The following is a 57,671-nucleotide window of genomic DNA, read 5'->3' on the forward strand; positions in this document are numbered from 1 at the left end:
ATCGCTGCCGTCGTCTCCAAGCTGGTCATTACGAATATGGAGCACGCCATCGCCGAAGATATCAAAAGCGGCGGATTGAATAAATATATGGTCAAGCCGGTTGCGTATTTTGGCTTCCGCATCTGCTCATTTATCGGGCAGCGCTTGATCTATGTGGCGATTTCCCTGCTCGTCATACTGGCTCTAACCTTCGCATTGAACTCATTCTATAAGCAGCATACCGGACTTGAACGATTGCTGGCTTTTTTCCTCTCCCTGTGCCTGTCTGTCATTCTTAGCTTTCTGATCTCGTACGCCCTTTGCGCGTTCGCCTTCTGGTTGTCGGAAATCTCCTACTTTTTCGTTGTTACCAGCCTGTTGGTCAATATTATGAGCGGCGGCATGTTTCCGCTTGAAATTTTCGGAGAAGGGCTGCAGCAGTTGTTTCGTTACCTGCCCTTCCACTATATGATTTACTTCCCTGTCAACGTCCTGAACGGCAAAATCGCGGACGGGCTGATTTGGCAAGGCATCGCCGGACAAGGCATCTGGATCGGTCTGATGCTGATCGTCTGCCATCTGGCCTGGAAGCGCGGGATGAAACGGTACTTGGGGTTAGGAGGCTGAGCTTTTGAACTTCGTTACCGAACTGCGGCGGCATTTGCACATTCTGGCGTTATTCGCCAAAAACTCGGTCATTTCCCAGATGGAATACCGCTTTAATTTCATAACGGGCATATTCGTCGAAGCGGCGTTTCTGATGGCCAAGCTGCTATATGCGGTCGTCGTGTACAAAACGAATGTGCGGATCAACGGGCTGTCGCCGGATACGATTCTCATGTTTATGGGGACGCATTTATGGCTGACGGGCATTTACATGGGCTTGTTCTTTAACAATTTCCTGCGTCTCAGCGATCACGTCCGCACGGGCAGTCTCGATCTGATGATGGTCAAGCCGATTTCACTGCAATTTCTCGTATCCTTGCGGGTTATCGAGGTCGGGATGCCGATCCCGAATATGATTGCGGGCACCGTGATGATCGCGATCGGCTGGAGCGCCGCGGGCATTCCGCTGACGCTGCTCCATGTCGCCGGATTTGTGGCTTTTCTGCTGGCCGCAACCGTCCTCACGTACTGCATTATGATCGTTCCTGCGCTGCTCTCGTTCTGGTTCGTCAATACGTCGGCCGCCAGCGAAATCTCGTACTCCGTATGGGATTCCAACAATATGCCCGCATCCATGTACAACAAGTGGATACAGCGGATAGGGACGTTTGTCGTTCCAGTGTTTTTGATTACGAACTTCGCCCCGATGTTGGTGCTCGGCAAGCTGTCTGCCGCCGAATTGGCCTGGGGCGCGCTGGCCCCGGTCGTCTGTTTCCTGCTGATCCGTTTCCTGTGGAAGCGGGCGCTGAGCGTGTACAGCAGCTCGAATCTGTAGCGGAGCATTCGTTCGAAGCGGCAAATGACGATAAGGAGGTGATGCCGTCCGGAACAAGCGCAGGCGGGAAGGCTCCGCAGATGAGGCAGTCTAGGCTGAATCGACAGGTCCTATACCGACAATGATTCGAAAATTGGAGGAGGTTAGACGATGTCCGTACAACTTCGCAACGACACGGCTTCACCGATTTCATCGCTCTTGAGTACGTCGGCGCCCCGATGGATTTGGCTGCAGCTTCTGGAGGCCTGTAATCTAAGGTGCAAAATGTGCTACGAATGGGGCGATAACGGCGCCTACAAGGAACGAACGATGTTAACGCAGCTGGATATTCAAGTGGTTAAGCAAATTATCGAGGATTGCAGTCCGGTCAAGCCGTATTACGATCTGTTTGGCGGAGAGCCTCTGATGTATCCGCAGATCGACGAGGTTCTGGCTGCATTAAAATATTACGGAAGCCAAGTCGCCTTCCCGACCAACGGAACGCTGCTGGAAAAGCACGCGGAGATGATTATCGAGAACGAGCCGCATCGCGTATGGGTGTCGATGGACGGTCCGGAGGAAATTAACGACCAGCAGCGCGGCAAGGGCGTGTTCAAGAGAGCGACCGCAGGCATTGAGAAGCTTCATGCGCTCCGGGAGGAGAAGGGCAAGGAGTTTCCGAAGATCGGCACGATCTTCATCATTACCCCGCTGACGTATATGCATGTGGAAGAGCTGTTCTTCAAAAGCCTGGATATTACGAAGCTGGATCATATCAGTTTGGAGTTTCAGTCGTTTATTACGCCGGAAGATCACGTGAATTATCGCAATATTTTGAAAAATAATTTTGATCTGGACACGAATGCGGCCGTTTCCAGGGGCTTCGTCCGCGAATTATCCGAGTTTAGCGAGATGAATGCAAAGGATATTTCCCGTCAGGTACGCAATATCGAGGAGTACTGTAAGGAGAAGGGCGTTTATTTCAACGCCTACCCGCAGAACATGACCGAGGAGACGGTCGAGCTGTACTTCAGCGGAAACAGCCACAAGCTGTCGCATGCCAAGAAGCGGTGCGAGTTCCCTTGGCTCAGCACGGAGATCAATGCGAGAGGCGACGTGACCTCCTGTCATGCCTTCTATGACTTGACACTCGGCAACGTCAACGAGCAGCGGCTGCTTGATATCTGGAACGGACCGAAGTATAAGCAATACCGCAATTATTTGAAAAAAAATTCATTCCCGATCTGTCAAGCCTGTTGTCTCAACTTCAAGACGAAGACGGAAAAATAAAGGAAGCACGAGGTTGTGCCCATGAGAAAGAAACGAATCGGCGTGCTCGGCTGCGCTCACATCCTCGACCGGGCGTTGTTCACGCCCCTCAAAAGCCTCGAACACCTCGGCGTTCACGCTATTGCGAGCCGGACGAAGCCCAAAGCCGAGTCCTATGCGGACAAGCACGGCATTCCGCACGCGTTCGGCAGCTACGAGGAGCTGCTGGCCTGCGAGGAAATTGATTTCGTCTATATCGCGCTCAGCAACGAGCTGCATACGGAATGGGCGATTCGGGCGCTGCAGGCCGGAAAGCCGGTGCTGCTGGAGAAGCCGATCTGTCTGAACACGGAGGAGCTTCGGCTGCTGATGGACGCGCAGGCGACGTCCGGCTTGCCCGTGCTGGAAGGTCTGATGGTGCAGCACCATCCTTGGCAGAGCGAGATCAAGCGGATGGTCGGCGGGAACGCTTACGGCCGCCTCTTGCAGGTACGCTCGCAAATTTCGGTTCCGTTCCAGGACCCGGAGCGGCAAAACTACCGCAGCTTCCCGGAACGCGGCGGCGGCGCCTTCTATGATTTCGGGTGCTATTGGCTGCAATTTCTTCAAGCGGTATTGGGGCTGGAGCCGTCGGGCTTCGATGCGGAGTCGGATTTTGCGGGGCCGGGCGGCTGCGATTGGACGTTTCGCGCGGCGCTGGATTATGCGGACGGGGTACGCGCCGAGCTTGTCGCTTCCTTCGAGCTGCCGGGGATTTCCAGGCATACGCTCGAATTGGAGCGTGCCGTTGTGAATGTGGACAATTTTTTTCGCGCGAGCATGGGAACGTACCGCATGACCATTCGCGTCCAGGATAAGCAGAGCGGGGCGGTGGAGAAGCTGACCTTCGAGCCGCAAAATTACTTCGTGAATCAATTGGCTTTTTTCAGCGGCGTGCTGGATGGGACAAAAGACAATGTGCCGATCGCTCAATCGTACGAGCGCATGGCGATGCATGAGCGGCTGCTGGCGCTGGCGCGGGCGAAGCGGCCCGGATATCCGCTGGCCTTGGGCCAACAATCGACCTAGATGAGGAGGAGTTTCTTATGATTCTGCAAACCGTGATCAAAATTTTGAGCGAAATCAAGGAGTCTCCGGAACTGCTGTCCACGTTGAAACCTGAGACGGATATCATTAACGAGGTTGGACTCGATTCGCTGCAAATGATCAATTTCGTATTAGCCATCGAAGATGCGTTCGATGTGGAAATCGACTTTGACCATTTCGACATCGACCAATTGAGCTCCATTCAAGCTTTTGTGGCTTTCCTGGAAAAGGAGCGGGCGGCAGTCGCAAACGGCACAAGCGGCCAGGCGGCAGAGCAGCCGATTTACGATTGAACATGAAAAACCATTCACCGAAGGAGGGACGGATTGCTCATGCAACCGCGAACGAAGGTCACCTTTGACCAGAACACGTTTCAAAATATGAAGCGGACCATCCGCAACATGTCCGTAACAAGCAAAGCGCTGAGGCACGATCCGACGTTCGCGCTGGACATTCCGGAGGATATCGGCATCAAGCTGAACAACGGCTGCAATCTGCGCTGCAAGCATTGCTTCGAATGGGCGAGCGACGGCTTTCATCACGATATGGCCAAGGAGACGAAAAGTCAGGAGATCGAGTTTTCCATACTCGAACGCCTGCTGGAGCAAACGCGCCAGCGGAAGTCCCGGTTGTTCCTTTGGGGCGGCGAGCCTCTGTATTACAGCAAGTTTGACGAATTGGCCGACTTGCTGGAACGCGATCCCCGTAATACGACCATCTGTACCAATGCACTGCTCGTGGAGCAGAAGCTGGATTCCGTGCTGAAAATATCGAAGGATATGACGCTGCTCATCAGCCTGGACGGCTTTGAAGCGGAGAACGATGCCATTCGCGGGAAGGGCACGTACAAGAAAGTCATCCAAACGGTGAAGCTGCTGCTGGACCTGCAGCGAACCGGGGAGTACAAGGGCCGCATTTCGCTCAGTTTGACCATTAGCGATGCGATGGTCACGAAGCTGTACGATTTCATGGCATATTTCGAGGAGCTCGGCGTCGATACGGTCTACTTTGTGTTTCCTTGGTACATCCCAAGCGAGATTGCAGTGAAGATGGACGACTATTATGCGCGGTACTTCCCTTGGCTGGAAGCGGCGCAGCAGCAGCAACGGTATAGCTGGCATTCCTTCACCTTCCGCGTCTCGGAATCGAACATCGAGCCGCTCATCGACGAGATCGACCGGATCAACGGGCGGGTATGGAACAGCCGAATCCGGTTTCAGCCGGCGCTGGAGCGGGATGAGATCAGGGACTTCATTCTTGGCTCCGAGAAACCGGCGATGAAGCGGGAGCAGTGTTTATCCATCGCGAACCGGGTGGATGTCATGCCGGACGGGAAAGTCAATCCGTGCAAGTTTTTCCCGGAGTTTACCCTTGGCGACTTGAACGGGCAGGAGCTGAAGGACGTGTATCACAACGAAAACTTCCGGCGCCACCGGGAGGCACTGGGCCGCGGATTGACGCCTATTTGTTCGCGATGCGTGCTGCTCTATAACTACGGCCGATAAATGCCGCAAGCTGGCGGTAACCTATGAAAGAGGGCTGCGTATGCGACAAGGGCGGTTTCATATGGATGACTTCTCCGTGTATCGGCCCGAGCTGATGGTGCCAATTGCGGACATCATTTCGAACGCGGTGCAATGCGGGTATCCCCCTGAAACCGATGAGGCTTATTACCGGGAGCAGGGGTTCGAGACCGTTACGGTAGAAAGACGTCTGTCGCTGGAGGAAATGGCGGAGAGGGCACTTGAGCCTGTAGCGGAGCGTTGCAAGCGGGAAGGCATCGAGATTGGGGAAATCTGGTTCGCGCATACGTCTCAGGTAGCTTGGCATGAGTGCAATCTGTTCAAAACGATGCTGCTGCGCTGGGGCTGGGAGCAGGTTCCCTTGTATCCGGTCGAGGAGCAATCCTGCTCGACGTTCCATTGGGTTATGTCTATGGCCGCCTATTCATTCACCCGCGATCCGGACAAAGCGGTGCTGTTTGTGACCGCCGATCTCGGTATCCATCCGTTCTACTATATCAATGATTTCATCCTTAGCGGAGACAGCGCCAGCGCCTGCTTACTACGCCGGAAAAACGGCGATCATCGAACGCTTGCCGTAAAGTACAAAACGGCAGGCAAGGTCTACGATAACAATCCGTCCCGCCTGCGGCATTTCCATGCGACTTTCTATATGAACATCCGCAAAATTATGCAGGGGACGCTTAGCGAAGCCGGATTCACCTTTTCCGACATCCGTCTTGTCGTGTGCAGCAATATCAGCCGACAAATATGGGAGACGGTAGCGGGTTCGATGCGGATTTCGCCGGATATGTTTTACTACGCCACCATGAACGAAGTAGGGCATATTACGAATGCGGACATCCCTCTCAACCTTTGGCGCGCGTTAGCCGACGGGGCGTTGCTGCCGGGGGACTATTATTTAACGGTTACCGTCGGTATGGCCGGCACATTCGGCTGTGCCCTGCACCAGTACGTGCCGAACAAGCGGCTCGGAATTCCGGCCAAGGAAGAAGGGAAGCCGTGAGCGCGCATGTTTTAACGGGCGGTACGAAGCTGTATATTAGCAAACTTCGGTGCATCGTTCCGGAGACGGAAAGCTCCTTGGAGGCCTACTTTGCCGAGGCGGGACAGCCGTGGGAAAATAGCCCGCCCAAATGGCTGTTTGCGCATGCCGGGATGTCCACGCCTTGGCCTCCCGCGGATCCCGGGCTGCCGGATTCCACGCTTCCTGCGGTTCAGATTCCTGTGTTCGGAAAGCATCCCGTCGAATATTTGTGCGAGGAAGGGAAACGACGCTTCGGAGCGGACCGGAAGTTTGATCTGATCTGTTACTGCCACGAGACCGTACAGCATCCGCTGACGACCTTACCGGGGCTCATGCTGTGCGCCAAGTTCGGGCATCGCCATGCACAGTCGTTCGTGCTCGGACAGCTCGGCAGCCTCGCCTGCATTCGAGCAATCGACTTGTGCAAGCGGATGCTGGAGTATGGAGAAGGAACGGACGGCTTGTTCTGCATGGCGGATCGAACAAACTATCCGTTCAGCCGGATGTCCTGGACAGGCTCGATCAAAGGCGATGCGGCGGTGCTCTGTACGGTAAGCGCCGAAGCCGGCGATTACGAGGTAGTGGATTGCCGCAACCTGCCTCTCTTTCCCGAAGGCTCGATGCGCGCGTGGACGACGGCCGATTACGAGCGGACGATGCTGGCGCTTGCCCGGCATGCGGAGCAAGCTCTGCGGGAAATGGAGGCGGCGGGGAACATACCCGATCGGCTGGTGATTCAGAACGTATCCGATTCCTTCGTGACGGCTGTCGGCGAGGCCGGGGAACGCTGCGGGATTCCTGTCTATGTAAGGCAAGCACGGAGAGAGATTAATTTTTTGGGCAGCGATCCGTTCGTCACTTTACAGGAAGCGATAACGAACGGCCAGCTTCGGGAGGGACAGTCGGTCCTGCTCCTGTTTGCCAGCGCCGACTACGGCATCGGGCTGCTGACGCTTCGCTGCGCAGGCGGCTAGCCTCCCAAGTAGTTGAATACGTAATATTGCGAAAAGATCGCCTTCCCTGTGAAGTGCGGTCTTTTTGCGATGGAATGTCATTTTGGGAATAGAGACTGCGTATCCATTATTTTCAAATATTATTTTTTGTGGTATTATTTACTTACCAGTAGGTAAGTAAGGGGTGCAGCGGTTTAAATCAGCCTGTCATCTGAACCAGTCAGGAGGTCTTATTCTATGAACATCTCTCGGACGTCGTACCGGGAATCGACCGCAGTCGGCTTTTCCAACGCTATTCGTGTTCTGATCTTTGCGGGCTGCTCCGTCCTCGGCCTTGCACTCGGGTATTTCATTCCGTTGATCGCCAAGTGGGCTTTGACCTTGCCGTGGGTACCGTTTGAAGGGCCGCTTAAGCTAATCACTTCCTTCTCCGGGGTGTGGGTGACTGTCGTCACTACGCTTCTTGGTCTGCTCGCCGGCCTCTGGTTCGCCGAGGAAGTGATCAAAGATACGCTGCATGTGGTCGTCTCGGGCGAAACGATCCGGCTGAAGAAGGACGGAGTCGTCCAAGAGTTCACGCGAGAAACGATCAGCACCGTCTTCCTTGACGGCAAGCAGCTTGTAATCCTTGGAAGTAACGGGGAGGAGCATGCTCGCGAGACCTATGATTGGGCGAGCGGGCGTATCGCCGACGCTTTGACGGAGCACGGGTATTCTTGGTCGCCGGGCGGCGACCCGTACAAGGAGCAGTTCCGGCGCTGGGTCCTCGATACCCCTGAGCTGCCGCCCGCGGTCAACGCGTTGTTGAAGGCGCGCGAAATTGCGCTCCGGAAGAAGGAAAAGGGCGAGGCCAAAGAACTGCGCCGCGAGGTGGCCAAGCACGGCGTCGTTGTCCGCGACGAAGAGACGCGTCAATATTGGCGGGCGCAGACAATCGGGCAGTAGGAGATCTCCCGTACGGGAAAATTTGCCCCAAGGAGGCTGAACGGCTACGACTATCCGGCGGACTGCCCCGGGATGCGCAGTCCTTGGACGGGTAATGCAGGATTCAGGATAAAGAACTAGGAATATCAGCAAAAAACCGCTGTTTACAGCGGTTTTTGCTGATTTTATACAAAAAATAATGTCCTCATCCGGCCGCTGTTCCCCAGATTATTTCAAGCTGCGGGCGATTTCCGTAAAGATGACGCCAAGCGCGTAGGCACCAGCATCCGGATAGCCCAGGCTGCGTTCGCCGACAGTGCCGGCGCGCCCCATTCGGGCGACGATTTGTTTCGTTTTTTCGGCGCCTTCCACCGCAGCTTGCGCCGCCTTTTCAAAAGCAATTTTAAAGTCGTCGCCTGCCGCGGCGCTTGCCGTGAACGTATCCGTGAAAGGCACCAGCGCGTCAATCAGCGTTTTGTCGCCAACGACGGCGCCTCTGCCGAAGGAACGCTCCCCCGTTGCCTGAATGCCTTTGACCGCGGCTTGCAGCATTTCCGCATACTCCGCAGCAGTCAGCGCCGTTCTATCTCCTGCCGCTTTTCCGGCAGCGCGGAACGCCGAGCCCCAAATCGGTCCGGAAGCGCCGCCGCAATATTCCATAATGACCATGGAGCAAGCGTCCAGGAAAGAACCGATTGTTAAAGGCTCTTGGGCCAAAATCGCGCTCCATTCCCGCTTTAACTGCTTGAATCCTTTGGAGACGCTCATCCCGAAATCGCCGTCCCCCGCGTGCGAGTCGAGTTCGCAGAACGGAACTTCATTGTCGATAATGATTTCGCTCATTTTATCGACGATGTAGATCATGTTGTGAAGCGTCAGCACGCCGCCTTGAACCGCCGCGTAATGTTCCGGCATTTCCGTTTTGAAGGAAACCGGTCGATCGTCGTCGGCTTCCGTGATGCCCGCATACTCGACTTGCGGTACCGGACCGTCTACCCGGAATGCAGGCGCATGACATTCTTTCGATAAGAGCGCCTTCAGTTCGTCATCGAGCTTCAAGATCGTCAGCGAAATGCCCGCCATATCAATGCTCGTCATATAGTTGCCGACAAACGTGCGACAAATCCGGATGTTCCGGCCTGCGAGCTCGCGAATCGCCGCGTTGTTAAACAAGTACAGCTCCTGCAACGGGGTCGCGCCGAAGCCGTTGACGAGCACGGCAATTTCCGCGTTGTCCTCGTCCTGGATGCCCAAATCTTTTAACAGTTCGGTCGTCATCCGCTTCGCCAGTTCGTCCGCACTGACGATTTTTTCCCGCCGCTGGCCCGGTTCGCCGTGAATACCCACGCCGTATTCCATTTCATCTTCGCCGAGCTTGAACGTCGGTGACCCGTGTGCAGGAACGGTGCACGAAGTGAGCGCCACGCCGATGCTGCGCACGTTATGCGCCGCTTTCTCCGCGGCCGCTTTCACTTGCATCAAATCGCGGCCTTCTTCCGCAGCGGCTCCGGCAATTTTATGGACGAGCACCGTTCCGGCAACGCCGCGGCGTCCGACCGTGTACAAGCTGTCTTCAACGGCAATGTCGTCGTCGACGCGCACATATTCCACTTGGATGCCGTCTTCTGCGGCCAGTTGAGCGCCGTTTTTGAAGTTCATGACGTCGCCGCTGTAGTTTTTGATAATCAGCAGCGTCCCTTTTTGGCTCGCTGTCGCTTTCATGGCTTGGTACACCTGAATTTGGGATGGAGAGGCAAACACATCGCCGCATACGGCCGCATCCAGCATCCCTTTGCCGACAAATCCGGCGTGAGCCGGTTCGTGCCCGCTGCCGCCGCCGCTGATCAAGGTGACTTTGGTTTCGTTAATTTCTTTTTTCTTGATCACCTTATATTTCTTGATAAACTCCAGCTCCGGATGAGCCATCACGAGCCCGCTGCACATTTCCGCGACGAGCGTCTCGGGTTTGTTGATGATCTTTTTCACTTTGCCCTACCTCCCGCGATCACTAAATTCCCAATCGTTTGATTAATCCCTATGATAGAATGAAAACGTTTTATCGTAAACGGACAAAAACGGCAAACTGTCCAACAACGCTTGCTTCAATAATCATGATGATTTTGTTAAGATTAACAGTAAACCTAGGGCTGGGAAGAGGATCATGACCAATTCGCTCATTACCAAAAAGATCATAGCGAGTTCCTTAAAAAACCTGATGGAAACCAAATCGTTCCACGAAATTTCCGTAAGCGATATCATGCAGTCTTGCCAAATGCGCAGGCAAACGTTTTACTATCATTTCGTGGACAAGTATGAGCTTTTGGGCTGGATTTACAAAGAAGAAACGAAGGAAAACATCGAGGACTTTTTGGATTATGAGAAGTGGGAGAACATTTTCGACTTGCTGATGGACTATTTTTACGAGAATCAGCGATTTTATCGCAGGGCGTTTAAAGTAACCGATCAAAATTCGTTTAACCAGTATTTATTTGAACATACGAAAAATTTATATATTAAAATCATCGATGAACTGTTGACGGACAAGCCGATCCATATCTCCGAGGCGAACAAAAATATGGTGGCGTCGTTTTACAGTCACGGGTTTGTCGGGACGATCAAAGATTGGATTGAACACCATTGTTCCATTCAACCTTCGGTGTTGTCTTCGCTCATCAAAGAGATGATCCGTAATCAGCTGCTGCTGCTCGAGCAGACCGGAAACAAACCAAAGTAAGGTGGAGAAACAAATGACGAAAATCATCAACGATGTTCAAAATATCGTCCGCCATATGCTGCACGGATTCTATTTTGAGCATAAAGACCGGGTGTCCTATAATGCAAAACATAATTTGATATTCCGTAAAGACCTTGCGGACATGGGCCGGCAAGTCGTGCTCATCAGCGGGGGAGGAAGCGGCCATGAGCCGGCGGATTTCGGCTATGTGGGCGACGGCATGCTTTCCGTTGCGGTTGTGGGTGAAATTTTCGTGCCGCCGACGCCGGAGCAAGTGTTGGAGGCGATCCGCCTCGTGGACAGGAGCAGAAGCGTGCTGCTCATCATTAAAAACTTTACCGCGGACGTCGGCAATTTTTTGACGGCGGAAGCTTGGGCGAAAGAAGAAGGGCGAATGGTCGACCATGTCATCGTTAACGACGATGTGTCGATCGAAGATGACGTGACGTACAACAAAAGAAGAAGGGGTGTCGCCGGTACCGTTTTGGTCCATAAAATATTGGGGGCGGCCGCGCGGGAAGGCTACACGCTGGAGCAACTGAAGGAACTCGGCGAGCAAGTAACCGGCAGGCTGCACACCTTGGGCGTGGCGCTGTCGCCGGCGAACGATCCGACGAAGGGCGAACCGTCGTTTACGCTGCAAACAAACGAAGCGTATTACGGCGTCGGCATCCACGGGGAGAAAGGGTACAGGAAAGAGGTGTTTTCTTCTTCGGAAAAGCTTGCGGTCGAGCTGTTCAATAAGCTGAAAAGCGTATACCGTTGGAGAAGGCAAGACCCTTTCGCGATATTGGTCAACGGTTTAGGCGCGACCCCGCTGGTCGAACAGTATGCGTTTGCCAATGACATTCGCCGCTTGTGTGAACTGGAAAACTTGGATGTCCGGTTCGTCAAAGTCGGCACGCATTTGACTTCGCTCGATATGGAAGGAATTTCGCTCAGTTTTCTTAAGATCGAAGATCCGAAGTGGGAAGCGTGGCTGAAAGCGGACGTTGAAGCAGCGAAATGGTAAGATGGTAAAATTATAAGAATAAGCCCCTGGTTTTGAATCCAGGGGCTGCCAAGTTTTTACCTTTATTTTCCATGAACTACATAGGTCATAATAAGGTATTCCCGCGGGAAATTTGTTCCACATTCCGGTCAAGCCACTCGCGGATCGCGGCACTCGGAGGCTCGGCGACTGCGTTTTGCAGGAAGATCATGCACATATCGCAGCGGCGTCTTTCGACGAACAGCGGCAGCTGCTTCAGCCAGTGGCTGCTTAGCTCGTGCTCCCGACGGTATCCGTTCATAAAGCTGTCCAGAAACCGCTTGGCGAATTCGGACACGCGCTTCGGGTCGGCTTCGGGCCGGGCCCAATCCCCCAGTACCGAGGCATAGTAAACGGCCATGGCGATATCCTGCACGAAATAGTCGTACCCGCAATCGTCGAAATCGAACGCCGTAATCGTTTCCCCGTGCACAAAAAAGTTTTTGTGATGCAAATCCCGGTGGCATAAGCCGAAGCCGTCCGGTTCCGGCTCTAGCGCGTTGATGCGCGCCTCCACCTCGGCGTACCGGCGGTGGGCCAAGGCAATGTCGGGATGGGACAAATAAGCCGGGTCCAAGGTCAAAATATCTTTGTCCGGCCTGCGGGTCATGTCCGCAGGGACGGTGTACGACCGGGCCAGCTTGTGCATGCGGCCCGTAATTTCTCCCCAGGCTTCGAAGAGGCGGGGGCCCCAAGCCGGATGTCCGGCCTGGACGAGACCGCCCGGTGCTTGTTCGAAGCAGGCGAGCGTGAAGTAGCCGTCTTCCGTTTCAACCGTTTCCGTCCGTCGGCCCGAGCAAGACGGCACCGGCCTCGCTGCCCGGACGCCGCCCTCGGCGAGATAGCCGGCGAAGTGCAGCTCCGACTCGATCAGCTCCCGCGAGCGGTGCGAGCTATGGGTTACGCGCAGAATCAGGTCCCGGCCGTCGCGCCGGAAGCCGTATATGAGATTTTCAAAGCCGCCTACATGGCTCACCGTCTCCGGAGCTACCCCGTAGGCGCGGGCTGCTTGGTTTAACAAATCTTGAGTAAAGCTCTGATGCCAGTTTGTCAATCTAGTCTCTCCTTCCGAACCGGAGCTGTTGTATGGACCGTCCGCTCCGTATCTGTCAAGCATAACATCTTTATCCAAGCCTTGGAAAGGGAAACGTTGAAAAAAAGAGATTCAAATCATCGATGGAATCGGTTACTCTTAAAATGTGGTATGAATGCTGCATGACTCCGGAGGACGGATAGCCGATGTCGGTTTTATTATATGAATGGAAGATGCAGTTTCTCGGGTACAGCCGGAATCTCCGGTTGTTTCTTTGCTTTAATTTCGTATGGAATTTGGGGCTCGGAATGTTCGGGCTTGTCTACAATCTCTATGTCAAAGCGCTCGGCTACGACCAGACGATGGTCGGGCATATTGTGGGGATGGCGGCGATGGCCGCAGCGATTGTGCTGGTGCCGGCCGGCATCATGAACGACAGGCTCGGTCCGAAGCGGCTTGTGACGACGGGAGGATTTTTGGTTATAGCCGCTCTTACGGCCCGCTCGTTGATCGATGGCGAGCAGGGGCTGCTCGTCTCCGCGTTTCTGGGCGGCATGACGCTGGCGGTCGTGTCGGCGACCGTCATTCCGTTCATGGCGAACCATTCTACCCCGTCGCAGCGGGTGCATCTGTTCAGTTTAAACTTGGCTCTCGTCATGTTTGCAAGCGTTATCGGCAACGTGTTCGGCGGATTTCTCACCGACACGCTTCAGTTTACCTTCGGTCTCGACGGCGTCCTGAGCTTGCGTCTGACCTTGCTGACGGGCGTCGGCATAGCGGCACTCGGGCTGATTCCCGTCCTGATGCTGAAGGGGGGCCGGGAGGAACGGCTGTCCGGCGGGAAGCTTTCGTGGGGGCATGCCGTGCAGCATCACAAAGCGTCGCTTCAAGTGATCGGCCTCTTCGTTATGCTCGGGCTGATGACCTCGACGGCCGGAGGCATGGTGGTGCCGTACTTGAACGTCTATTTCGAAGACCGCTTCGGCGCCTCGAAATCGGTGATCGGCGTCATCGTCTCCTTGGGGCAGGGAGCGACCGCGCTCGCGTACTTGATCGGTCCGGTCATCGCCCGGCGGCTCGGGGAAGCGAAAGCGGTTATCGTGCTTCAGCTGTGCTCGATCCCGTTTCTGCTAATTACGGCGTTTTCGACCAACCTGATGATTGCGAGCGGAGGGTATTTGTTCCGGCAGGCTCTGATGAATGCGGCCAATCCGTTCTACAACACGATCAAGATGAAATACGTCGACCGCTCGTTGCGTGGACTTGCCTCCAGCTCCGGAGAAGCGGTGTTCAATCTGGGCTGGTTTCTGGCCTCGCCGGTCAGCACCGGACTTGTCGCTCAATACGGCAGCTACTACGGATACGTTTACGCGTTCAGCATCACGGCGGTGGTGTATACGGTCGTTTCGGTGTTGTTCTACGTCTTTTTCGGCAAAAACCGGTTCAAGCCCGTGGAAACAGAGGAGACGGCTGCTTGAACGTTAGAACTTTTTACTGTCCTAACTGCGGGTTCTATACCGCGGGTCACCCACTGGATGTAGAACAGCGTAATATGGGGCTGGAATATGCCTATCCGATAAAAGTCGGAAACAATGTATGGATCGGGGGGAATGTTGTCGCCAAAAATATTCTCTCAGGTATAGTCGCTGATGGAATCATGAATGAATAGCTGGGAAAAGTTCTGGAGGGACGTTTAATGAGATACGATGCGAACAAATTATTTTGGTTAAATAAACCCGTGAGTTATTCTATTCAGGAAGATGAGGTTGTAATTAAAACTGACCCTGGCACGGACTTCTGGCAGCGTACATACTACGGTTTTAGAAACGATAACGCTCCAGCTTTGTTATTCAAGATCAATGAACCATACTTTTCTTTCGTAGTCAGAACAGAGTTTGATAGCAAACATCGTTTTGACCAATGCGGTGTAATTATTTACCAGGACAGTGATAATTGGTTCAAGGCTTCAATTGAGTATGAAAATGAAGAGTATCAACGATTAGGAAGCGTTGTTACGAACCATGGATTTTCAGATTGGGCAACTACAGATATTGATTCTAATACTAAAAGTATGTTTTACAGAGTTAGCCGTCGTGAGAGTGATTTCTGCATCGAGAATTCATATGATGGCATTGAATATAAACAAATGCGCATTTTTCATTTGTTTGAAGGTAAAGGGGAAATCCAACTAGGGATTTATGCGTGTAGTCCTGAAAATTCTTCATTTAAATCTGTTTTTAGCGAGATGAAGATAACGGAATGCCAATGGAAAGCGCATGAATAATTCCACATATATATTGGAGGACATCAACTATCATTTTGTGTTTTGCCCGCGATAGGACAAGAAAGCTCATTTGATAAGATATGGTCTTAAACGAATGGTTTAGTCGATTTTTATGAAAAAGAACAACTTGACATATTAGTGCAATCAAGGATATCATAGATTAGTAATATCCTTGATACTCAGAAATGTTGTTACGATCACACTTAATAATTTTTTTTAGTATTTCAAGGATATAAACTATCTTTAATATCTCTTATAAGAGAGTATCCCTACGAGGGAGGAATGAAATGCTTGTCGGTTTATTGAAGACTTAAGCCAATTATGTGGAGTGAGTGATAATATGGAAGAGTTACATGTAAAAGAACAACGTTATTCTTTGATTACGTTGATCTTGTTTTTTTCAGGATTGACCATTATGTCCAGCTTCTATGCCACGATCCCTTTAATCTCCGTCTTTTCAAAGGAGTTTTCGGTTCCTGAAGGGCAGGCCGTATGGACGAGCAGTTTGTTTACATTAAGTTTCGCTATTGGATGCTTAGTGTTTGGACCATTATCAGATCGTATTGGTCGAAAAAAAGTCATGCTTGGGGGATTAGTTGCGTTAACGATTGTCACTATCATTTTAGGGTTTCAAAGCAATTTGTACTCCACTATTGTATTCAGAGGAATACAAGGCTTGACTGCGGCTACCTTCTCTCCCATAGTGCTTCCCTATGTGATGGAATTGTTCCCGCAAAATAGAAAAGTATTCGCCCTTAGCTGCATGAGCGCAGGTTTTCTTATGGCAGGAATTGTCGGACAGGTGTTCAGCAGCTTTGTAAGTTTTCATCTAGGCTGGCAATATGTATTCATCATTTTGGCGGCGATCTATTTTATATTAACACTACTCATGATATCTTTTATACCCAACCTCCCGGCGAATGGGGTTCGTGTTGCGGAAGCATTTAAACAAATGAGAAAGACGCTAGGACAGAAGTCGCTATGGTTTGCATTTGTTATCGCACTAGTTATGCTGCTTTCCTTCGTAGGCATGTACACTGCATTGGGGAAATTTTTAAGCAGCCCTCTTTTCGGGTTCTCGAACCAACAAATATTGTATGTGCGTTCTGTAGGGATCATAGGGATGCTATTGTCTTTATTTGCGGGTGCCCTAGTTAAGAGATTTAGCGTGATACCGATACTTAGAAGCGCAATAATCCTATCTGCTGCCGCATTGATCCTCTTAGGATTTGGCGCAAACATGGTGTTTATTGTTGTCATAAGCGTTGTGTTTGTATCCGGAATTGCGGTTGCCATCCCTTCGTTGGTTTCACTCGTCGGTGAACTTGGGGGAGCTGCAAGAGGTGCAGCGATTTCCATCTATACGGTTATTGTGAATTTAGGCGCTACCATCGGACCTATCCTAGTCGTTCAGTTGCTCGGGACCGGCAATTATGTCCTTACTTTTTCAATCTTGGCGTGCTGCTTGCTGTTGGGATTCCTGGCTACATTTTTTGTAAAACGTTTCATGCCAGCAAGAAGCTGAACTGATCTTGCTTGCCCAACGTGTTATTTAAAACAAAAAATCACCGATATTAAGGATTCGGTGATTTTTTGTTTTATTTGTCTATGACTGGAGCGACCGCGAATTTTCTGTCTCAAATCTCTCCCGTGTACATGCTTTGATCCTGCAATCGAATCAGTATTTTGCCCAAAATGTCTACCCTCCTGAATGACTACTTTGCCGGACGGATATGCTTGCTCTAAATAATCAGCGACGATTTTCCGATTCCGGTCGAATCGAACCCCTTGTCTTCCAGCCAGTTCATGATTCGTTTGGCTCGTTTTCTTCCCTCTGATCGATTCCGGACTTTCAAGAAGCGGATCACTTCTTCTTTTTCGACAAGGACTTGGATTAGTATCAATGAAAGATGAAGTATGTTGAAATTTGACCTTGAACGGCAAGGATTCGTTCGTCAACGAGCTGGCCGAAATCGTGAAACAAATCGCGGAGTGACGCCCGCAGCAAAAAATTCCCTAGTCGCGACCCCCTGTTCTGCTGCGGCAATCATGCTATATTGGATATGAGTTTTTAAACGAATTTACCGTTAGGAGGCTCCCATGAGGCAACATCCGACTCAAGCGACGTTTACCCACCTGCTGATCTCCGGTACGCTGGTTCACGAAGCGACGTTTGCGGAGATGCAGGCGGAGTTCGATATGTATCTCCGGCCCAACCTGGCGATGGTCTTCTCGATGGACCGGTATCCCGATCTTGCGCTCGGGCAGCCCATCCAGTGGCGCATCGATATCGGGCAGAAGCTGATCGACGCTCTGCATGCGGGCATCCAGGCGCCGTTCGTCTGGGTGTGGGTGGCCGAAGGCGTGCTGGCTCTGCTCGTCGAGCTGGGGACGAAGGACCGGCGCGATCCCGATCCCGCCAAGACCGCTTTCGCGATGGCGAAGCGAGTGCAGAAGCTGACCGACGCGCAAGGCTTTTCCGTCTCCGTCGGCATAGGCACCTTTTACGATAACCCGTATATGCTCCACTATTCGTATGAGGAAGCGAAGGAGTCGATGATCGACCGCTTTTTCCAGGGCAACCGGCTCATTTTCCAATACGAAAGGCAAAAGCAGGACGGCGAGCAGCCGCACAAGCCGGTCTCGCAAGCGGAACGGACGGAGCTGATGGCCCGCGTCCGCCTGGGCGACGTGCACGGGGCGGTTTCGTACTTACACCTGCTGCTGGAGCGCATGGGGCAGACGTACCGTGGCAATGTCGATATGTTCAAATCCGAGGTCATCGACCTCGTCATGCAGCTGACGCGCCTGTCGCTCGATGTGGGCGGCCATGCGCAGAGCATTTTGTCGGAGAACGCCCGGTTTATTCAAGATCTGTACATGACGATCCGCTACGACAAGTTCGTGGCCAAAGTCAGCGAGCACTGGAGCAAGCTGACCGCACGGATCGGCGAGGCGCAGACGGCGGAGGTGTCGCCGGTAATCCGGACGGCCATCGCCTACATGAAACAGCATCATCAGCGCAAGATTCCCCTCGAAGAAATAGCACAATATTGTTACCTTAGCACCTACCATTTCAGTCACCTGTTCCGCAAGGAAACGGGAAGCACCTTCGTCGACTACTTGAACAAGCTCCGAATCGAAAAAGCGGTCTATTACCTTGAAAACACCGATAAACCGGTGCAGGAGATCGCTTCGCTCGCCGGTTTTCAGGATTCCAATTACTTCAGCCGGCTATTCAAACGTTATCTTCGCTGCAGCCCGAACGAATATCGCGCAGCAAAATTGTGCTAAACTTTCGCAAAATTCACTAGTGCTTTCGTAAGCGTTTACAAGTACGATAGGAGTGCACCGGAAAAGTTCATACTTCATTCACATACAGCAAAAGGGGGCACTTAAAGATGAAACGGTTTTCGATGTTTGCAGCAAGCGTCATGATGACTACATTCCTGCTCAGCGGCTGCGCAAGCGGCGGAGGGGCGACTTCTTCCCCGGCAAATGGAGGCGCTTCCAAAGAGGCGTCGGGCGACGCGATCAAGATCGGCTGGTTCGGTCCGCTGACCGGACCGACGGCGACGGACGGCACGCACAGCCGCGACGCGGCGCTATTGGCAGTCGAGCAGTACAATGCGGCGGGCGGCATCAACGGCAAGAAGGTCGAGCTCGTGGCGGAAGACGACCAAGGCAAGCCGGAGGAAGCGATCAAAGCGGTACAGAAGCTCGTGAACAACGATAAAGTGACGGCGCTCGTCGGCGGCGCTTACAGCGGCCCGACCAAGACGGCGGCGGCGAAGGTACAGGAGCTGAAGGTGCCGATGGTCGTCGCGTATGCGGTGCATCCGGACGCAACCAAGGGCGGCGATTACGTGAACCGGGTCATCTATACGGGTCCGGTGCAGGGCCGGGCGATGGCCGAATATGCGGTGAACGACCTGAAGAAGAAAAACATCGCCGTCCTGTACGTGGACAATGACTACGGCAAATCGATCTACACATCGTTCAAAGAAAATGTCGAGAAGCTTGGCGCAAAAATCGCCATCGACCGTCCGCACAAGATGGGCGACAAAGATTTCAGCTCCGTGCTGACCGCGGTCAAAGCGACGAATCCGGACGCGCTGTACGTGGTCGCCTATTACAACGAAGCGGCCGCGATCGTGAAGCAGGCGAAGGAAAGCGGCATTAATGCGCAGCTCCTTGGTGTGGACGGCTTCGATTCGCCGAAATATTTGGAGCTTGGAAAATCGAATACGGAAGGGTCCACCTTCACCACGTCGTTCTACACGACCGACAACCGCCCTGTAGTCCAGAAGTTCGTCAAAGCATGGCACGACAAGTACAAAGGCGAGCCGGACATGCTGTCTTCGCAAAGCTATGACGCCGCGATGGTGATCCTCGAAGCGATGAAGAAAGCGGGTACCGACAAGGAGAAGCTGAAGCAGGCCATTAACGAAACGAGCGAGCTGGAAGGCACCTCGGGCCAAATTCGCTTCCGCACCGACCATGAAGTCATGAAGCCGGTCATCTTTATGACCGTGAAGGACGGCAAATTCCAATTCGTGAAATCGCAAATGTACAACTAAGAACGATCAGTCGGTCAACGGCAAAGGGAGGAGGCCCTTGGGGTCTCCTTTCTTATCCCCGCGACCTCCACGGAAAGGAGTGAAGAACGGCTTATGCTGCTGCAACAGCTGCTTAACGGCATATCGCTCGGGTTCATCTACATCTTGATCGCCGTCGGCCTAACGATGGTATACGGCGTCCTGAAGCTGCTGCACTTCGCGCACGGCGTCATCTACATGATCGGCGCGTTCGCGGCGATGATCGGCATCACATACCTGCACCTGCCGTTCCTGGCGGCCATCGTGTTCGCCATGGTGATTTCAGCTATCGCCGGGATGGCGGTCGAACGGTTCGCCTACCGTCCGCTGCGCGGCGCTCACCCCATCACCACGCTGATCAGCGGGATCGGGGTCGGCATTTTTCTCGAAAACCTGTTCCAAATTGTCTTCACGTCGGATACGCAGGCGTTCCCCGAGACGGGCATCGAAGTATCGGTCGTGAACCTCACCCAATCGATTTCGCTTACGAATACGAAGCTGTACATCATCGCGGCTGGCATCGTCGGACTCGGCTTGCTGTACGCCTTCCTGAAGTTTACGAAGATGGGCCTCGCCATTCAGGCGACGGCACAGGACACGCGGGCCGCGTCGCTGATGGGCGTCAACGTAAACCGCGTCATCTCGGTCACGTTCGTTATCGGCTCGGCGCTGGCGGCCGCTGCGGGCGTACTGGTCGCGTGGAACTTCAACTCGCTGTTCCCGGCGATGGGCGCGATTCCGGGGCTCAAGGCGTTCTGCGTCGTGGTGCTCGGCGGCCTTGGTTCGATTTCCGGCACGATTGTCGGCGGTCTCATTCTCGGCGTCGTCGAATCGCTGAGCGACGGCTTCATGACCGGCATGGTGATCGACAAGGACGCCATCGCGTTTATCATTCTGATCGTCATTCTTCTCTTCAAGCCGTCCGGCCTGTTCGGGAAGAACGTCGATAAAGTGTAGGTGATCGTATGGATGCGCTGTTTAACCCTTACTACGTCGATATCGTCGTCTTTCTGATCATCTATATTTTGCTTGGCCTTGGCTTGAACCTCATTACCGGTTACGCGGGTCAAGTGTCGTTGGGACACGGGGCGTTTTTCGGCATCGGGGCTTATGCCTCGGGGATTTTGTCGGTAAAAGCGGGCTTGAATCCGTGGCTGGCCATCCTGCTCGCCATTGTCATAACCTTCGTCATCAGCGCGGTGCTCGGGCTGCCGAGCTTGCGGGTACGGGAAGATTTTCTCGCCATTACGACGCTCGGGCTCGGGCTCATCATTCAATCGTACTTCAAAAACTCCGAGCTGACCGGCGGCGCTTACGGTCTCGATTCGATTCCAGGGCTGTCGTTCTTCGGCATTGAGATGAAAAATGTCGGCTACCTGCTGTTCGTTCTGATTATGCTGCTCGTCGGCATCTATGCGCTGCGCAAAATGACGCGGTCGCGGATCGGCCGCGCCTGGATGGTCATCCGGGAGGACGAGACAGTGGCCGCTTCGATGGGCATCAACACGACGTACTACAAGGTGCTGGTGTTTGCGATCGGCGGGGCTTACGCCGGTGCGGCCGGCGCGCTGTTTGCCCATAAAGTATCGTTCCTCAGCGCCGATTCGTTCGGATTTACCGTCTCGGCGACAGTGCTCAGCATGGTCGTAATCGGCGGCCTCGGCAGCATCCGCGGCACATTGTTCGGCGTCTCGCTGCTGTACCTGCTCCCGGAGCTGTTCCGGCTGTTCGACCTTCAAATGTTCGATATGAAATATCTCGATATGTACAAAATGATGTTTTACGGCTTGCTGATGGTTCTGGTCATGCGCTATCGTCCGAAGGGGATTTTCGGGCAGACAGGCATCAAGATGAAGCCGCGCGGCAAGGGAGGTGGCGGCCGTGCTTAAGGTGGAAGGCATCACGAAACGGTTCGGCGGCCTGACGGCCGTCAGCGGAGTCAGCCTGGAGGTGAAGCAGGGAGAAATTCTGGGCCTGATCGGCCCGAACGGCGCGGGGAAGACGACGTTCTTCAATATTTTGACCGGGCTGTACCAGCCGAACGAAGGATCGATTATGTTCGAAGGCAGGCCGATCCAGGGCATGAAGCCGTTCCGCATCGCGCAGCAGGGGATGACACGGACGTTCCAGAACATCCGGCTGCTGAAGGAAGAGACGGTGCTGGAAAATGTGAAGGTCGGCATGTTCGGGCGCACGCGTTCCGGCCTTTGGTCGGCGATTCTCGGCCTCGGCTCCGCCAAGCGGGAGGAGCACGAGGTGACGGAGGCGAGCCTGCGGGTGCTGGAGCTCGTCGGACTGCGGGGCTTCGAGCAGGAGCAGGCGGGCAGCCTGTCGTACGGCAACCAGCGGCGGGTGGAAATCGCCCGGGCGCTCGTCTCCGGCCCCAAGCTGCTGCTGCTGGACGAACCGACGGCCGGGATGAACGGGCAGGAGGTTCACGAGATGGAAGCGCTGATTCGCACGATTCGCGGCAGCGGGACGACGCTGATTTTGATCGAGCACAACGTCGGCATGGTGTGCAAGCTGTGCGACCGGGTGGCGGTGCTTGACCACGGCGAGAAGATCGCCGACGGCGACCCGCACGAGATCATGAACAGCCCGGCGGTCATCGAGGCGTACATCGGCAAGACGGAGAGCGAGGAGGGGATTCCCGTTGCTTGAGATCCGCAATCTGAACGTATCGTACGGCAGCATTCACGCCGTGAGGAACTTGTCTTTGGAGGTCAAGCAGGGCGAGGTGGTGACGCTGATCGGCTCGAACGGCGCGGGGAAAACGACGACCGTGAACGCCATTTGTGGTGTCATCCCTTCGAAGGGCTCCATTCTGTATCAAGGTAAAGACATCATCGGCCAGCCGACGCATAAACTTGTGGAGGCAGGCATCGTGATGGTGGCCGAAGGCCGGCGCATTTTTCCAAAGCTGACCGTGGAGCAAAATCTCCACATGGGCACATATTCGCGCAAAGCGGGCAAGGGTGAACTGAAGCAGGAGATGGACGCCATCTATGCGATGTTTCCACGGCTGGCCGAACGCCGGACCCAGCTCGGCGGCACGATGAGCGGCGGCGAGCAGCAGATGCTCGCGATCGGGCGGGCGCTGATGGCGAAGCCGAAGCTGCTTATCCTCGACGAGCCGTCGATGGGACTGGCCCCGATCGTCGTCAAAGGGATCTTCGAGACGATCAAGACAATCAAGCGTCAGGGGCTGACAATTCTGCTGATCGAGCAGAACGCAGCGATGGCGCTGTCGGTGGCGGACCGCGGCTACGTACTGGAGCACGGGGAGATCAGCCATCACGACACCGCCGACAATCTGCGTTCGCAGGATGTCGTCAAGCAGGCTTATTTGGGCCATTAACCGTTAAGGCAGCAAATCATCCTATGCGGTTAATCATACAGGAGGTTAAGCGGCGGGTTTTTCGGCGGCAGGGACGCCGGTTTGAATCCGCGATAAGGCAAAAGGAGGATTATGCGTGAAAACGATTGATCTGTTAAACCCGCCGGAGCTGGCGCGGCGGTCGAACTGGCGTGACCGGTTCGAGACGAAGGTGGCCCAGTGGCTCACACCGTGGGACGGGGAAGCGTCGGTCGACTTCGGCTTCATCGGGGTGCCGCTGTCCAAGACGTCGATCAGCGTCTCGGCCGCGTCGATGACGCCGAACGCGCTGCGCGAGCTGTTCGCGAACGTGACGACGTACAGCATCGACCACGACGTCGATCTGCAGGAGCTGAACGCCCGCGACCTCGGCGATATTCAAATGCATGTCACCGACCTGCTGCTCTGCCATGCGAACATCGAGCAGGGGCTGACGAACGTGTACAAGGCGCTGCCGGACTTGTTCCCGATTATCGCCGGGGGCGATCATTCGATCACGTGCCCGTCCGTCAAAGCATTCCGGAACAAAATCGGCGGGCCGGTCGGCATCGTCCAGATCGATTCGCATATGGACGTGCGCAACCTGCAGGACGGCGGACCGTCCAACGGCACGCCGATCCGCGGCCTGATCGAATCCGGCGCCGTGGAGGGTAAGCATATCGCGCAGATCGGCCTGCACAGCTTCGCGAACTCGAAGGCGTACCGCGACTATGCGCGAGAGCAGGGAATTACGCAGTTTACGGCGCGGCAGGTCGCGCTGGAGGGCGTGGAGAAGTTCGTCGCGCAGGCGCTTGAAGTGGCCGGCAGCGGCACCGACGCGATCTATGTCACGGTGGATATGGATGTGCTCGATCAGGCCTATGCGCCGGGCGTTCCGGCGATGGTGCCCGCCGGGATGACGAGCTGGCAGCTGCTGGAGGCGGTGTTCATGCTCGGCCGCCATCCGAAGGTGAAGGGCTTCGATGTCGTCTGCGTCGATCCGATGCAGGACCCGCGCCGGGCGACCGTGCGCACGGCGCTGCACGTCATTCTTAACTTTATGGCCGGCACGATGAAGCGCGGCTAATCATAAAACCCAAGGGGAGAGATTACGATGGAAAATAAACGTACGATTCGCGCGCCGCGCGGCACGAAGCTGACGGCCAAAGGATGGCAGCAGGAAGCGGTGCTGCGCATGCTGATGAACAATCTGGACCCGGAGGTAGCCGAGCGGCCGGAAGACCTCGTCGTCTATGGCGGGATCGGCAAGGCGGCCCGCAACTGGGAAGCGTACGACAAAATCGTCGAGTGTCTGACGGAGCTCGAAGCGGACGAAACGCTGCTCGTGCAGTCCGGCAAGCCGGTCGGCATTTTCAAAACCCACAGCCAAGCGCCGCGAGTGCTCATCTCCAACTCCGTCATCGTGCCAGCGTTTGCGAACTGGGATACGTTCCATGAGCTGGATAAAAAAGGGCTGATGATGTACGGGCAAATGACGGCGGGCAGCTGGATTTATATCGGCACGCAGGGCATTCTGCAGGGCACGTACGAAACGTTCGCCGAAGCGGCGCGTCAGCATGCGAACGGCACGCTGCGCGGGACGCTGACGTTGACCGCGGGTCTCGGCGGCATGGGCGGGGCGCAGCCGTTGGCCGTCACGATGAACGAAGGCGTCGTCATCGGGGTGGACGTCGACGCGACGCGCATTCAGCGCCGGATCGATACGCGCTATTGCGACGTGATGGTGCACGATCTGGACGAAGCGCTTAAGCTGGCGCGCGAGGCGCAGGAGCAGGGCCGTCCGCTTTCGATCGGTCTTGTCGGCAACGCGGCGGAGATTTTCCCGGAATTCGTGCGCCGCGGCATCGTGCCGGATTTCGTCACCGACCAGACGTCGGCGCACGATCCGCTGAACGGTTACGTGCCTGCGGGCTACTCGCTGGAAGCGGCGGCGGCGCTGCGCACGAGCAACGCGGCGGAATATGTCCGCTTGTCGAAGCGGTCGATGGCGGCCCATGTGCAGGCAATGCTCGATCTGCAAAAGCTGGGCTCCGTCGTGTTCGACTATGGCAACAACATCCGTCAGGTCGCTTTAGATGAAGGCGTGAAGGACGCGTTCAACTTCCCGGGCTTCGTACCGGCGTACATCCGCCCGCTGTTCTGCGAAGGCAAAGGGCCGTTCCGCTGGGCCGCGCTGTCCGGCGATCCGGAGGACATCTACAAAACCGACGAGCTTGTGCTGAAGCTGTTTCCGGAAAATGAGCACCTGCGCCGCTGGATCGAAATGGCGCGCGAGAAAGTGGCCTTCCAAGGCTTGCCGTCGCGGATCTGCTGGCTCGGCTATGGCGAGCGCGTGAAGATGGGGCTCGCGATCAACGAGATGGTGCGCAGCGGCGAGCTGTCCGCGCCGATCGTTATCGGCCGCGACCACCTCGACTGCGGCTCCGTCGCCTCGCCGAACCGCGAGACGGAAGCGATGAAGGACGGCAGCGACGTAGTCGGCGACTGGGCGATCCTGAACGCGCTCGTGAACACGGCGTCCGGCGCAAGCTGGGTCTCGGTGCATCACGGCGGCGGCGTCGGAATGGGCTATTCGCTCCACGCCGGCATGGTCGTCGTCGCGGATGGCTCGCAAGAAGCGGAAGAGCGGCTGTCCCGCGTGCTGAACACGGACCCGGGCATGGGGGTTATCCGTCATGCGGACGCAGGCTACGAGCTGGCGGTTCAGACGGCCAAGGAGCGCGGCGTTCGCGTCCCGATGCTGGGCATTTAAGAAGGCGCGGCCGGCGCTTTGAGACAATCGGCTGAATAAAGCGTAATTAAGCTGCGGTTCGCCGTATCCGCCGGGAAACCGACGGACCGTGTGTACCGCATGCTTTTATATTCCGTCCGGTCCGAAAGATGTCGGGTCGGACGACTTTGTTGAGGTGATGGAAAATGGAACAGCAACGGATCGATTTGCTCGTACACCATATCGGCGAGCTGATTACGATGGCGGGGGAAGCGGGGCCGCGTACAGGCAGCCGCATGGCAGACGTGCCGGTTGTAAAAGGAGGCGCCGTAGCCGTACGCGATGGCGTCGTTGTCGCCGCAGGCCCTGAAGCCGACGTACGCGCTCAGATCGCAGGCCTGCCGGTTGCGCAGGAGCTCGATGCCGGGGGCCGGTTGGTGACGCCGGGGCTGGTCGACCCGCATACGCATCTGGTGCACGGCGGCTCGCGCGAGCACGAGCTGGCGATGAAGCTGCAGGGCGCGACGTATTTGGAAATCCTGGCGCAGGGCGGCGGCATTCTGAGCACGGTCCGCGCCACGCGGGGGGCGTCGGAGGACGGGCTGTACGCCAAGGCGAAGCGCAGCCTCGATACGCTGCTGCTGCAGGGCGTGACGACGTGCGAGGCGAAAAGCGGCTACGGCTTGACGCTTGAGGATGAGCTGAAGCAGCTTCGGGTGACGAAGCGGCTGAACGAAGCGCACCCGATCGAGCTCGTCTCGACGTTCATGGGCGCGCACATGGTGCCCGAGGAATATAAGGGCCGCTCGGCCGATTACGTGAAGCTCGTGATCCGCGAAATGCTGCCGGAGGTGAAGCGCCTCGGACTCGCCGAATTCTGCGACGTATTCTGCGAGCACGGCGTGTTCTCGCCCGAAGAGTCCGAGGAGATTCTGGCGGCGGCCAAGGCGCTCGGCTTCGGCGTGAAAATCCACGCCGACGAGATCGAGCCGCTCGGCGGCGCGGAGCTTGCAGGCAAGCTCGGCTGCATCTCGGCCGAGCACTTGCTGGCCGCGACCGACGCCGGGTTCGAGGCGATGCGCGATGCCGGCGTGATCGCCGTCTGCCTGCCGGCAACCTCGTTCAACCTGCGGCTGAAGCAGCATGCCCGCGCGCGCCGCATGATCGAGCTCGGCCTTGCCGTGGCGCTATCGACCGATTACAACCCCGGCAGCTCGCCGACGGAGTCGATCCAGCTCGTGATGACGCTCGGCTGCCTGAACCTCGGGCTGACGCCGGAGGAAGTGCTGACGGCCGTGACCGTCAACGCGGCGCACGCCATCGGGCGCGGCGACCGGGTCGGCAGCCTGGAGCCGGGCAAGCAGGCCGATCTGGTCATTTTCGATGCGGCCAATTTGGCGTATGTGCCGTATCACTTCGGCATCAACCACGTCGATACGGTCGTCAAAGGCGGGAAAGTCGTCGTCCGGGATGGACGGTTGGCGTACTGACTGAACCGATGAAGACGTTTTGCAATAGCATATAGCATAACCAAATGAGGGACATTCCGCACGCATGGCTTTGGCGTAAGGAAATGTCCCTTTTTCTTTGGGAGTGGCGGGTGGATTAATTTCATCTGGGATTATTCCATATTGAAATTTTTTACAATGAAAGCTACAATGGTTTTGTTTTCCATATAGTGGGATTTTATGGAGCGAGGAGGGGGGCGCATGAATTAATTTGATCGACGGTTAAATACTTCATTTATGAAGATTGGAGTGAAGTTGATGAACAGAGGGTTGAAGCGAAAACGATGGCCGATGATATTGTCTCTGCTTTTGGTGTTTCAATTGCTGCTAACAGGGGGAGCAGCCCTTGCGGATGAATCCGAAGACTCCGCTGCGTCGTCTGCTGGTCCCGTCACACTGCTGGCCGGAAACGCCACATGGCGCTATTTTGACCGGGGGAAAGATTTGGGTGGTGATTGGAAGAACGTTGCCTACGACGACTCCGCCTGGAGCTCCGGACAGGCGCCTTTCGGTTATCCGGCGGACACCGGAACTTCAGGGTTCGGCTCCGTAAAGACCGCCGTCAGCTATGGTCCGGACTCCAAAAAGAAATACCCGACCACGTATTTCCGCACAACGGTTCACGCGGCCAAAGTAAGCGATTTTCAGCAGATCCAAGGCACCTTCGGGATTGACGACGGCGTCGTGCTCTATGTCAACGGCGAAGAGGCGTACCGCTTCAATATGCCGGAAGGGGACATCCGCTACGCTACGCTGGCCTCCGAGTCGAAAAGCGATCCCCGGACCGTCACGGCCGACCTGACCGCCGTATTGAAAGGCAAGCTCCGCGATGGCGCGAACATACTCGCGGCCGAGGTGCATCAGGGAAGCGCGGGCAGCTCCGACCTGTATTGGGATATGAAGCTCGTTGCGAATCCCGACGATTCGGGCAGCGGCGGAAATCCGCAGAGCGGCAAGCCGATGGCGATCGCGCTGACGTATTACGACGATCCGAAAACCAGCATGGCGTTCGCCTGGTACACGTCGGACAAGATTACCGGTACCCAACTGCAGGTCGTGGAAGCCTCGAAGCTCAACGGAAATTCGTTTCCGTCTGAGGGAGTCCAGACGTATCAAGGCGCTTCGCAAGCGATCAGCGTTTATTTGACGCTGGCGGATAAATCCAATCATAAAACCACGAAATATTCAAGCCATAAAGTCATCGCCGACGGCTTGAAGCCCGGCACTGCCTATGCTTACCGTCTGGGCGACGGGACGGCGGGCAACTGGAGCGAGATCGGCACGTTTACGACGGAGCCTGCAAGTGATAACGGCTTTACTTTCCTGTATACGACTGATTCCCAAGCGAAGACGCAAGCTGATTACGGCCTGTGGAAAAACACGGTCCAACAAGGGATTCAAAAGTTCCCGGACGCCAAATTCATCGTCAATACGGGCGATCTGGTGGACAACGGCGATGTGGAGGAGCAGTGGATGTGGTTGCTTAACGAGCCGAAAGACATTTTATCCCGCCTTCCGCTGATACCGATTCTGGGTAACCATGAAACCCAAAATTACAACAACTACGCCTACCACTTCCATCTGCCCAACAAGTCGCAAACGGACGCTACCCCGGAAGGCTCGGTGTACGCTTTTGACTACGGTCCGGCTCATTTCATGGTCTTCAACACGCAGTATTCGGGCGACTCCGACCCCGTCTTCAAGAAGCAAGTGGAATGGCTTCGAAACGAAGTTGCTAAAACGGATAAAAAATGGAAAATTGTCTTGTTCCACAAGTCGATTTATTCGGTAGCCAGCCATTCCAGCAGCACGGACGTCAAGTTTTTCCGCGAGCATCTGGCGCCCCTGTTCGATGAGCTGGGCATCGACGCCGTCCTGTCGGGACACGACCATACGTACACCCGAAGCTACCAAATGTACGCCGGTCAGCCTCAAGAGGTGACGAAGGACGGCGAAGGCCATGTCCTGAACCCGAAGGGGACGGTCTATTTCGTAGGCAATACGGCAGGCCCGAAATTTTATAAGCCCAAAAACGAGGACTTCCCGTACGCGGCCGTATCCGGTCAGCCGAAAAAGCAAATGTTCACCGGGGTCACCGTCCAGGACGATACGCTGTCTTTCCAAGCTTATACGACGACGAAGGGCGGAAGCATGGAACTCTACGACGCCTACAGCATGAAGAAGACCGCCGCGAAGCCGAATAAGGTGCAAAATGCCAAAGCGACGCTGACGGCGGACGGGCAAGTCAAGCTGACTTGGACGGCTCCGGGTACGGGACCGGCGGTAGAGGGCTATCGCATTTACGAGCAGCATGACGCAGTGGCGCCGAACTGGACGGCCACAGTCCGTCATGCCGACGGAACGACCGCCTACAGCTATACCGTAGCGAAAAAGGACCCTTCCCAATCGTATCGGTTCGTGATCAAGGCGGTGAGCGGGAGGCTAAATTCAGACCCGGTCGTAGCCGAGTATACGGCGGGGAAATGAGAACGGCGGCGGTCCGAGTACGGCCCGCCGGACCGGCCCATAGATGTGAGAACCGCCCAAATGCTTCGGCGTTTGGACGGTCTTTTTTTTCTAGCATTTGATCAAGAACGAATTGCCGTCCTCATCGAGGAAGGTAGCGAAGGTGCCCCATTGCATTTTTTGCAGCTCACCCTCGAAGGCGACGCCGTTCGCTTTCATCGTCTCGTACGTCTTCTCGACATCGTCGCAGGCGAATACGATGGACGGCTTTAGCTCGGCCCAGTTTTTCATCATGCTTTTCGGATAGAGCACCAGCGCGGATTCCGCTCCCTTCGGCGCAACCTCCAGCCAGCTCGCCCCCGGCATCATTTGGCGCTCGGCTACGACCTCGAAGCCGACCTTCTCCGTCCAGAACGCTTTCGCTTTTTGCTGGTCCTCGACATAAACGGCGGCCGTTGCCATTTTTTTAATCATGATTGTCCTCCTTCGCGTGGTTCAAGAGCTCCCACATTGATTGAAGTCTTTGGAAAAATAAACATAGTCGTAGTATCCGAAATGGGTCATGTATTCATGCAAAGCGACCGGCGTTATCTCCTCGTTTAGATCCAGTCGACGACCGGGTCCCATTGCAGCGGCGGCTTGCGGCGGCGCGCCTGCCCGATCCAGTCGGCGATGCGACGGATCGCTTCGTCGATCTGCGCTTCGTTCGCGCGCATGACGCTCAAGCGCAGGCCGTTGTCCTTCGCGAACGTGCGCAGATAGCTTCGCGCGGTGGGCAAGGCTACGACGTTCTGCTGCTTCAGCGCGGCCAGCAGATCGTCGGCTTCCAGCGGCGGCGGTACGAGCAGCCGGGCGAAGACGCCGCCGTCCGGCACATGCAAGCGGACCTCCTGCGGCAGGTAGCGAGCGGCGGCCGTGCGGAGCGCCTCTATCCGGGCGCGGTAATGCTCGCGCATCCGTGCAGCGTGGCGGTCGAACATGCCGCACGTCAAGTAAAGCTCGAGCGCCGCCTGGGACAAGGCGGATGTGCTCGAATCGGCGGAGGATTTGAACAGGCGGAACGTCTCCAGCAGCGGCTGCGGCAGGACGGCCGTGCCGAGCCGCAGGCCCGGCAGCGTTACTTTGGAGAAGCTTTTGACATAGATGACATGGCCGGAGCGGTTCAGGCTGTAGATCGGGTCCGCGCGGCGGTTCGTTTCCAGATCGGCCAAATAGTCGTCCTCCACGATGTAAACGTCGTAGCGCTCGGCCAGCCGCGCGATCGCCTGTTTTTGCTCCCGGCTCAGGCTCGTTCCCATCGGGTTGTGATACCGCGGCACGGTATAAAAAAATTTGATCGTGTTCGTCCGAAAATGCCGCTCCAGCTCGTCCAGATCGATTCCTTCGTCGGTGCGGACGATGCCGATGGCCGTGATGCCCAGCAGCTCCAGCGTGCGGAGCATGCCGAAGTAGGTGGGCTGCTCGACAAGAATGGCCGTCTTGCCGTTCGGAAAAGGCATGCTGGCCAGCATGTGAATCGCCTGCTGAGAGCCGGATACGACAGCGATCCGCTCCGGTTCGGCGAATACCTGCGTCGTGGTCAGATGCTTTTGCAGCGCCTGCCGGAGCGACATAAAGCCGAGCGGGTCCGAATACGAAAATAGCCGGTCCTGGTACCGGGCGATCGCTTGATTCAAGCAATGCTGGAAGTCCGCATACGGCATAACCGCCGGGTCCGGGGTCGCGGTGGCGAGATCGATGCGCTCCAACGGTTCGAAGGAGGAGGGTTGTTCTGAGCGGACGACGGCGTAATAGCCGCTTTTGGGAACCGAATAAATCAAGTGTTCCCGTTCCAGTTCGTCGTACGCGCGAATGGCCGTATTTTTGCTGCATCCGTATTGTACGGATACGTCGCGGATCGAAGGCAGCTTGGTGCCCGGCCGGATGGCGCCGGATGCGAGCTTGCGCTGGATGTCCGCTTTGATGGCTTCGAATTTGCAGCCCGTGCTCGTACTTATGTTCATATTTATGCTCAAGCGAGGAGTCCCCCTTTACTTTTGTACGGGTACAGATGGGAGAAATAAATAAGCCGGTATCATCTGTCTCCATTATACTGAACGACATGAACGAAACCAACATCTACAGGAGGGGTACAGATGGAATGGAAGCATAACACGCTGCCGTACCGCATTAACGATTGCCGGGAAGAGCTGCAGCCGGATGTGATTTATGCGCTTTTGCAGACAAGCTACTGGGCTGCGCACCGAAGCAAGGAGACGGTGCTGCGGAGCTTTGAAAATTCGCTCTGCTTCGGCCTTTACTATGGGGAGGCGCAGGTGGGCTTCATGCGGGTGGTGACGGATTACGCCACGTTCGCTTGGGTCTGCGACGTTATCGTGCACCCCGATCACCGGGGGCAGGGACTCGGCAAGTCGCTGATGCAGTTTCTGGTGGAGCATCCGGCGGTGCAAGGTACCCGGATGGTGCTTGGCACGAGAGACGCGCATGGGCTGTATGAGCAGTACGGCTTCGAGCGGCAGGAGCTGATGCGGCGGCCGATTCCGGGTGCGGCACAGTAAGGCGGGAGCGAGAGGACGATCCGACAGTGGCGGAGTGAGGCTGGAGCGGGAAGGACGATCCGACAGTGGCGGAGTAAGGCGGGAGCGGGGGAGGACGATCCGACAGTGGCGGAGTGAGGCTGGATCGGGGAGGACGATCCGGCAGTAGCGGAGTAAGGCGGGAGCGGGAGGCGTACGATCCGACAGCGGCGAAGTAAGGCGGGAGTGGGGAGGACGATCCGGCAGTGGCGGAGTGAGGCTGGATCGGGGAGGACGATCCGATAGTGGCGGAGTAAGGCGGGAGCGGGAGGCGTACGATCCGACAGCGGCGGAGTGAGGCTGGAACAGGAGGAGAGGGCAGTCCGAGGAGGGGAGCCTGATTATTTTAGTGCACTTCCCTCAGCACGAGTTGCGGCGCTGCAAACGTCGGGGGGCAGCCCTCATGATGTTTACGAGACCGGCCTTCATAAAGCTGTTCCGCTTGCTAAGTGTAGCCAAAGCGCGATGCGGATCATGATTTTCCCATTTAGGCATCCCAGTTCCTTTATATGGCCAGAGTTGAAGGGGATGCGGCAAGTAGCGGAACACAGATGCGTTACTCTTGTCGAATTTTATTAGTTCCACCTAAAAATGGGTGAATAACGAACGTGTGTTCCTCTATTTTGCCAAAATGCTTCACGATAGCGAAAATAAAGGAACCAGCGTTCCTCTATTTCCCAATAAGCTCCGCTCCTGCACAGGTTCTTCGGCGGTGTGGAGGTTTTCTTCCCGGGGATACATCTCGTCGCCCCCCATAGGGGGATCACCCGCTGCGCAGTGACGCAACGTGTATCGGGAAAGGTGCGCGTTGAGATAAAAAGGAGCGCTTCCCGTACGCGGAAATGTGCTCCTTACTTCGTGCGGCGGTCAGCGCTTCCGGCTCTTCGCCTTGGCGATGTAAACCGCCGCGTCCGGCGTCTTGCAGCCCGTATCGCCATGGTCGACCTCGACCTTGCCGATGCGGGCTGCGGCTGCCAAAGCCGCGGCTTCCAAAGCTTCGCTGCGCATCCCGATCGCGATCAGGGCGGCGTTCATCGCATCCCGGGCACGATTCGGGCTGGAATGGATGCGGGCTTCAATGCGCTCCAGTTGCCGGAGAAAATAGTCCTCGTCGAGCCCAAGCGTTTTGCTCTTCATGGCGGCGTGCGCCATCAGCTGCCAGCCGGCCCGTCCGACCCATTCCCGGTCTGAAGCCGTCCAGCGTTCTAGCAGCTCGGGAAGCAAGGGGGATTTACTTGCCAGATGGGTCACAAACACATCCGTCAAGCAGTAATAATCGATATCGTCCAGCCATTGCTCCAACTGCTCAAGCGTTCGGGTTTTCGGATCGGCGATCATGACGGCAAGCGTCCGGGCATCCGTATTTCCCGTGTTCCAGAGCTGTTCGGCCAAGGCGTCGTTCGTTTTAATCTCTTTTCTCAGCTTGTCCAGATTGCCGAAGCTGACTCCGAATAACGGCTCTTTGGCGCCGTGTTTTCCGTACACTTTACGGTTCTGCTCCGTGCCCAGCGCTTCAAGCCGGGCCATCATTTCCGCCAGTTCCATGCCGCATCCTCCTCCAAAGCGCCCGTTACCCCTTCGGTCTTTTTCCTTCCAGCACCATCGCTACGGCTTTCGCGATCCGGTTCGCCCGCGTTTCCGGCCGCTTGGCCGATTCGATCCAGTCCACGAACTCTTTCCGGTGCGAATAAGCCAGCTTGTCGAATCGGGCCGCGGCTTCTTCCGTTTGGCGAAGAGCGTCGGCCAGATCGCTAGGCACCTCGACGGTTCGCTCTTCCGTATCAAGCTCCATCGTCACCTGTACCGGATCGCCCGGCGCGACCCCGGCCTGATCGCGAATCGCTTTGCCTACGACCATGTAGTGGGTGCCGTTGCCGTGCGGCATCGCCGAGCTGCGGTACGGCACGCCGTTGACCGTTCCTTTCACTTTGATTTGTCCTTTGCTGCCGAAAACGGCCTCCACGGAAAAGGGCAGCGTGAAGTACGTCCACGTCCCTGTCCCTTCGGGCCGGTGCAGCACCGCTTCGAACTGCTGCATCTCGATTCGCTCCTTCGCACGTTCTTTTGCCGCACATTATAGCATACGCCATCGGCGATGAAAAATGAGCCAGGCTGCGGCGGTGAGCGCCATCAGCGCGGCGCAGGCGAAGCCGACGCCGGCGGGGCCGAACGCGCCCAGCAGGAAGGAGGCCAGCGGGCCGAGCGCGGCCCCGATATCGACGACGATCGTATACGTCGTCATGTACGCGACGGCGCGGCTGCCCGCGGCGGCGTCGGCGGCGAGCGTGTCCGAGAGCGTGGTGATGGCGGTATTCGCCAGCATCACCGCGAGCAGGACCACAAGCCAGAGGCCGAAGGGCAGCGGCAGCGCCAGCAGCGCGAAGGCGGCAGCCGCCAGACCGAGCGCGGCGAGGTACAGCGGCAGGCGGCCGCGGGGGCCGTCCGACAGTCTCCCGAACCAGGGAGACAGGAAGGGCGACCAGCCCCAGCGCAGCGCTTGCAGGACGCCGGCGACGGAGGCTGCGCCGAGCGTGAAGCCCGCAAGCGTGAGCGTGCCGTCGTCCGGCAGGCGGGCGGCGATCAGCGGGCTGAGGGCGACGAGTGCGGTCGCGAAGCCCGAAAGCAGCGGCAGCAGCGCTGCGGCAGTCAGCCGCGGCCGTCGGGGCACGGAATCGTCGCGCCGCGGCGAGGCGGATGGCGTGACGGTGGGCGGCACGAAGCGCCAGGCGAATGGCAAGCCGGCCAGCGTGACCGCGCCGAGCAGCAGCGCCACCGCGCGAACGCCGAGCAGGTCGGCGAGCAGGCCGCCGGCCAGCATCCCGACGAGGCTGCCGACGCCCATGATCCCGTTGTAGCGGCCGAGCAGCTGGCCGCGGTCCCCGCCGCCGCTGGCCTCCAGCACTGTGAGGTAGCCGCCGATGCGCAGCATCGACCAGGCTGCGCCCCACAAGGCCCGTGCCATGAGCAGCGGCACGAAGCCGTTGAAGAAGCCGAACGCCAGCGTCGTGGCGCAGGCCAGACCGACTGCGGCAAGCACGCCGGTTCGTTTCGGCAACCGGCTGTACAGCCAGCCGATCAGCGGGCCGAGCGGCAACCGGACGAAGCGGTTGACCGACAGCAAGACGCCAACCTGCCAGAGGGCCTCCAAGCCGTAATGCTGCCAGTACACCGGAAGCACGATATAGAGCATCGAGTCGCCAAGCAGACAGACCGCCGTTACCCAAGCGATTGCGCGGACGGATGGACCGTGTGCTTTCATTTCAAACAGCCCCTTTTCAAGCATTGACGTAACTCTAATTGTAAATGGAAAAAGGGGAATAAAAAGTGTAAACTGGGAGCAGAAATTTCCCCTTTTGGTTCGTGAAAACACGATCAAACGGAGGAAGGAGAACGGAACGCGATGCGGCTGGAAGAGCATTACTTGAAGCTGTACCGGGGGCTGCATCCCCGGGGCTTGGAAGGCGGAACGGAAGCGACGCTGGCGGAACTGGCCGGACTGCTCCACTGCACCGAGCGCAACGTAAAGCTGCTGCTGCGGGGGATGCAGACGCGCGATTGGATCAGGTGGGAGCCGGGCCGCGGACGCGGCAACCGTTCGCGTCTGGAGCTGCGGGCGGAGCCCGACAGACTGCTGCTGGAGCAGGTGAAGGAACGGCTCGCCCAGGGACGGCTTCGCGAGGCCGTGGCTTTGGCGGAGCAGGGCACGGATACGCCGGACGGCCGCAGACAGCTCGAGGAGCTGCTGCAGGAGGAGTTCGGCTACCGCAGGGAACCGTCGCCGGACGAGAAGCAGGGACCCATGGAGGTGCTCCGCTTCCCGGCCTACCGGCAGCTTGGCTCGCTGGACCCGGCTTATGCGACGCGGCGGACGGAGCTGCATATGATCAGGCAGCTGTTCGATACGTTGGTGAGGTACGACCGGGAGACAGACCGTTTTTTGCCGGGGCTGGCCCATCACTGGGAGCGGGTGGCAGACGAGGGAGGCCCGGAGCGCTGGATATTCGCGCTGCAAAAGCATGTGCGCTTCCACAACGGCAAACCGCTCACGGCCCGGGATACCGCCTACACCTTGGAGCGGCTGCGCGGTGCCGGTCAGCCGCATGCGAATTCGCCCTATGGGCCGCTGTACGAAGGGCTCGAAGCCGTCGCGGCGTTAGACGATTTTCATCTGGAAATCCGGCTGCGGGAGCCGCTCGGCCCTTTGCTCGGGCTGCTGGCTTCCCCGGCGGCCTCCATCGTTCCGGCCGGGCTGACGGCGGACTTTGCTTTTCGGCCGGTCGGTACCGGACCGTTCCGCTTGGCGGAGCGGGAAAGCCGTTTCTTTGCGCTTGAGGCGTTTGCGGACTACTACAAGCGGAGGGCGCATTTGGACCGCGTGGAGATGTGGTGCTTGCCATCTACTTACGACGGTAATGAAGACTCGGAAGCCGAGGACGAAGCCGAGCTGGGCGGACTGAACTTTCGCCACTTCCGGCATTTTCGCCCTTACCGCGAAAGCGGAGAGAGCCGTTTGCAGGAACACTGGCTGGAGGAAACGAACATCGACCGGGGCTGCAAGTTTATTGCGTTGAACTGGCGTAGCGGCAGCTCCTCGCCTTGGTCGGACGCCGGACTGCGGGAACTGCTGGCCTTCGTGCTCCGAAACGGCTCGGTCCAATTAGACCTGGACGGCAACCGGGGGCCGCTGGCGAATCGTTTTATCCGGGACATGGAGGGGGATGACAACGCCACACCTCCTGCACCGGACTGCAAGGCTGGCCATAGCCCTGCGATAGCCTGCCATGCTGGCGGGACTCCGGCGGACAGGCTCGGGGAGCGGACGCTGCGGCTCGTCACGTACGCGGGGGCAGGCCACGAGCGGGATGCGGCGTGGCTGCAGCGGGCGCTCGCTCCGTACGGCGTTCGTCTGGAGCTTGCGTTTGTGCCGTACGAGGCTTTGTTCGAAGAGGAGACGCTCGCCGTGGCGGACTTGTACTCACTGGAGCAGCCGGTGCAAGAGGATGCGGAGTGGACGCTGCTCGCCCTGCTGGCTAACGCAAACAGCCCCGTGAGGCGGTGCTTGCCTCCGGAGCTGCGTGAAATGGCGAGCCGTCTGTGCGCCAAGCTTCCCGGGGAGCCTTCCCGCGCCCGCCGGTTAGCGCTGCTCGGCCGACTGGAAGAAACGATCCTGCGGGAGCGCGCCGTCATCCTGTGGTACCGCTGGCAGCAGTCGGCCTCGTACCCGCCGGGACTGCGGGACGTCTCGATCAGCTCGCTCGGCTGGGTCGACTACCGCAAGCTGTGGTTCGACGGCCGCCGCTAAACCAGCCTGCCTTTAGCGGCTCAACCAGGACAGCTGCGTCTTCACGGCGCGGCGCATGATCGTGCGGTGCAGCTTTTCCGGCGTAATGCTCGGGTTGCCGGCATTGATGCGCGGAATTTGCATCACGTCGTCCTTTTGCGTCACCATGCCGCTTTTCACCGTAAACGCGTAGCGAATTCCGGCCTGCCGGACCAGCTCCGATGCCTGCTGATCGTACATGCCGTAAGGGTAGGCGTACATATCGACTTCCTGCAAATGAAGGGCGTGGAGCCGGCTGGCGCAAGCCCGGGTATCTTTCAGAATCCGGTCGCCATATTCGGCAACCGTTTCAATTCGTCCCTCCGTATGCAGCAGGCTGGTGAGCAGCGGATTGCCGTCCACTTTTTGGTGCAGGTCGTGCGAATGACATTGAAAATCGATAAAGTCCGTTTCCGAGGCCATCTGCCGGATCTGCTCCTCGGATAAAGCCGTCAGGGCGGGCGCCTTCGGATCGGCCAAGTCCTTGGTCACGACAAAATTGACCGCCGGTATGCCAAGCTCCTTGAGCACAGGGTATCCGTACGTATAGAAGCTCTCGTAGCCGTCGTCGAACGTAACCAGCACCGATTGCCGGGGCACGTCCTTGCCGTTCATGAATTCGCGGAATTCCGAAAGCGTCAGAAAATGGTATCCTTTTTCCTTCAAAAAGCTGATTTGCTTGCGGAACAGCTCCGGCGTGATCGTGACGTTGCTTTGATCCGTATCGTCCAAATGATGATAGGCCAGCACCGCGACCTGATCCGCATACGGATAACTGCCCCATTGATAGACCGAACCGGCGATCACCCCGACTGCGATGCAGCCTGCGAGCAAGCCTTTTGCCAACCATCCAAACATATGCTGCAATCCCCTTTTTGCCAAAAATTAAGCATTTTCATTGTATGATACCAGTTGAAAAAACTCAATCTCTCGTTTTAAAGCTGGTGCAGGAATTGCCTTTCTGCGATCGAGCCGATTGAATTTACGAAAAATTTACACAGGGCAGAATTTCCACTTATATATCTGTGCTAAACTAAAAGGGACATGCCAAACTGGTTCAATTTGGGAGGAGAAGCTGCGAATGAAGGGTTGGAAAAAATGGATGTCCCCGGCGCTGGCTGCGCTTATGCTCGTATCGGCGGCAGCCCCGGCAGCGGCGGCGGAAACGTCGGCAGCGAACACCGGCGGCAAGAAGGGCACGACGAAAATTACGCTGTTCCATACGAACGATACGCATTCCCGGGTCGACGAGAGCAAGGAAGGGATCGGCTTCGCCAAAATGGCCGCGATGATCAAGGAGTATGCGAAAACGAACCCGAACTCGCTCGTGCTGGACGCCGGCGATACGTTCCACGGGCAAACGGTGGCGAATCTGGTGCGCGGCGAAAGCATCGTCAACATCATGAATGCCGTGGGGTACAACGCGATGGCTGCGGGCAACCACGATTTCAACTACGGCTACGAGCGGCTTAAGGAGCTGGCGGGCAAAGCCAAATTCCCCGTGCTGAGCGCCAATACGAAAAAAGCGGACGGTACCCGCATTTTAGAGCCTTACGTGATCAAGGAAGTGGACGGCATCAAGCTGGGCATTTTCGGCCTGACTACGCCTGAAACCGCTTATAAAACGCATCCGAACAACGTCGCGGGCCTCACCTTCACGGACCCTGCCGTCGAAGCGAAGGCGATTGTGGGCGAGCTGAAAGGCAAGGTCGACGTCATTATTGCGCTGACGCATCTCGGAGTGGACAAGTCCAGCATCGACACGAGCATCAAGGTGGCCGAGCAGGTGCCGGACATCGACGTCATCATCGACGGACACAGCCATACGAAGCTGGATACGGGCATGAAGGTCGGCAACGTGCTGATCGCCCAGACCGGCGAGTACCTTAAGCAATTCGGACGCGTCGACCTGACGTTCGAGAACGGAAAGCTGAAGGACAAGGTGTCCGGCCTGATTACGAAAAAAGCCGCCGACGAGGACAAGACACCGGGCGACGCGGCCGTTCTGGACATTATTAATTCCGTGAAAAAAGAGCAGGAGAAGGTGCTCCAGCAAAAAGTGGGCTCCACCTCCGTCAAGCTCGTTGGGGACCGCGAAGTTGTGCGCAAGGGCGAGTCGAACCTCGGCAACCTGATTGCCGACGCGATGATCGACGAGACGGGCGCCGACGTTGCCATCACGAACGGCGGCGGCATCCGCGATTCGATCGCCGCAGGTACGATTACGAAAGGGCAGGTCATTACCGTACTGCCGTTCGGCAACTACATTCAAACGAAAAAAGTGAAGGGCTCCGACATCGTCGCCGCTCTTGAGCATGGCGTATCCGCTTATCCGGAACCGCTGGGCGGCTTCCCGCAGGTCGGCGGCGTTACCTTCGAGCTCGACCCTGCGCAGCCGAAAGGCAAACGGGTATCCGCGGTCAAGGTCAAAGGCCAACCGATTGACCCGAACAAAACGTATCTGCTCGCGACGAACGACTTTATGGCCGCAGGCGGAGACGATTACAAGATGTTCAAGGACTACCCGCTCGCGGGCGACTATTCTTCGCTGGAAGAATCGCTGATCAAGTACTTCCAGAAGAAGGGCGAAGTGAACCCGCAGGTCGAAAGCCGCATCGCGGTCAAAAAGGCATCCGACACGGTAACGCCACCGGGACCACCGGCGCCAACAGTACCGGCTCCTCCGGCTCCGCCGGCCGAGCAGACGTCCAAGCCAGTGCCAGCACCGGCTCCGGCCGTTCCTGCACCGACAACGCCTGCACCAGCACCAGAAGCTGCAAAGCCCGCCCCGGCGGCTCCAGCGGCGACGGACGGCGTGGTGTACATCGTGAAGTCCGGCGATACGCTGTCGAAAATCGGCAGGAAGCACAACACCACGTGGCAGAAGCTGCAGGAGTTGAATCAGCTCAACAATCCTCATCTCATTTTCCCGGGTCAGAAAATCAAGCTTCCTGCTGCCGGATAATCCGCTTGCAGTTGGTGCTGCAGCCGTACAAAAAGCCCGACCGGATCGTGACCATCGACCGGTCGGGCTTTTTCACGTCTCTTGCCGAGCGCTTACTTCAGCTTCACAACGACCTTCCCGCGGACGCGGCTTTGCAGGATTTGCTGCAGGGCGTCCGACAGCTCGTCGAGCGTCGTTTCCGCATGGACCATCGCTTCGAGCCGCGGCGGCTTCAGATCCGAGGCCATCCGTTCCCAGAGCCGCTGCCGGAGTGGAAGCGGGCAGTAGGCGGAATCGATGCCGAGCAGGTTCACACCGCGGAGAATGAACGGGAACACGGCCCCCGTAAATTCGGGGCCGCCTGTCAGTCCGCTAAGCGCCACGGAGCCACCGCGGCGAACGGCGCTAAGAATATGCGGCAGCGCGGCTCCGCCCACCGGATCGACGGCGCCCGCCCACCGTTCCTTGGTCAAAGGCTTGACCGTTTCCGGATACAGCTCTTCCCGGTTGAGGATCGAACCGGCTCCCAATTGGCGCAGGTAGTCATGCTCCTGCGCTTTTCCCGTGCTGGCTGTGACCTCGTACCCCAATCCCGCAAGCATGGAGACGGCGTGGCTTCCGACGCCGCCGGTCGCTCCGGTGACGAGCACAGGGCCGTTCTCGGGGCGCAAGCCGTTCTCTTCCATGCGGTGGACCGACAGTGCTGCCGTCAGTCCCGACGTGCCGAGGATCATCGCCTCGCGGTGGGTTAACCCTTTCGGCAGGGAGATCACCCAATCGGCGGGAACTCTCGCATATTCGCTAAACCCGCCGGAATGGCCGACGCCGAGCTCATAGCTCGTCGCCAGCACTTCGTCGCCTTCGCGAAACCGAGGATCGGTCGAAGCGGCTACCGTCCCCCCGAGATCGATCCCAGGCACGGTGGGATAGCTGCGGACCACCCGGCCCTTCGGGCTGGCCGCCAAGCCGTCCTTGTAATTGACGCCGGAGTAGGCGACCCGAATGAGCACCTCCCCTTCCGACAAATCGTCCAAGCTGAGAGATTGTATGCCTACCGAAAACTGATTCTCCGTTTTGTCCACGACGAGTGCACGAAATCGTTCCATAGTTACGTACCCCTTCCGAAAATGGATTTAAAGAGACGGCCTGCCTTGGTTCGTCAAATGCGCCTTCGAGAAGCGGACCCACTCCCGCGCGGCAAACGACAGGTAGCGGTCCTTCCGCCAAATCATGCCCAGATGCCATGGAATGGCCGGGTCGGTCAGCGTGACCGTGGCGACGCGGTTCGGGTCGAGCATGCCGCAGATGCTTTCGGGCAGCAGAGCGACGCCCATTCCCGCGGCGACCATTTCGTATATAAAATCCCACTGCGAGCTTTCGTACCAGATCCGGGGCCGGAAGCCGACACCGTCGCAAGCCTCGATAATCCGCTCGTGCAGCGCAAAGTCTTCCCGGAACAAAATGAAAGCTTCGTCCCGCAGCTCGGCCAGCCGGACTTCCTTCCTGCCCGCCAACGGATGTTCAGGAGGGAGCACGGCCCGCAGCCGTTCGTTTACGAACGAGTACGATTCGAAGACGTCCTCGTCCACCGGCAAAAGCACCACGCCGACGTCCAGCGTGCCGTCCTCTACCTTTTCTGCCAGCTTGACCGAGCCGTCCTCCTCCAGTTGGATCGTGAGCCCCGGATACGTGTCGCGAAACCGGCTTAGAATGCCGGGGAAAAATCTCGCGCCCGCCATCGGCGGCAGTCCGATCCGGATATGCCCTTTTTTGAAATTCGTCAAATCGCCGAGCTGCAGCTCCAGATGCTTGAACGAACGGACGACATCCTGCGCCTGACCGGCAATAAGCTGGCCGGCGTCGGTTAGCTCCAGCGTTTTGCCCGAGCGGACGAAGAGCGGGACGCCCAGCTCCTCCTCCAGATTTTTGACCGCCTTGCTGATCGTGGGCTGAGTAATGTGCAGCGCCTCGGCCGCTTTGGTGAAGCTGCTGTGCCGGATGATCTCCAGCACATACTCCAACTGCCTGATATCGATGCCCGGGTACCTCCTTCGCATAGACAATTGGAATGAAAGAAATTCGATATATTCATTTTACCTATGAAAGCAAGGGGTGTAAACTTTGGATGGAAAGGAGCTGTGCAACATGACGGCTTTTGTGAAAACTTTGGGGCAGGTGCTCTTTTTTGTGCTCGTTTCTTGGCTGCTGAACGGGCTGGCGGCTCTGCTTCATTTGCCGGTTCCAGGGAGCATTCTCGGGATCATTCTTGTATTTGTGCTGTTACAACTGAAAATCATCCGGATCGAATGGATCGATCTCGGGGCCAAATGGCTGTTGGCCGAAATGCTGCTGTTCTTCATCCCTGCGGCGGCCGGGATGATTCAATATCAGTCGCTGCTGCGGGATAACGGCTTGCCGATCATGCTCGTGCTGGTGAGCAGCCTGATCGTCGTCATGCTCTCGGCAGGGCTTGTGGCGCAAGCGATCGTGAAGCGGAAGGAGCGGACCCCGTCATGACCTGGCTCTCGCTCGTATTGCTGCTGTTCACCATGGCCGTCTATTACGGCATAAAAAGCTTGTATCGCAGGAAGCCTAAAATTTATCTATCCCCGCTGCTGCTGACGCCGGCGGTTGTCATCGTCCTGCTGCTGCAAGCGGACATTCCTTACGAGACTTACAACGCCGGGGCGCACTGGCTGACGGACATGATCGGACCTGCGACCATTGCTTTGGCTGTGCCGCTTTATAAAAATGTCGCCCTGCTGCGCAAATATGCCGTTGAAATTATGGCCAGCGTGCTGGTCGGCTCCGCGGCGGGAGTCGCGACCTCGGTGTGGATCGCCAAGGGGCTGCACCTCGACGTGAAGATTATCGACGGCCTGGTGCTACGCTCCACGACAACGCCTATTGCCATCGCCATCACGGATATGATCGGGGGCATCCCGGCCATGACGGCGCTGTTCGTGCTGGTTACGGGCTTGCTCGGCACGGTCGTCGGACCGCTGCTGATCCGGCTGTTCCACATCCGCAGCGGGGTGGCGCAGGGCGTGCTGCTCGGGACGAGCGCGCATACGGCCGGAACGACGACGGCGTTCGAATTCGGCGCCGTCTCCGGCACGGTGTCGAGCATTGCCATGCTCGTGACCGCACTTCTGACGCTGGTTGTTGTCCCTTGGCTAGTCCTGCTCCTGTAAAGCCGTCGAAGATTATTCGCGCTACTGTGAACATTCGAGGAAGAGCCGCACGCTCTTCCCCGAGCCCCATAATTTTTTCGATCCGGATTTAGCTTTTCTTCATCGCATCCCTCCTTCTCGAAATCAAAACTCCCAATTTCAGGATATTAACCCGCTGTAATCCAAATGAAGCGCAGATGAATAGGTGAACAAAAGTGGACAAAACGAGACGGTCGTCTCTTTGTGTCCACTTTTTCTTCTTCCTGCGGGCCCGTATTTCTGCGAGGATCAAGCGGTTTTTCCGTTGGCACGAATCTTGCAATACATTCCGGCGTGTGGACATTTTTTTACATCCAAAGGAGGAACACGGTATGGTTAACGCCGCGCAGGACAAGGGAACGGCCTTGAGCCGGGAAAAAGCAGGATGGATGTTTCAAAAAATGCTGGAAATCCGCAAGTTTGAGGATAAGGTGCATGAATTGTTCGCCCAAGGCCGGCTTCCGGGCTTCGTTCATCTGTACGCCGGGGAAGAGGCGGTAGCGGTCGGCGTATGCGCCCATCTGGACGACAAAGATAGCATCACCAGCACCCACCGCGGACACGGGCACTGCATCGCCAAAGGCTGCGAGCTGGACGGCATGATGGCGGAGCTGTTCGGGAAAATTACCGGGCTGTGCAAAGGGAAGGGCGGCTCGATGCATATCGCCGACCTGAACAAAGGCATGCTGGGCGCCAACGGCATCGTCGGCGGCGGCTATCCGCTGGCCTGCGGCTCCGCTTTGACCGCCAAATACAAGAAGACGAATGCGGTCAGCGTTTGCTTCTTCGGAGACGGCGCGAACAACCAGGGAACGTTCCACGAAGGCATCAATTTGGCCGCGATCTGGAAGCTGCCGGTCATTTTCGTTGCCGAAAATAACGGGTACGGCGAAGCGACGACGTTTGAATACGCCTCAAGCTGCAAAACCATCGCCGATCGTGCAATCGCTTACAATATTCCGGGCGTCCGAGTCGACGGCAAAGACGTACTTGCTGTTTACGAGGCGGCGGAGCAGGCTGTGCAGCGGGCGCGCCGTGGCGAGGGCCCGACGCTGATCGAATGCGTCACCTACCGCAATTACGGACATTTCGAGGGCGATGCCCAAAAATATAAAAAAGACTACGAACGAAAAGAGCATTTGCAGGAAAAAGACGCGATTGCCGGGTTCGAAACGTATCTGCTGGCCGAGGGCCTGTATACCGAGGCCGAGTTGGCGGACATGAAGGCTTCCGTGGAGCAAGCGGTGGAGAAGGCCGTCGAATTTTCCGAAAACAGCCCGTATCCGGACGCATCCGAGCTGCTGACGGACGTGTACGTATCTTACTAATTTCATTGGAGGAGGAACCGGCATGACAAGAAAAATCAGTATGTCTGCGGCGATCAACGAGGCGATGAAGCTGGCGATGCGCAAGGACGAAAATGTCATTTTGATGGGCGAGGACGTGGCCGGCGGGGCGGCCGTAGACCACTTGCAGGACGATGAAGCATGGGGCGGCGTGCTGGGCGTGACGAAAGGCATCGTGCAAGAGTTCGGCCGCGACCGGGTGCTGGATACGCCGATCACCGAGGCGGGATATATCGGCGCGGCGATGACGGCGGCTGCGACGGGTTTGCGCCCGATTGCGGAGCTGATGTTTAACGATTTTATCGGGAGCTGTCTGGATCAGGTGCTGAACCAAGGGGCCAAATTCCGCTACATGTTCGGAGGCAAGGCGCAGGTGCCGGTGACGATCCGTACGACGCACGGGGCCGGCTTCCGCGCGGCGGCCCAGCATTCGCAGAGCCTGTATGCGCTGTTCACCAGCATTCCCGGCATTAAAGTCGTCGTCCCTTCGACCCCTTACGATGCCAAGGGGCTGCTGCTGGCGTCCATCGAAGATAACGATCCGGTCATTTTCTTCGAGGATAAAACGCTGTATAACATGACCGGCGAGGTGCCCGAAGGCTACTATACGATTCCGCTCGGAAAAGCCGACATCAAGCGGGCCGGTTCGGATCTGACCATCGTGGCGATCGGCAAGCAGGTGCAGACGGCGCTGACGGCCGCCCGGCAGCTGTCGCAAAAAGGCATCGAAGCGGAAGTCGTCGATCCGCGCAGCCTGTCCCCGCTCGATGAGGATACGATTCTCGCTTCTGTGGCGAAGACGAACCGCCTGATCGTCATCGACGAGGCGAATCCGCGCTGCAGCATCGCGACGGATATCGCCGCCCTCGTCGCGGATAAGGCGTTCGACAGCCTGGATGCGCCGATCAAGCGGATCACCGCGCCGCATACGCCCGTGCCGTTCTCGCCGCCGCTGGAAGACATTTATTTGCCGACGCCGCAAAAGGTGCTGGAAGTCGTCGCCGAGCTGCTCGGCGACAAATCGCTGCTCGCCGTATAGACGGACCCAGACTAACCGGATAGGAGAGATCGCCATGGCTGTAGAAGTGGTCATGCCCAAGCTGGGCATGGCGATGAAGGAAGGATCGGTATCCCTCTGGCATAAGAAAGAGGGCGACCCTGTGACCAAAGGGGAAATCATCGCCAATATCGGCTCGGAAAAAATTGAAACGGATCTGGAAGCGCCTGCGGACGGCGTCCTGCTGAAGATCGCCGTTCCCGAAGGGGAGGGCGTGCCGCCGGGCACGGTCATCGGCTATATCGGTCAGCCCGGCGAGCAAGTCGGCGGCGTGGCCGCAGGGGCGGCGGCGGAGAGCGCAGCTCCAGAAGGCTCTCCGTCAGGCGGCGCAGTACCGGACGCGGCTCCGGCTGGAGGGTCAGCGCCTTCCGAAGCCCCTGCACACGGCAGGGATATCAAAATCTCCCCCGTCGCCCGCAAAATGGCGGAAGCGGCCGGGCTTGATATCGCGAAACTAACGGGAACGGGCCCGCAGGGACGAATTACAAAAGAGGACGTGGAGCATGCCATCGCTAACCCGCCTTCCACACCGGCTGCGCCTGCTTCTGCCGGGGAAGCAACTGCTTCATCCGATGGGGCAAGTGCAGCTCCGTCTGCTGCGACTGCCGTCCCGTCCGGCTTTACGGAGCATACGGAGCAAATTCCGGTCACCGGCATTCGAAAGGTTATCGCGGCGCGGATGCACGACAGCTTGCAGCAGAGCGCCCAGCTGACGCTGACGCTGCGGGCCGACGTCACCGATCTGCTCGCGCTGCAGAGGCAGATGAGCGAAACCGCGCAGCGGCAGCACGAGGTCAAGCTGACGGTGACCGATTTCATCTCCCGCGCCGTCGTCCTTTCGCTCAAGCGGCACAAGCAGATGAACAGTGCGTATATCGACGACCGTATCCACGTGTTCGACCACGTGCATTTGGGGATCGCCGTCGCTTTGGACAAGGGCTTGGTCGTTCCGGTCATCCGCCATGCGGACCGGTACTCCGTACTGGATCTGTCGCGCCAAATCAAGGCGCTGGCGCAGCAAGCGAGAAACGGCCAGCTCGGAAGCGACGCCCTTCAAGGCTCGACGTTTACGATCACGAACCTCGGCGCTTACGGCATCGATTATTTTACGCCGATTCTGAACACGCCCGAAGCGGGCATTCTCGGCGTCGGCTCCGTGGCGGAGATGCCGGTCTACAAGGGTGACAGCTTGCAGCGCCGGAGTCTGCTGCCGCTTAGCCTGACCTTCGACCACCGGGTATTGGACGGCGCGCCGGCCGCCGAGTTCCTGAGTGCGGTGAAGGACGCGCTGGAAGACCCGTACCGGCTTGTTTTGTAGGGGAGGAGACGGCATACCATGGAGACGATAGCCATTATCGGAGGAGGCCCTGCGGGGTATGTGGCGGCGATTGCCGCCGCCGGGCAGGGCAAGCACGTGACCTTGATCGAACAGAAGGAACTGGGAGGAACGTGCCTGAACGAAGGCTGCATGCCGACCAAATCGCTGCTGGAAAGCGCGGATACGCTGGATAAAGTCAAGCACGCCGGCCGGTTCGGCGTAGTGCTGCCCACGGACCGGGTCGAGGTCGATTGGAACGCGGTGCAGAGCTATAAGAACGGGATTGTGAGCAAGCTGGTGCAGGGCATCGGCTATTTGATGAAAAAAAATAAAATAAAAGTGCTGCGGGGACAGGCAAGCTTTGTCACGGACCGTAAGCTGCAAGTCTCGCAGGGAGACAAACATGAGGCCGTGGAAGCGGACCGCTTCATTATCGCCGCAGGCTCGGAGCCCGTCGCTCTGCCCTTTGCCCCCTTCGACGGGGAATGGATCATTCACAGCGGCCAGGCAATGTCGCTGTCTGCGGTTCCGGCTTCCCTGCTGATTATCGGCGGCGGCGTCATCGGCTGCGAGTTTGCAAGCATCTACAGCCGTCTCGGAAGCCGGGTGACTGTGGTCGAGATGGCCGACCAGCTGCTACCGGGCGAAGACGCGGACACGGCGGCCGTCCTGCAGCGGGAGCTGGAGAAAGCGGGCGTGAAGGTGTATACGTCCACTTCCGTGAAGCGGCTGCAGCCGGAGGAGAAGCTGGCGATTTTCGAAACCGAGAGCCGGGTCTTCGAAGGCACCGCCGACCGCGTGCTTGTCGCGATCGGGAGGAAACCGCGAACGGACGGGCTCGGCCTGGAAAACGCGGGGGTCCGGTATACGAAGCAGGGGATCGAAGTCAACGCGCATATGCAGACCAGCGTTCCCCATATTTATGCCTGCGGCGACGTTATCGGCGGCGTTCAGCTTGCGCATGTCGCTTTTCACGAGGGCACCGTCGCTGCGCTGCATGCTTCCGGAGCCGAGGCGAAGGTCAATTACCGGGCGGTTCCGCGCTGCATCTACACCTCCCCGGAAATCGCCGGGGTAGGCTTGACCGAGAAGCAGGCCAGAGAACGGTACGGCGACATTCGCGTCGGGGAATTTCCGTTCGCGGCTAACGGCAAGGCGCTGATTCTGGACGAACCGGTCGGCCGAGTGAAGGTGCTGACGGAGCCGCAATACCATGAAATTGTCGGCATTTCCATCGTCGGTCCGAAAGCGACGGAACTGATCGGCCAAGGCGCGGTTCTGCTGCACACCGAGATGACCGCCGATATGATGGAGCATTTTATCGCCGCCCATCCGACGTTGTCCGAAGCGGTTCACGAAGCGATTTTGGGCGCCATCGGCCACGCGGTACATGTTTAAGGAGGTCCACCGATGAAAGCAGCATTTTGGCATGGCATTCGCGATGTGCGTACGGAGGAAACGCCGGAACCGCCGGTCCGGCCGGGCATGGTCAACATTCGGGTCGAGTGGTGCGGCATCTGCGGAACGGATTTGCACGAGTATTTGGCCGGGCCGATCTTCATTCCCGATCAGCCCCATCCACTGACGAACGAACGGGCCCCGGTCATTCTGGGGCACGAGTTTGCCGGCGAAGTCGTCGCGGTCGGTCCGGGCGTGACGAAGGTGAAAATCGGGGACCGGGTAACGGTCGAGCCGATTCTCGCGTGCGGGACGTGCCTTCCTTGCCGGCAAGGTTTATACAACGTGTGCGATGCGCTAGGGTTCCACGGACTGAGCGGGGGCGGAGGCGGATTCAGCGAGATCACCTCGGTGAAAGAGAGCATGGTTCATAAGCTCCCGGGTACCATGACCTACGAGCAAGGCGCCATGGTGGAGCCCGCGGCCGTCGCCGTTCATGCCGTCCGGCAAAGCAGGCTTAAGGCCGGCGACACCTGCGTCGTCTACGGAGCGGGCCCTATCGGCCTGCTCGTTATCCAAGCCGCCCGCGCGGCAGGCGCGAGCCGGATTATTGCCGTCGAAATTTCCGAAGCCAGACAACGAACGGCGCTCGCGCTGGGCGCTCATCACGTCATCCACCCGTTAGAGGACAATGCGGTCGAAGCGGTGCACCGGCTCGTTCCCGGCGGCGTCGACGTCAGCTTCGAAGTCACCGGCATCGAAGTCTGCCTGAACGATGCGATCCGCAGTACGAAAACGGACGGTCAGACGGTCATTGTAAGCATCTGGGAAAAACCGGCGTCGATCGCTCCGAATACTCTCGTGCTGAAAGAGCGGGAGCTGAAAGGCGTGCTCGCGTACCGCAATATTTTCCCGGCCGTCATCTCGCTTATCTCGGAAGGGCGGCTGCGGGTGGATGAATTAATTACGAAGAAGATCCGGCTGGACCGTTTGGTCCCGGACGGCTTCGAGGAGCTGGTCGGCAGCAAGGAACAGATCAAAATTCTTGTCTCTCCCAAGCCCTGACGCTTATCCGTGCGGCGGATCTGAGACCGAGGTTTGATTGTAAGCGCTATCTTAATCGTTTATAATCAAAGTGACACGTTTCACGCTCGTACAGCCCTAGGCGGACTTTGAATTATATCGAACAATATACATTCAGGGGAGAGGGTCTTATGCTTGAAACCGCATTGAGTTTAAACATATGGGAGCGTTTCGTCAACGAAGGCGTTCTGGATGCGTCCCGGCTGAACAAACGAATCGTGGAATCCTGGTACCGTTCCCGGGATGCGCGCGTCAATCCTCATCTGGATAAAGGCCGCCTTGTTTTAACCAATGACCGGTTTCATTCCCAGAAAAAAAAGAACGCCCTGCTTCGGGATATGGCGCAGCCGCATCTGGAGCGCATGAACGGCTTCATCGACGACCTGGGCATGATCGCGCTTCTCATTGACCCGGAAGGCTACGTGCTGTCGATGACCGGGAACCTCCATGTCCGTCAAGAAGCGGGAAAAATCAACTTTGTCGAAGGCGTCCGCTGGACGGAGGGCGAGGTCGGCACGAATGCCATCGGCACCGCCCTGTTGGCCGGAGAGCCTCTCATGGTGACGGGGTCGGAGCATTATTCGATCGCTTCCCACCGCTGGAGCTGCTCGGCGGCTCCGATCCGCGGCGACGACGGCCAGATCATCGGCGTGCTCGATGTTTCCTGCCCGGTAGACCGCGCCCATCCTTATATGCTCGGCATGGTCACTTCGGTTGCGTATGCGATTGAACGCGATCTCAGCATACGGCTGCACAAGGACGAGATGGAGCTCGTCCGGCAAACCGCCGACCGGCTGGAAACCGATCAGCCTGTGGTCGTTTGCAGCAGTAAACAGACGCTCGTCTGCGCCAGCAGGGCGATCCGGCGGCGCATTCCGGCCTGGGCCGGCTTGAAAGCCGACGAACTGGCCGGGTTCGGGCTAGAGACACGGATAACCGTTCCGGTCCTGTCGGATTCGCACGGGGGGCTGATCGGCACCTGTGTCTATTTGCAAGAGACACCGTCAGCCGCCTCCAAACCGGTATATTTTCCGCAGTCGGTTGTGGGGAGAACGGTGGCGGAATCCTTTATCTTTCAAGGGGAGATGGGCACAAGCACGGCATTCGGGCAAACGCTCGATGACATGAAGCGGGTCGCTCCTACGGACGCCAGCGTCTGTATTCTGGGGGAGACCGGGACGGGCAAGGAGCTGATCGCCCAAGCGATCCACGAGAACAGCCCCCGCCGGACGGGGCCGTTCTTGGCCGTCAACTGCGGCGCGATCCCTAAGGAGCTGATGGAAAGCGAGCTGTTCGGCTATGCGGAAGGGGCTTTCACCGGAGCCCGGCGGAACGGATACAAAGGGAAGTTCGAGCAGGCGAACGGCGGAACGATTTTTCTCGATGAGATCGGGGAAATTCCGCTTTCCATGCAGGCGGCGCTGCTGCGGGTACTGCAGGAACGGAAAGTGACGCCTGTCGGGGGAACGCAGGAGGTCCCGCTCGATTTTCGGATGATTACGGCGACCCACCGCGATCTGCGGCAACTGGTGCAGGAAGGAAAATTTCGCGAGGATCTGTACTACCGGCTTCACGTGTATCCGGTCAAGGCGCCGCCGCTGCGCGAAAGAAAAGAAGATATTCCGCATCTTGTCCGCTTTTATTGCAGCCGGAAGGCTTGGGCGATATCGCTTCCGCAGCGCTTTTTCGACCGGTTAATGCAGTATGATTGGCCGGGTAATATCCGGGAGCTGATGAACGTCCTGGAACGGCTGCATATTACGACGCAGGGAGCGGATGCCGATCCGTGCGAAGCGTTGAGCCGGTTCGACGGCTTCCGTCCGCAGCCGGCTCTGCCGGACTCGATCCCAGACCCGCCAATGGCGCTGTCGCTGCGCGAGCAGGTCCAGATGGAGCAAATGACCGAAGCGCTGCAGCGGACCAAGGGCAACGTCACCGCAGCGGCCCAAATGCTGGGTGTTCCCCGGAGCACCTTTTACAAACGGCTGCAAAAATTCAATAAATAGCTGCGCCCGCAAATGCGAGGCGGTCTCCCACGAAGGAATGAAGCTTGGTGTGAGGCCGCTTTTCGTTTTGCGGCTGTACTTTTTCGCGGCGAAACAAATACGGTAATCTCTGCGTCTAGCACATAACAAACCTTTGATATCAAAAGGAGTCACCATGATTAGAAAAATAGGTTTTTCGCTGTTGGCTGCCGGCTGCTGTTTATGGCAGGCCAGCCGTCTTCTTATGCTGCCGCGGGAGCGCCATCCACTCCGACCGTGAAGGCCCCGGGCTTTCCCGTAACGGTGAACGGATCGGTCGTCGATAACAAACACAGCTTGTATCCGCTGCTGCTGTACCGCGATATTACGTATTTTCCGATGACGTGGAATTATACCCGGGCGCTCGGCATGACCACCGCTTGGGACCCGGTGAACGGACTTGCGATCGGGAAGCAGGAATCCTGCGAGCCTGTCGTCCGTCAGGACCTGACCTCTCAGGAGAACAGCGATAAAGGGATGAAGGCAACGCTCGTGCCTTTTCCGGTCAGTGTGAACGGCAAGTCGATCTCCAATGCAGAGGAGCAATACCCGCTCTTGCTTTTCCGAAACATTGTTTATTTTCCGATGACCTGGAACTATACCCATGATGCGTTCGGCTGGACGACGAGCTGGGACGCGACGAACGGCTTCGGTGTGCAAGCCTGCGAAAAAGTACCGGGCGCCGATGCCCGGCAAACCGCTGCGCTGAACCTTGCGAACGGCGGACAATTGGCCGTGCCGGGCGATTGGATCTATATGAACCCGGCGAACAAATACTATGGACCGAACAGTCTTGTCAAGATGAAGCTGGACGGCAGCGGGAAGCAGACGTTGTCGGAGGACAATGCGCTATCCATCAACGTCGTGGATGACTGGATTTATTATACGGCCCGTGATAAGGCGGCCGATAAAAACCTGGGCATTTTCAAAATGAAAACCGACGGCTCGCAGCGGACGCAGATCAGTTCGGCAGGGGCTTATTCCGTTTGGGTCCGGGATGGCTGGATTTATTACACTGCCGGCAACGGCTTGACGATCAACGGTATCCACAAGATGAAGACCGACGGGTCGGAGGATACGGTTATCGTCTCGGGAGAGGTCGGGGGCCGTTTTTACCTTGACGGGGACCTGATGTATTTCATGATGCCGGACAAGGAGCATGCGCCGGACAGCCTGTTCCAGATCAAAACCGACGGCGCCGGCAAGAAGAAGCTGCAGGATGAAGTGAATGCTGTAGCGGTCGTCGACGGTTGGGTTTATTATGCAACCGTCAGCGCGGGAAAGACTGGGATTTACAAGATGAGCGCGGACGGCACGGTGAACATTCCTCTGTACTCATCGGATCAACCGTTGAACGGCTTCCAATATCGGGACGGCTGGATTTACTTTATCCGCGGTTCCTTCGGAATCATGGGCTCGGCATCAATCGAGAAAATCCGCATCGACGGCACCGGACATACCGCTCTGGGCAACGCACGCGCTACCTCGCTGTATTTTGCAGGCGGTGATCTGTACTATCCGTCCGCTTTCGATGGGGATAACGAGCTTCGCAAGCTGGAGCCCGGCAAGTAACCCATACTCTCCTTAGGAGAAAAATAAAACCTCCACGATCACGTTTTGCCGTGATTTTGGAGGTTTTATCGTTCTTCCGCGCTTACTTATACTTCTTCCAGTCCATGCCGCTGTTGTTCAGCAAATATTCGAAGTTGTTGTCCAGCCGCTTCTGCTCGGCCTTGCGGGCCGCTTCCGCCTGCTTTCTGGCTTCTTCGCGCTGAATCTCGGCTTCGGCCTTCATTTGATCCGCTTGCGCTTTCAGCTTGCTCACGACGTCCGGATTCAATAAATCCTTCAGCGTGGCCGGTTTGTCTTGGGAAGCGGCGCTTGGAGGAGCCGCCGGCTTGTTTTTCTTCGCCATGGCACTCACCTTTCGCGTTAATTTTCAAACAAATACAGCTTGCCGTTCTCCGGCGTACCGAATTTCGGTCCCCGGAAGCCGCGCGCAAGCAGTGCTTTTCTCATCGTCATCATCAAGGCGGCATGGCTGACGATGAGCACGTTCCCGTCGCCCTGCCGGAAAATCTCGTCCAGAACGGCGTCGGCCCGTTTTCGGATATCGGCCATGCTTTCGGGCATCGACCGGGGAGCCGTAAACCACGAGGTTTTGATCAGAATCGCCCATACCATGAGCGGCAGCCGTACCTTCGTCCGGAACGAGGGAGGCGGAACCTCGCGCAGCGTTTTCCATTGCGTAATCTCGCCTTCATAAATGTGCTCGGCCGTACGGACCGCTCTAGACATATCGCTGGCATAACAGCGGTTCCATTCGATGCCGCCCAGGTTGGTCCGGCCGAGCTCGATGTCGGATTCATCATACTCGGCGAACCATTGATCGAGTTCTCTGGCCGAGATCAGAAATTGCGACGGATAATCCTTTTTAACTTTATAATGCCGAACCAAACCGACTTTCATTTCTGCTACCATCCTTGCGTGTAGAAGTACGTCTCTTTATCATACCTCGGGATTGACTGGATGTTAAAGGGTCAGTTTGCCTATATCGATTTTTTCGGCTGCTGCGGCCGTATCGGTCACCGGCTGGCGACCGGGGGCAGCGGCTTTCCGCTGCGGATCAGGCGGACTCCGTCCTTACAGACGCCGTAACGCTCCCAGGGACAGGTCGAGCACAGCAGGCCGATGTCGTTCGGACGCATGGTCGTGGAGACGGCGGCACAGATGTCCGCCCACGTCATCGCGGCGCCGGTACGCAGCCCAAGCTTATCCAGCACGCGGGCGTCCCGGTCGTATACGCTGTGGCCATCGCAATGCGGGGGCTGGTCCTTCGGAAACGCGCTGCAAATGTCATCGGGTCCTTCGACAAGCTCGATACGGGTGTCCGGATGCTTCCGGAGCGTTTCGTATACGACCGTCATATTGTCGCAAAACGATTCGGAGTACCCCATTCCACGGTACCCGAGCAGGCAAAGCAAATGATGGCCGCGGAGCCGGATGTTGTTCATAGGGCTTCTCTCCATTCCTGCATAGCCATGCGGAATATTGTTAACTGATTATATCATATTCAGGTTAACGAATCATCTATGCCATCCGACGGCAAAAAACCGGCGGAAGAGTCGATCCTCCTGCCGGTTCCTCTGACGGACGGGCTATAGAACATGCTTTAATTTGTCCGGATTAAGGACGATATAAATGCCATGGACCCGGTCCTCCCGGATATGGAACGAAATGACATTCACCGGCTGCTTGCCGGAATAACAAATAATGCCCGGCTGGCCGTTAACGCCCGCCAAGCGATAGGAGAACGCCTCGGGCAGCTTGGCCATGAGCCCTTCGAAGAAACGCGAGATGCGTTCCGCGCTTTGCACGGGACGTATAGCCGCGGTAACTTTGCCGCCTCCGTCGGAGTACAGCACCGCATCCGCAGACAAAATATCCATCAATTTCCCGACATTGCCCGTGGTCAACGCTTGGACGAACCGTTCGATCAGGTCGCCTGCTTGTTCCTGCGAAGGATACGAACCGCGGCGGGGCGGCGCCGCATTGGACGGCTGTCTGTCTCCGGGATCGGGCAAGCCGCTGACGGCCCGCTTCGCGCGGTGGAAGATTTGCCGGCAGTTCGTGCTGCTTTTGCCGACAATATCGGCGATTTCGTCATATTCGTACTGCAGCACCTCGCGCAGCAGAAACACCGCCCGCTCCGTCCACGAGAGCTGCTGCAGCAAGAGCAGATAAGCGGTGGAGAGCGATTCCTTTTGCAAGTAGAAATGGGACGGCTCGCCGTCCTGTCCCCTGTCCGCGATTAGCGGCTCCGGCAGCCAAGGACCGACGTAAACCTCACGCTGCCTGCTGGCCGAGCGAAGCCGGTCGATGCAGCGGTGCGTGACCAGCTTGCACAGGTAGGACTTTATATTTTGCACGTGATCCAGCTTCGTTTCGTTCACATACAGGAATGCCTCCTGCACGATGTCCTCCGCATCCATCACGCTTCCTAGCATGCGGTAGGCAAGGGAAAATAACAGGGGCTTATAGGAAACGTACAGCTCCCCGGCCGATTCGGCTGGCTTCATGTCTAAGCGCTCCCTTCAAATGTCGTGTGGCGGTTGTTCTTCGCGCGGCCGGTTCAGCTCAGCAAGCACTCGCTGTGCGGCCCTTCTGGCGCTTGCCGCCGCAGCATCCGCCAGCATCTCCCCGTGACTTGCCCAGTCCCCGGCTACGTAAAGCCCTGGAATGTCCGGTACGGCCGGACCCGGGAAACGATTCGTGCGCCCCAGGTGCATATAGTCGTGGACGACCGGCATATTGGGCAAATACTGCCGCACTGCGACCTCCTGCTCCCAACCCGGATGGAGAAGGCTCATCGTTTGCTCCAGCAGGCGTTCGTCTGCCTTGGGATCGCTCTCGCCGGGGCCGTTATATTTGACCAAATGTACGACTATTGTATCATGCTTGCTTAGCTTCGCGCCTGCCGAATGATTGCTGAAGAACACGGGCTGATCCAGCCCGATAGCGATATCTCGGCCGAGGACGGGAAGCCGCTTCAGCCCGAGGTCCAGACAAGCGGCCATCGAAGGCCGGGCTTCCTTCTTCCATTGATACAGCGAGGTATGCTCCGCGTTCTGCATCAACCGGCAGGTGTCCGCCGGCGGCAGCGTACTGATCACTTGCGCAAGCTCGAACGCTTCGCCGTCCGCACAGATAACCCGGCTTACGGCTCCGCCCGTCTGCTCGATGGCGCGTACTGCTTTGCCGCACATCGCGCGAACGCCGGCGGCCGCGCCTATCTTTTCCAAGCGGTCGACGATCGTCTGCCATCCCCCGTTCAAGTACAGCACGCCGTCTTTCAGCGAGCGCCGCACCTGCCTGAGCACCGGTCCGGCCCATTGCCGGTCGGGGTCTAAGGTGTAGGTGGCCGTCCGGCATAGGGCGTAAAAAATATGCCGAACCATCGGATCGCGGACTTCCTTCTCGGCCCAATCCCGGAGGCTGACAGCTTCCGGCGTGTCCGGTTCGGTCCGGCTCAGCTTCAGCAGAAGCCGTACCAGTTCGCCTTTGCCGGACCATGAGAGCAGGCGGGAGGCGAGCAGCTTGACCGGGCTCGCGGGCATGGGGAAGACCCGATTGCTCCAAATGGCGGATATCTGGGAAGAGGGAGGGCCTCCCTCAAGCGGTACGCCCCATTCCCGAAGCAAGGCATACAGCTCCCCGCTGCGGTACAGCGCGTGGCTTCCGAGATTCAACAGCACGCCGTTCTTGTCGACCGTTCTCGCCCGTCCGCCCATCCGGTCCGATTTTTCCAGAAGGACGACCGATTTGCCCGCCCGCGCTAGCTCGATGGCGGCGATCCATCCCGCTAGTCCCCCGCCGATCACGGCAGCGTCGAATGCTTTTCGATCCATGGTATTTCCTCCTTTGAGTTCGTTGCTACTAGTTATGGCGAACAAGGCGAGCGGTTTGTGACAAG

52 protein-coding genes and 1 pseudogene (1 of these 53 cut by a window edge) are annotated in these 57,671 nt (G+C 57.4%); 37 read left to right on the forward strand and 16 right to left on the reverse strand.

Features of this window, described 5'->3' with window-relative positions:
• The 9 genes from KQX66_RS08580 to KQX66_RS08620 all read left to right on the forward strand — a co-directional run.
• Positions 1 to 606: the 3' portion of an ABC transporter permease gene (locus KQX66_RS08580; protein WP_216792042.1), read on the forward strand. It extends 201 nt beyond the left edge of the window; the window shows 606 of its 807 coding nt (coding positions 202-807); its start codon lies off the left edge, out of view; it ends in the stop codon at positions 604 to 606.
• Between the two features lie 4 nt (positions 607 to 610).
• Complete coding sequence (locus KQX66_RS08585) at positions 611 to 1,420, forward strand: ABC transporter permease (RefSeq protein WP_216792044.1); 810 nt, start codon at positions 611 to 613, stop codon at positions 1,418 to 1,420.
• 150 nt (positions 1,421 to 1,570) lie between these two features.
• Positions 1,571 to 2,689: a radical SAM protein gene (locus KQX66_RS08590; RefSeq protein WP_216792046.1), complete on the forward strand. Its 1,119-nt coding sequence runs from the start codon at positions 1,571 to 1,573 to the stop codon at positions 2,687 to 2,689.
• 21 nt (positions 2,690 to 2,710) lie between these two features.
• Entirely contained in the window at positions 2,711 to 3,736 is a 1,026-nt protein-coding gene (locus KQX66_RS08595; RefSeq protein WP_216792049.1) for a Gfo/Idh/MocA family protein, read from the forward strand.
• Between the two features lie 17 nt (positions 3,737 to 3,753).
• Positions 3,754 to 4,047, forward strand: a complete 294-nt coding sequence (locus KQX66_RS08600; protein ID WP_253957018.1) for an acyl carrier protein — start codon at positions 3,754 to 3,756, stop codon at positions 4,045 to 4,047.
• A 39-nt stretch (positions 4,048 to 4,086) separates the two neighbouring features.
• Positions 4,087 to 5,259, forward strand: coding sequence for a radical SAM protein (locus KQX66_RS08605; RefSeq protein WP_216792051.1), 1,173 nt, complete (start codon positions 4,087 to 4,089; stop codon positions 5,257 to 5,259).
• Positions 5,260 to 5,299: 40 nt separating this feature from the next.
• Complete coding sequence (locus KQX66_RS08610) at positions 5,300 to 6,283, forward strand: 3-oxoacyl-[acyl-carrier-protein] synthase III C-terminal domain-containing protein (protein ID WP_216792052.1); 984 nt, start codon at positions 5,300 to 5,302, stop codon at positions 6,281 to 6,283.
• Positions 6,280 to 7,278 carry a beta-ketoacyl-[acyl-carrier-protein] synthase family protein gene (locus KQX66_RS08615; protein ID WP_216792053.1) on the forward strand — a complete coding sequence of 333 codons (999 nt, stop codon included), beginning with the start codon at positions 6,280 to 6,282 and terminating at the stop codon, positions 7,276 to 7,278. The genes KQX66_RS08610 and KQX66_RS08615 overlap by 4 nt, the downstream gene beginning before the upstream one ends.
• A gap of 216 nt (positions 7,279 to 7,494) precedes the next feature.
• On the forward strand, positions 7,495 to 8,202 hold the full coding sequence (locus KQX66_RS08620) for a YqeB family protein (protein ID WP_216792054.1): 708 nt from the start codon (positions 7,495 to 7,497) through the stop codon (positions 8,200 to 8,202).
• Between the two features lie 207 nt (positions 8,203 to 8,409).
• Here the strand turns inward: KQX66_RS08620 and dhaK are convergent, their stop codons facing one another.
• Entirely contained in the window at positions 8,410 to 10,167 is a 1,758-nt protein-coding gene (dhaK, locus tag KQX66_RS08625) for a dihydroxyacetone kinase subunit DhaK (RefSeq protein ID WP_216792055.1), read from the reverse strand.
• 175 nt (positions 10,168 to 10,342) lie between these two features.
• Between dhaK and dhaS the strand changes: the two genes are divergently transcribed.
• Together dhaS and dhaQ are read left to right on the forward strand one after the other, a co-directional pair.
• Entirely contained in the window at positions 10,343 to 10,915 is a 573-nt protein-coding gene (gene dhaS, locus KQX66_RS08630; RefSeq protein ID WP_216792056.1) for a dihydroxyacetone kinase transcriptional activator DhaS, read from the forward strand.
• A 13-nt stretch (positions 10,916 to 10,928) separates the two neighbouring features.
• The gene (gene dhaQ / locus KQX66_RS08635) at positions 10,929 to 11,927 is read left to right on the forward strand and encodes a DhaKLM operon coactivator DhaQ (RefSeq protein WP_216792057.1); all 999 of its coding nucleotides are present in this window, start codon (positions 10,929 to 10,931) and stop codon (positions 11,925 to 11,927) included.
• Positions 11,928 to 12,012: 85 nt separating this feature from the next.
• Here the strand turns inward: dhaQ and KQX66_RS08640 are convergent, their stop codons facing one another.
• A complete protein-coding gene (locus KQX66_RS08640; protein ID WP_216792058.1) occupies positions 12,013 to 12,999 on the reverse strand; it encodes a phosphotransferase enzyme family protein in 987 nt (328 codons plus the stop codon).
• A gap of 185 nt (positions 13,000 to 13,184) precedes the next feature.
• Here KQX66_RS08640 and KQX66_RS08645 point away from each other — a divergent pair, with 185 nt between their 5' ends.
• The 4 genes from KQX66_RS08645 (at position 13,185) to KQX66_RS08660 (ending at position 16,787) form a co-directional block, all read left to right on the forward strand.
• Positions 13,185 to 14,456, forward strand: a complete 1,272-nt coding sequence (locus KQX66_RS08645; protein WP_216792059.1) for an MFS transporter — start codon at positions 13,185 to 13,187, stop codon at positions 14,454 to 14,456.
• Positions 14,453 to 14,647: an LbetaH domain-containing protein gene (locus KQX66_RS08650; protein WP_438804183.1), complete on the forward strand. Its 195-nt coding sequence runs from the start codon at positions 14,453 to 14,455 to the stop codon at positions 14,645 to 14,647. The genes KQX66_RS08645 and KQX66_RS08650 overlap by 4 nt, the downstream gene beginning before the upstream one ends.
• Positions 14,648 to 14,674: 27 nt before the next feature.
• Entirely contained in the window at positions 14,675 to 15,262 is a 588-nt protein-coding gene (locus tag KQX66_RS08655; protein WP_216792060.1) for a DUF1349 domain-containing protein, read from the forward strand.
• A gap of 340 nt (positions 15,263 to 15,602) precedes the next feature.
• A complete protein-coding gene (locus KQX66_RS08660) occupies positions 15,603 to 16,787 on the forward strand; it encodes an MFS transporter (protein ID WP_216792061.1) in 1,185 nt (394 codons plus the stop codon).
• Positions 16,788 to 16,899: 112 nt separating this feature from the next.
• Here the strand turns inward: KQX66_RS08660 and KQX66_RS38690 are convergent.
• Positions 16,900 to 17,038 (reverse strand): annotated as a pseudogene (locus KQX66_RS38690) (SAM-dependent methyltransferase); the annotation flags it as partial.
• A 324-nt stretch (positions 17,039 to 17,362) separates the two neighbouring features.
• Here KQX66_RS38690 and KQX66_RS08665 point away from each other — a divergent pair.
• The 10 genes from KQX66_RS08665 to KQX66_RS08710 all read left to right on the forward strand — a co-directional run bounded on the left by KQX66_RS08665 (position 17,363) and on the right by KQX66_RS08710 (position 29,941).
• On the forward strand, positions 17,363 to 18,556 hold the full coding sequence (locus KQX66_RS08665) for a helix-turn-helix domain-containing protein (protein WP_216792062.1): 1,194 nt from the start codon (positions 17,363 to 17,365) through the stop codon (positions 18,554 to 18,556).
• 107 nt (positions 18,557 to 18,663) lie between these two features.
• The gene (locus KQX66_RS08670; RefSeq protein ID WP_216792063.1) at positions 18,664 to 19,842 is read left to right on the forward strand and encodes an ABC transporter substrate-binding protein; all 1,179 of its coding nucleotides are present in this window, start codon (positions 18,664 to 18,666) and stop codon (positions 19,840 to 19,842) included.
• A 93-nt stretch (positions 19,843 to 19,935) separates the two neighbouring features.
• Complete coding sequence (locus tag KQX66_RS08675; protein WP_216792064.1) at positions 19,936 to 20,817, forward strand: branched-chain amino acid ABC transporter permease; 882 nt, start codon at positions 19,936 to 19,938, stop codon at positions 20,815 to 20,817.
• A gap of 8 nt (positions 20,818 to 20,825) precedes the next feature.
• Positions 20,826 to 21,749 (forward strand): branched-chain amino acid ABC transporter permease, encoded by a 924-nt coding sequence (locus tag KQX66_RS08680; protein ID WP_216792065.1) that lies wholly within the window; start codon positions 20,826 to 20,828, stop codon positions 21,747 to 21,749.
• Positions 21,742 to 22,521, forward strand: coding sequence for an ABC transporter ATP-binding protein (locus tag KQX66_RS08685; protein WP_216792066.1), 780 nt, complete (start codon positions 21,742 to 21,744; stop codon positions 22,519 to 22,521). The genes KQX66_RS08680 and KQX66_RS08685 overlap by 8 nt, the downstream gene beginning before the upstream one ends.
• Entirely contained in the window at positions 22,514 to 23,218 is a 705-nt protein-coding gene (locus tag KQX66_RS08690; protein WP_163853254.1) for an ABC transporter ATP-binding protein, read from the forward strand. Before KQX66_RS08685 ends, KQX66_RS08690 begins: the two co-directional genes overlap by 8 nt.
• A 115-nt stretch (positions 23,219 to 23,333) precedes the next feature.
• Positions 23,334 to 24,302, forward strand: coding sequence for an agmatinase family protein (locus tag KQX66_RS08695; protein WP_216792067.1), 969 nt, complete (start codon positions 23,334 to 23,336; stop codon positions 24,300 to 24,302).
• Positions 24,303 to 24,329: 27 nt separating this feature from the next.
• On the forward strand, positions 24,330 to 25,988 hold the full coding sequence (gene hutU, locus KQX66_RS08700) for a urocanate hydratase (protein ID WP_216792068.1): 1,659 nt from the start codon (positions 24,330 to 24,332) through the stop codon (positions 25,986 to 25,988).
• A gap of 164 nt (positions 25,989 to 26,152) precedes the next feature.
• Positions 26,153 to 27,436, forward strand: a complete 1,284-nt coding sequence (hutI, locus tag KQX66_RS08705; protein WP_216792069.1) for an imidazolonepropionase — start codon at positions 26,153 to 26,155, stop codon at positions 27,434 to 27,436.
• Positions 27,437 to 27,712: 276 nt separating this feature from the next.
• Positions 27,713 to 29,941, forward strand: coding sequence for a metallophosphoesterase (locus KQX66_RS08710; protein ID WP_216792070.1), 2,229 nt, complete (start codon positions 27,713 to 27,715; stop codon positions 29,939 to 29,941).
• A gap of 90 nt (positions 29,942 to 30,031) precedes the next feature.
• Here the strand turns inward: KQX66_RS08710 and KQX66_RS08715 are convergent, their stop codons facing one another.
• Positions 30,032 to 30,394, reverse strand: coding sequence for a VOC family protein (locus KQX66_RS08715; protein WP_216792071.1), 363 nt, complete (start codon positions 30,392 to 30,394; stop codon positions 30,032 to 30,034).
• A gap of 125 nt (positions 30,395 to 30,519) precedes the next feature.
• Complete coding sequence (locus KQX66_RS08720; protein WP_253957019.1) at positions 30,520 to 31,935, reverse strand: aminotransferase-like domain-containing protein; 1,416 nt, start codon at positions 31,933 to 31,935, stop codon at positions 30,520 to 30,522.
• Between the two features lie 120 nt (positions 31,936 to 32,055).
• Here KQX66_RS08720 and KQX66_RS08725 point away from each other — a divergent pair, with 120 nt between their 5' ends.
• Positions 32,056 to 32,478 carry a GNAT family N-acetyltransferase gene (locus KQX66_RS08725; RefSeq protein WP_216792072.1) on the forward strand — a complete coding sequence of 141 codons (423 nt, stop codon included), beginning with the start codon at positions 32,056 to 32,058 and terminating at the stop codon, positions 32,476 to 32,478.
• An 885-nt stretch (positions 32,479 to 33,363) separates the two neighbouring features.
• Here the strand turns inward: KQX66_RS08725 and KQX66_RS08730 are convergent.
• The 3 genes from KQX66_RS08730 to KQX66_RS08740 are packed head-to-tail and all read right to left on the reverse strand — an operon-like array spanning position 33,364 to position 35,755.
• Positions 33,364 to 34,041, reverse strand: coding sequence for a DNA alkylation repair protein (locus tag KQX66_RS08730; RefSeq protein WP_216792073.1), 678 nt, complete (start codon positions 34,039 to 34,041; stop codon positions 33,364 to 33,366).
• 25 nt (positions 34,042 to 34,066) lie between these two features.
• Complete coding sequence (locus KQX66_RS08735; protein WP_216792074.1) at positions 34,067 to 34,534, reverse strand: YdeI/OmpD-associated family protein; 468 nt, start codon at positions 34,532 to 34,534, stop codon at positions 34,067 to 34,069.
• Between the two features lie 36 nt (positions 34,535 to 34,570).
• Positions 34,571 to 35,755 (reverse strand): MFS transporter, encoded by a 1,185-nt coding sequence (locus KQX66_RS08740; protein ID WP_216792075.1) that lies wholly within the window; start codon positions 35,753 to 35,755, stop codon positions 34,571 to 34,573.
• A gap of 141 nt (positions 35,756 to 35,896) precedes the next feature.
• On the opposite strand from KQX66_RS08740, the gene KQX66_RS08745 reads away from it, so the two are divergent.
• Complete coding sequence (locus tag KQX66_RS08745; RefSeq protein ID WP_216792076.1) at positions 35,897 to 37,798, forward strand: ABC transporter substrate-binding protein; 1,902 nt, start codon at positions 35,897 to 35,899, stop codon at positions 37,796 to 37,798.
• Between the two features lie 12 nt (positions 37,799 to 37,810).
• Here KQX66_RS08745 and KQX66_RS08750 read toward each other — a convergent pair whose 3' ends face one another.
• Positions 37,811 to 38,674: a polysaccharide deacetylase family protein gene (locus KQX66_RS08750; protein ID WP_216792077.1), complete on the reverse strand. Its 864-nt coding sequence runs from the start codon at positions 38,672 to 38,674 to the stop codon at positions 37,811 to 37,813.
• Positions 38,675 to 38,897: 223 nt separating this feature from the next.
• Here KQX66_RS08750 and KQX66_RS08755 point away from each other — a divergent pair, with 223 nt between their 5' ends.
• Positions 38,898 to 40,781: a 5'-nucleotidase C-terminal domain-containing protein gene (locus KQX66_RS08755; protein ID WP_216792078.1), complete on the forward strand. Its 1,884-nt coding sequence runs from the start codon at positions 38,898 to 38,900 to the stop codon at positions 40,779 to 40,781.
• Between the two features lie 92 nt (positions 40,782 to 40,873).
• On the opposite strand, the gene KQX66_RS08760 is transcribed toward KQX66_RS08755, so the two are convergent.
• Together KQX66_RS08760 and KQX66_RS08765 are read right to left on the reverse strand one after the other, a co-directional pair.
• The gene (locus tag KQX66_RS08760; protein ID WP_216792079.1) at positions 40,874 to 41,866 is read right to left on the reverse strand and encodes an acrylyl-CoA reductase family protein; all 993 of its coding nucleotides are present in this window, start codon (positions 41,864 to 41,866) and stop codon (positions 40,874 to 40,876) included.
• Between the two features lie 27 nt (positions 41,867 to 41,893).
• On the reverse strand, positions 41,894 to 42,796 hold the full coding sequence (locus tag KQX66_RS08765; protein WP_216792161.1) for a LysR family transcriptional regulator: 903 nt from the start codon (positions 42,794 to 42,796) through the stop codon (positions 41,894 to 41,896).
• Between the two features lie 109 nt (positions 42,797 to 42,905).
• Here KQX66_RS08765 and KQX66_RS08770 point away from each other — a divergent pair, with 109 nt between their 5' ends.
• The 9 genes from KQX66_RS08770 (at position 42,906) to KQX66_RS08810 (ending at position 53,770) form a co-directional block, all read left to right on the forward strand.
• Positions 42,906 to 43,277 (forward strand): CidA/LrgA family holin-like protein, encoded by a 372-nt coding sequence (locus KQX66_RS08770; RefSeq protein WP_216792080.1) that lies wholly within the window; start codon positions 42,906 to 42,908, stop codon positions 43,275 to 43,277.
• Complete coding sequence (locus tag KQX66_RS08775) at positions 43,274 to 43,954, forward strand: LrgB family protein (RefSeq protein ID WP_216792081.1); 681 nt, start codon at positions 43,274 to 43,276, stop codon at positions 43,952 to 43,954. The genes KQX66_RS08770 and KQX66_RS08775 overlap by 4 nt, the downstream gene beginning before the upstream one ends.
• A 350-nt stretch (positions 43,955 to 44,304) precedes the next feature.
• Entirely contained in the window at positions 44,305 to 45,300 is a 996-nt protein-coding gene (locus KQX66_RS08780; protein ID WP_216792082.1) for a thiamine pyrophosphate-dependent dehydrogenase E1 component subunit alpha, read from the forward strand.
• A gap of 22 nt (positions 45,301 to 45,322) precedes the next feature.
• Complete coding sequence (locus KQX66_RS08785) at positions 45,323 to 46,357, forward strand: alpha-ketoacid dehydrogenase subunit beta (protein WP_216792083.1); 1,035 nt, start codon at positions 45,323 to 45,325, stop codon at positions 46,355 to 46,357.
• 34 nt (positions 46,358 to 46,391) lie between these two features.
• Positions 46,392 to 47,693, forward strand: a complete 1,302-nt coding sequence (locus KQX66_RS08790) for a dihydrolipoamide acetyltransferase family protein (protein WP_216792084.1) — start codon at positions 46,392 to 46,394, stop codon at positions 47,691 to 47,693.
• A gap of 18 nt (positions 47,694 to 47,711) precedes the next feature.
• The gene (gene lpdA / locus KQX66_RS08795; RefSeq protein WP_216792085.1) at positions 47,712 to 49,091 is read left to right on the forward strand and encodes a dihydrolipoyl dehydrogenase; all 1,380 of its coding nucleotides are present in this window, start codon (positions 47,712 to 47,714) and stop codon (positions 49,089 to 49,091) included.
• Positions 49,092 to 49,103: 12 nt separating this feature from the next.
• A complete protein-coding gene (locus KQX66_RS08800; RefSeq protein WP_216792086.1) occupies positions 49,104 to 50,156 on the forward strand; it encodes a 2,3-butanediol dehydrogenase in 1,053 nt (350 codons plus the stop codon).
• Between the two features lie 149 nt (positions 50,157 to 50,305).
• A complete protein-coding gene (locus KQX66_RS08805) occupies positions 50,306 to 52,180 on the forward strand; it encodes a sigma-54-dependent Fis family transcriptional regulator (RefSeq protein ID WP_216792087.1) in 1,875 nt (624 codons plus the stop codon).
• A 201-nt stretch (positions 52,181 to 52,381) separates the two neighbouring features.
• Entirely contained in the window at positions 52,382 to 53,770 is a 1,389-nt protein-coding gene (locus KQX66_RS08810; RefSeq protein WP_216792088.1) for a DUF5050 domain-containing protein, read from the forward strand.
• An 82-nt stretch (positions 53,771 to 53,852) separates the two neighbouring features.
• Here the strand turns inward: KQX66_RS08810 and KQX66_RS08815 are convergent, their stop codons facing one another.
• The 5 genes from KQX66_RS08815 to KQX66_RS08835 all read right to left on the reverse strand — a co-directional run bounded on the left by KQX66_RS08815 (position 53,853) and on the right by KQX66_RS08835 (position 57,606).
• Positions 53,853 to 54,113 (reverse strand): YqkE family protein, encoded by a 261-nt coding sequence (locus tag KQX66_RS08815; protein ID WP_216792089.1) that lies wholly within the window; start codon positions 54,111 to 54,113, stop codon positions 53,853 to 53,855.
• Positions 54,114 to 54,130: 17 nt separating this feature from the next.
• Positions 54,131 to 54,667, reverse strand: coding sequence for a histidine phosphatase family protein (locus KQX66_RS08820; protein ID WP_253957020.1), 537 nt, complete (start codon positions 54,665 to 54,667; stop codon positions 54,131 to 54,133).
• A gap of 116 nt (positions 54,668 to 54,783) precedes the next feature.
• A complete protein-coding gene (locus KQX66_RS08825; RefSeq protein ID WP_216792091.1) occupies positions 54,784 to 55,212 on the reverse strand; it encodes a DUF1284 domain-containing protein in 429 nt (142 codons plus the stop codon).
• Between the two features lie 144 nt (positions 55,213 to 55,356).
• Positions 55,357 to 56,277 (reverse strand): RNA polymerase sigma-70 factor, encoded by a 921-nt coding sequence (locus KQX66_RS08830; protein ID WP_216792092.1) that lies wholly within the window; start codon positions 56,275 to 56,277, stop codon positions 55,357 to 55,359.
• A 15-nt stretch (positions 56,278 to 56,292) separates the two neighbouring features.
• Positions 56,293 to 57,606 carry a protoporphyrinogen/coproporphyrinogen oxidase gene (locus tag KQX66_RS08835; RefSeq protein WP_216792093.1) on the reverse strand — a complete coding sequence of 438 codons (1,314 nt, stop codon included), beginning with the start codon at positions 57,604 to 57,606 and terminating at the stop codon, positions 56,293 to 56,295.
• Positions 57,607 to 57,671 lie beyond the last annotated feature (65 nt).

Origin of the sequence: Paenibacillus oleatilyticus (assembly GCF_018998565.1) — a bacterium.
Lineage (GTDB): Bacteria > Bacillota > Bacilli > Paenibacillales > NBRC-103111 > Paenibacillus_G > Paenibacillus_G oleatilyticus.

Excerpts from the sequence above, each read along its gene's own strand:
- KQX66_RS08590 (WP_216792046.1), top strand. The coding sequence starts at position 1,571 with ATGTCCGTACAACTTCGCAACGACACGGCTTCACCGATTTCATCGCTC.
- KQX66_RS08595 (WP_216792049.1), top strand. The coding sequence starts at position 2,711 with ATGAGAAAGAAACGAATCGGCGTGCTCGGCTGCGCTCACATCCTCGAC.
- KQX66_RS08600 (WP_253957018.1), top strand. The coding sequence starts at position 3,754 with ATGATTCTGCAAACCGTGATCAAAATTTTGAGCGAAATCAAGGAGTCT.
- KQX66_RS08605 (WP_216792051.1), top strand. The coding sequence starts at position 4,087 with ATGCAACCGCGAACGAAGGTCACCTTTGACCAGAACACGTTTCAAAAT.
- KQX66_RS08610 (WP_216792052.1), top strand. The coding sequence starts at position 5,300 with ATGCGACAAGGGCGGTTTCATATGGATGACTTCTCCGTGTATCGGCCC.
- KQX66_RS08620 (WP_216792054.1), top strand. The coding sequence starts at position 7,495 with ATGAACATCTCTCGGACGTCGTACCGGGAATCGACCGCAGTCGGCTTT.
- dhaS (WP_216792056.1), top strand. The coding sequence starts at position 10,343 with ATGACCAATTCGCTCATTACCAAAAAGATCATAGCGAGTTCCTTAAAA.
- dhaQ (WP_216792057.1), top strand. The coding sequence starts at position 10,929 with ATGACGAAAATCATCAACGATGTTCAAAATATCGTCCGCCATATGCTG.
- KQX66_RS08645 (WP_216792059.1), top strand. The coding sequence starts at position 13,185 with ATGTCGGTTTTATTATATGAATGGAAGATGCAGTTTCTCGGGTACAGC.
- KQX66_RS08655 (WP_216792060.1), top strand. The coding sequence starts at position 14,675 with ATGAGATACGATGCGAACAAATTATTTTGGTTAAATAAACCCGTGAGT.
- KQX66_RS08660 (WP_216792061.1), top strand. The coding sequence starts at position 15,603 with ATGGAAGAGTTACATGTAAAAGAACAACGTTATTCTTTGATTACGTTG.
- KQX66_RS08665 (WP_216792062.1), top strand. The coding sequence starts at position 17,363 with ATGAGGCAACATCCGACTCAAGCGACGTTTACCCACCTGCTGATCTCC.
- KQX66_RS08670 (WP_216792063.1), top strand. The coding sequence starts at position 18,664 with ATGAAACGGTTTTCGATGTTTGCAGCAAGCGTCATGATGACTACATTC.
- KQX66_RS08675 (WP_216792064.1), top strand. The coding sequence starts at position 19,936 with ATGCTGCTGCAACAGCTGCTTAACGGCATATCGCTCGGGTTCATCTAC.
- KQX66_RS08680 (WP_216792065.1), top strand. The coding sequence starts at position 20,826 with ATGGATGCGCTGTTTAACCCTTACTACGTCGATATCGTCGTCTTTCTG.
- hutU (WP_216792068.1), top strand. The coding sequence starts at position 24,330 with ATGGAAAATAAACGTACGATTCGCGCGCCGCGCGGCACGAAGCTGACG.
- hutI (WP_216792069.1), top strand. The coding sequence starts at position 26,153 with ATGGAACAGCAACGGATCGATTTGCTCGTACACCATATCGGCGAGCTG.
- KQX66_RS08710 (WP_216792070.1), top strand. The coding sequence starts at position 27,713 with ATGAACAGAGGGTTGAAGCGAAAACGATGGCCGATGATATTGTCTCTG.
- KQX66_RS08715 (WP_216792071.1), bottom strand. The coding sequence starts at position 30,394 with ATGATTAAAAAAATGGCAACGGCCGCCGTTTATGTCGAGGACCAGCAA.
- KQX66_RS08725 (WP_216792072.1), top strand. The coding sequence starts at position 32,056 with ATGGAATGGAAGCATAACACGCTGCCGTACCGCATTAACGATTGCCGG.
- KQX66_RS08730 (WP_216792073.1), bottom strand. The coding sequence starts at position 34,041 with ATGGAACTGGCGGAAATGATGGCCCGGCTTGAAGCGCTGGGCACGGAG.
- KQX66_RS08735 (WP_216792074.1), bottom strand. The coding sequence starts at position 34,534 with ATGCAGCAGTTCGAAGCGGTGCTGCACCGGCCCGAAGGGACAGGGACG.
- KQX66_RS08740 (WP_216792075.1), bottom strand. The coding sequence starts at position 35,755 with ATGAAAGCACACGGTCCATCCGTCCGCGCAATCGCTTGGGTAACGGCG.
- KQX66_RS08745 (WP_216792076.1), top strand. The coding sequence starts at position 35,897 with ATGCGGCTGGAAGAGCATTACTTGAAGCTGTACCGGGGGCTGCATCCC.
- KQX66_RS08750 (WP_216792077.1), bottom strand. The coding sequence starts at position 38,674 with ATGTTTGGATGGTTGGCAAAAGGCTTGCTCGCAGGCTGCATCGCAGTC.
- KQX66_RS08755 (WP_216792078.1), top strand. The coding sequence starts at position 38,898 with ATGAAGGGTTGGAAAAAATGGATGTCCCCGGCGCTGGCTGCGCTTATG.
- KQX66_RS08760 (WP_216792079.1), bottom strand. The coding sequence starts at position 41,866 with ATGGAACGATTTCGTGCACTCGTCGTGGACAAAACGGAGAATCAGTTT.
- KQX66_RS08770 (WP_216792080.1), top strand. The coding sequence starts at position 42,906 with ATGACGGCTTTTGTGAAAACTTTGGGGCAGGTGCTCTTTTTTGTGCTC.
- KQX66_RS08775 (WP_216792081.1), top strand. The coding sequence starts at position 43,274 with ATGACCTGGCTCTCGCTCGTATTGCTGCTGTTCACCATGGCCGTCTAT.
- KQX66_RS08780 (WP_216792082.1), top strand. The coding sequence starts at position 44,305 with ATGGTTAACGCCGCGCAGGACAAGGGAACGGCCTTGAGCCGGGAAAAA.
- KQX66_RS08785 (WP_216792083.1), top strand. The coding sequence starts at position 45,323 with ATGACAAGAAAAATCAGTATGTCTGCGGCGATCAACGAGGCGATGAAG.
- KQX66_RS08790 (WP_216792084.1), top strand. The coding sequence starts at position 46,392 with ATGGCTGTAGAAGTGGTCATGCCCAAGCTGGGCATGGCGATGAAGGAA.
- lpdA (WP_216792085.1), top strand. The coding sequence starts at position 47,712 with ATGGAGACGATAGCCATTATCGGAGGAGGCCCTGCGGGGTATGTGGCG.
- KQX66_RS08800 (WP_216792086.1), top strand. The coding sequence starts at position 49,104 with ATGAAAGCAGCATTTTGGCATGGCATTCGCGATGTGCGTACGGAGGAA.
- KQX66_RS08805 (WP_216792087.1), top strand. The coding sequence starts at position 50,306 with ATGCTTGAAACCGCATTGAGTTTAAACATATGGGAGCGTTTCGTCAAC.
- KQX66_RS08810 (WP_216792088.1), top strand. The coding sequence starts at position 52,382 with ATGGCAGGCCAGCCGTCTTCTTATGCTGCCGCGGGAGCGCCATCCACT.
- KQX66_RS08815 (WP_216792089.1), bottom strand. The coding sequence starts at position 54,113 with ATGGCGAAGAAAAACAAGCCGGCGGCTCCTCCAAGCGCCGCTTCCCAA.
- KQX66_RS08820 (WP_253957020.1), bottom strand. The coding sequence starts at position 54,667 with ATGAAAGTCGGTTTGGTTCGGCATTATAAAGTTAAAAAGGATTATCCG.
- KQX66_RS08825 (WP_216792091.1), bottom strand. The coding sequence starts at position 55,212 with ATGAACAACATCCGGCTCCGCGGCCATCATTTGCTTTGCCTGCTCGGG.
- KQX66_RS08830 (WP_216792092.1), bottom strand. The coding sequence starts at position 56,277 with ATGAAGCCAGCCGAATCGGCCGGGGAGCTGTACGTTTCCTATAAGCCC.
- KQX66_RS08835 (WP_216792093.1), bottom strand. The coding sequence starts at position 57,606 with ATGGATCGAAAAGCATTCGACGCTGCCGTGATCGGCGGGGGACTAGCG.